The 56,416-nt window shown below is 71.9% G+C and carries 52 protein-coding genes, 1 tRNA gene and 1 pseudogene (1 of these 54 only partly in view); 40 read left to right on the top strand and 14 right to left on the bottom strand.

The window, feature by feature from the left end:
• Together ACFYS8_RS07920 and ACFYS8_RS07915 are read right to left on the bottom strand one after the other, a co-directional pair.
• Positions 1-830 carry the 5' portion of an STM4014 family protein gene (locus ACFYS8_RS07920; RefSeq protein ID WP_387637345.1) on the bottom strand. 559 nt of this gene lie to the left of the window's left edge, so 830 of the gene's 1,389 nt are visible here — the first part of the coding sequence; it begins with the start codon at positions 828-830; its stop codon lies off the left edge, out of view.
• Between the two features lie 14 nt (positions 831-844).
• Positions 845-1,798, bottom strand: coding sequence for an STM4015 family protein (locus tag ACFYS8_RS07915; protein WP_387637343.1), 954 nt, complete (start codon positions 1,796-1,798; stop codon positions 845-847).
• 165 nt (positions 1,799-1,963) lie between these two features.
• On the opposite strand from ACFYS8_RS07915, the gene ACFYS8_RS07910 reads away from it, so the two are divergent.
• Complete coding sequence (locus tag ACFYS8_RS07910; protein ID WP_387637340.1) at positions 1,964-2,290, top strand: hypothetical protein; 327 nt, start codon at positions 1,964-1,966, stop codon at positions 2,288-2,290.
• Between the two features lie 29 nt (positions 2,291-2,319).
• Positions 2,320-3,426 (top strand): DUF6745 domain-containing protein, encoded by a 1,107-nt coding sequence (locus ACFYS8_RS07905; RefSeq protein ID WP_387637337.1) that lies wholly within the window; start codon positions 2,320-2,322, stop codon positions 3,424-3,426.
• Between the two features lie 199 nt (positions 3,427-3,625).
• Here ACFYS8_RS07905 and ACFYS8_RS07900 read toward each other — a convergent pair whose 3' ends face one another.
• Positions 3,626-4,366, bottom strand: coding sequence for a TetR/AcrR family transcriptional regulator (locus ACFYS8_RS07900; RefSeq protein ID WP_387637334.1), 741 nt, complete (start codon positions 4,364-4,366; stop codon positions 3,626-3,628).
• A gap of 86 nt (positions 4,367-4,452) precedes the next feature.
• Between ACFYS8_RS07900 and ACFYS8_RS07895 the strand changes: the two genes are divergently transcribed.
• From ACFYS8_RS07895 to ACFYS8_RS07875, 5 genes are all read left to right on the top strand, one after another.
• Positions 4,453-5,103 (top strand): rhomboid-like protein, encoded by a 651-nt coding sequence (locus tag ACFYS8_RS07895; protein ID WP_387637331.1) that lies wholly within the window; start codon positions 4,453-4,455, stop codon positions 5,101-5,103.
• A gap of 56 nt (positions 5,104-5,159) precedes the next feature.
• Positions 5,160-6,872, top strand: coding sequence for a DUF885 domain-containing protein (locus tag ACFYS8_RS07890; protein ID WP_387637328.1), 1,713 nt, complete (start codon positions 5,160-5,162; stop codon positions 6,870-6,872).
• Positions 6,873-7,043: 171 nt separating this feature from the next.
• The gene (locus ACFYS8_RS07885) at positions 7,044-8,540 is read left to right on the top strand and encodes an MFS transporter (protein WP_387637325.1); all 1,497 of its coding nucleotides are present in this window, start codon (positions 7,044-7,046) and stop codon (positions 8,538-8,540) included.
• 219 nt (positions 8,541-8,759) lie between these two features.
• Positions 8,760-9,734, top strand: a complete 975-nt coding sequence (locus ACFYS8_RS07880; RefSeq protein ID WP_387637322.1) for a trypsin-like serine peptidase — start codon at positions 8,760-8,762, stop codon at positions 9,732-9,734.
• 67 nt (positions 9,735-9,801) lie between these two features.
• Positions 9,802-10,554 carry a hypothetical protein gene (locus tag ACFYS8_RS07875; protein WP_387637320.1) on the top strand — a complete coding sequence of 251 codons (753 nt, stop codon included), beginning with the start codon at positions 9,802-9,804 and terminating at the stop codon, positions 10,552-10,554.
• 7 nt (positions 10,555-10,561) lie between these two features.
• On the opposite strand, the gene ACFYS8_RS07870 is transcribed toward ACFYS8_RS07875, so the two are convergent.
• Together ACFYS8_RS07870 and ACFYS8_RS07865 are read right to left on the bottom strand one after the other, a co-directional pair.
• Positions 10,562-10,900: a hypothetical protein gene (locus ACFYS8_RS07870; RefSeq protein WP_387637318.1), complete on the bottom strand. Its 339-nt coding sequence runs from the start codon at positions 10,898-10,900 to the stop codon at positions 10,562-10,564.
• Between the two features lie 117 nt (positions 10,901-11,017).
• Positions 11,018-11,089, bottom strand: a tRNA-Arg gene (locus ACFYS8_RS07865).
• Positions 11,090-11,256: 167 nt separating this feature from the next.
• On the opposite strand from ACFYS8_RS07865, the gene ACFYS8_RS07860 reads away from it, so the two are divergent.
• From ACFYS8_RS07860 to ACFYS8_RS07735, 26 genes are all read left to right on the top strand, one after another.
• The gene (locus ACFYS8_RS07860; RefSeq protein WP_387637316.1) at positions 11,257-11,778 is read left to right on the top strand and encodes a response regulator; all 522 of its coding nucleotides are present in this window, start codon (positions 11,257-11,259) and stop codon (positions 11,776-11,778) included.
• 117 nt (positions 11,779-11,895) lie between these two features.
• Complete coding sequence (gene argS / locus ACFYS8_RS07855; RefSeq protein WP_387637313.1) at positions 11,896-13,551, top strand: arginine--tRNA ligase; 1,656 nt, start codon at positions 11,896-11,898, stop codon at positions 13,549-13,551.
• A gap of 96 nt (positions 13,552-13,647) precedes the next feature.
• Positions 13,648-15,039 carry a diaminopimelate decarboxylase gene (gene lysA, locus ACFYS8_RS07850; protein ID WP_387637311.1) on the top strand — a complete coding sequence of 464 codons (1,392 nt, stop codon included), beginning with the start codon at positions 13,648-13,650 and terminating at the stop codon, positions 15,037-15,039.
• Between the two features lie 132 nt (positions 15,040-15,171).
• Positions 15,172-16,464 carry a homoserine dehydrogenase gene (locus tag ACFYS8_RS07845; RefSeq protein ID WP_387637308.1) on the top strand — a complete coding sequence of 431 codons (1,293 nt, stop codon included), beginning with the start codon at positions 15,172-15,174 and terminating at the stop codon, positions 16,462-16,464.
• A gap of 8 nt (positions 16,465-16,472) precedes the next feature.
• On the top strand, positions 16,473-17,564 hold the full coding sequence (thrC, locus tag ACFYS8_RS07840) for a threonine synthase (RefSeq protein WP_387637306.1): 1,092 nt from the start codon (positions 16,473-16,475) through the stop codon (positions 17,562-17,564).
• Positions 17,565-17,838: 274 nt separating this feature from the next.
• On the top strand, positions 17,839-18,756 hold the full coding sequence (gene thrB, locus ACFYS8_RS07835; protein WP_387637304.1) for a homoserine kinase: 918 nt from the start codon (positions 17,839-17,841) through the stop codon (positions 18,754-18,756).
• A gap of 506 nt (positions 18,757-19,262) precedes the next feature.
• Positions 19,263-21,386, top strand: a complete 2,124-nt coding sequence (rho, locus tag ACFYS8_RS07830; RefSeq protein ID WP_387637303.1) for a transcription termination factor Rho — start codon at positions 19,263-19,265, stop codon at positions 21,384-21,386.
• A 143-nt stretch (positions 21,387-21,529) separates the two neighbouring features.
• Positions 21,530-22,642 (top strand): LCP family protein, encoded by a 1,113-nt coding sequence (locus ACFYS8_RS07825; protein ID WP_387637300.1) that lies wholly within the window; start codon positions 21,530-21,532, stop codon positions 22,640-22,642.
• A gap of 125 nt (positions 22,643-22,767) precedes the next feature.
• Complete coding sequence (rpmE, locus tag ACFYS8_RS07820; RefSeq protein ID WP_035866123.1) at positions 22,768-22,995, top strand: 50S ribosomal protein L31; 228 nt, start codon at positions 22,768-22,770, stop codon at positions 22,993-22,995.
• Between the two features lie 135 nt (positions 22,996-23,130).
• Complete coding sequence (gene prfA / locus ACFYS8_RS07815; protein ID WP_387637297.1) at positions 23,131-24,207, top strand: peptide chain release factor 1; 1,077 nt, start codon at positions 23,131-23,133, stop codon at positions 24,205-24,207.
• A gap of 18 nt (positions 24,208-24,225) precedes the next feature.
• Complete coding sequence (gene prmC, locus ACFYS8_RS07810) at positions 24,226-25,092, top strand: peptide chain release factor N(5)-glutamine methyltransferase (RefSeq protein ID WP_043916027.1); 867 nt, start codon at positions 24,226-24,228, stop codon at positions 25,090-25,092.
• A 75-nt stretch (positions 25,093-25,167) separates the two neighbouring features.
• A complete protein-coding gene (locus ACFYS8_RS07805; protein WP_387637294.1) occupies positions 25,168-25,815 on the top strand; it encodes an L-threonylcarbamoyladenylate synthase in 648 nt (215 codons plus the stop codon).
• Between the two features lie 32 nt (positions 25,816-25,847).
• Positions 25,848-26,483 carry a protein-tyrosine-phosphatase gene (locus tag ACFYS8_RS07800; protein ID WP_387638843.1) on the top strand — a complete coding sequence of 212 codons (636 nt, stop codon included), beginning with the start codon at positions 25,848-25,850 and terminating at the stop codon, positions 26,481-26,483.
• 205 nt (positions 26,484-26,688) lie between these two features.
• Positions 26,689-27,951, top strand: coding sequence for a serine hydroxymethyltransferase (gene glyA / locus ACFYS8_RS07795; protein ID WP_387637292.1), 1,263 nt, complete (start codon positions 26,689-26,691; stop codon positions 27,949-27,951).
• Positions 27,952-28,101: 150 nt separating this feature from the next.
• Positions 28,102-29,433, top strand: a complete 1,332-nt coding sequence (locus ACFYS8_RS07790; protein WP_387637289.1) for a glycosyltransferase family 4 protein — start codon at positions 28,102-28,104, stop codon at positions 29,431-29,433.
• Between the two features lie 279 nt (positions 29,434-29,712).
• Positions 29,713-30,135, top strand: a complete 423-nt coding sequence (locus tag ACFYS8_RS07785) for a hypothetical protein (RefSeq protein WP_387637286.1) — start codon at positions 29,713-29,715, stop codon at positions 30,133-30,135.
• A gap of 279 nt (positions 30,136-30,414) precedes the next feature.
• The gene (gene atpB, locus ACFYS8_RS07780; protein WP_387637284.1) at positions 30,415-31,227 is read left to right on the top strand and encodes a F0F1 ATP synthase subunit A; all 813 of its coding nucleotides are present in this window, start codon (positions 30,415-30,417) and stop codon (positions 31,225-31,227) included.
• Positions 31,228-31,308: 81 nt separating this feature from the next.
• Positions 31,309-31,539 carry an ATP synthase F0 subunit C gene (atpE, locus tag ACFYS8_RS07775; RefSeq protein ID WP_100588007.1) on the top strand — a complete coding sequence of 77 codons (231 nt, stop codon included), beginning with the start codon at positions 31,309-31,311 and terminating at the stop codon, positions 31,537-31,539.
• 41 nt (positions 31,540-31,580) lie between these two features.
• A complete protein-coding gene (locus tag ACFYS8_RS07770) occupies positions 31,581-32,138 on the top strand; it encodes a F0F1 ATP synthase subunit B (RefSeq protein WP_387637282.1) in 558 nt (185 codons plus the stop codon).
• On the top strand, positions 32,135-32,950 hold the full coding sequence (locus tag ACFYS8_RS07765; protein WP_387637279.1) for a F0F1 ATP synthase subunit delta: 816 nt from the start codon (positions 32,135-32,137) through the stop codon (positions 32,948-32,950). Before ACFYS8_RS07770 ends, ACFYS8_RS07765 begins: the two co-directional genes overlap by 4 nt.
• A 154-nt stretch (positions 32,951-33,104) precedes the next feature.
• On the top strand, positions 33,105-34,679 hold the full coding sequence (gene atpA / locus ACFYS8_RS07760; RefSeq protein ID WP_043916035.1) for a F0F1 ATP synthase subunit alpha: 1,575 nt from the start codon (positions 33,105-33,107) through the stop codon (positions 34,677-34,679).
• Positions 34,680-34,711: 32 nt separating this feature from the next.
• Positions 34,712-35,626: a F0F1 ATP synthase subunit gamma gene (locus ACFYS8_RS07755; protein WP_387637276.1), complete on the top strand. Its 915-nt coding sequence runs from the start codon at positions 34,712-34,714 to the stop codon at positions 35,624-35,626.
• Between the two features lies 1 nt (position 35,627).
• Complete coding sequence (atpD, locus tag ACFYS8_RS07750) at positions 35,628-37,070, top strand: F0F1 ATP synthase subunit beta (RefSeq protein ID WP_387637273.1); 1,443 nt, start codon at positions 35,628-35,630, stop codon at positions 37,068-37,070.
• A gap of 219 nt (positions 37,071-37,289) precedes the next feature.
• A complete protein-coding gene (locus tag ACFYS8_RS07745) occupies positions 37,290-37,673 on the top strand; it encodes a F0F1 ATP synthase subunit epsilon (protein ID WP_387637270.1) in 384 nt (127 codons plus the stop codon).
• A gap of 127 nt (positions 37,674-37,800) precedes the next feature.
• The gene (locus tag ACFYS8_RS07740; RefSeq protein WP_387637268.1) at positions 37,801-38,301 is read left to right on the top strand and encodes a DUF2550 domain-containing protein; all 501 of its coding nucleotides are present in this window, start codon (positions 37,801-37,803) and stop codon (positions 38,299-38,301) included.
• Between the two features lie 99 nt (positions 38,302-38,400).
• On the top strand, positions 38,401-38,973 hold the full coding sequence (locus tag ACFYS8_RS07735; RefSeq protein WP_387637265.1) for a cob(I)yrinic acid a,c-diamide adenosyltransferase: 573 nt from the start codon (positions 38,401-38,403) through the stop codon (positions 38,971-38,973).
• A 7-nt stretch (positions 38,974-38,980) separates the two neighbouring features.
• Here the strand turns inward: ACFYS8_RS07735 and ACFYS8_RS07730 are convergent, their stop codons facing one another.
• A complete protein-coding gene (locus ACFYS8_RS07730; RefSeq protein ID WP_387637263.1) occupies positions 38,981-39,520 on the bottom strand; it encodes a hypothetical protein in 540 nt (179 codons plus the stop codon).
• 123 nt (positions 39,521-39,643) lie between these two features.
• Here ACFYS8_RS07730 and ACFYS8_RS07725 point away from each other — a divergent pair, with 123 nt between their 5' ends.
• From ACFYS8_RS07725 to ACFYS8_RS07710, 4 genes are all read left to right on the top strand, one after another.
• Positions 39,644-40,834 carry a sensor histidine kinase gene (locus ACFYS8_RS07725; protein ID WP_387637260.1) on the top strand — a complete coding sequence of 397 codons (1,191 nt, stop codon included), beginning with the start codon at positions 39,644-39,646 and terminating at the stop codon, positions 40,832-40,834.
• On the top strand, positions 40,831-41,487 hold the full coding sequence (locus ACFYS8_RS07720) for a response regulator (protein WP_387637257.1): 657 nt from the start codon (positions 40,831-40,833) through the stop codon (positions 41,485-41,487). The genes ACFYS8_RS07725 and ACFYS8_RS07720 overlap by 4 nt, the downstream gene beginning before the upstream one ends.
• A gap of 552 nt (positions 41,488-42,039) precedes the next feature.
• The gene (locus tag ACFYS8_RS07715) at positions 42,040-42,354 is read left to right on the top strand and encodes an STAS domain-containing protein (protein ID WP_387638841.1); all 315 of its coding nucleotides are present in this window, start codon (positions 42,040-42,042) and stop codon (positions 42,352-42,354) included.
• Between the two features lie 381 nt (positions 42,355-42,735).
• Positions 42,736-44,799 (top strand): ATP-binding protein, encoded by a 2,064-nt coding sequence (locus ACFYS8_RS07710; protein ID WP_387637254.1) that lies wholly within the window; start codon positions 42,736-42,738, stop codon positions 44,797-44,799.
• Here the strand turns inward: ACFYS8_RS07710 and ACFYS8_RS07705 are convergent.
• The 3 genes from ACFYS8_RS07705 to nucS all read right to left on the bottom strand — a co-directional run bounded on the left by ACFYS8_RS07705 (position 44,796) and on the right by nucS (position 47,379).
• The gene (locus ACFYS8_RS07705) at positions 44,796-45,986 is read right to left on the bottom strand and encodes a nucleotidyl transferase AbiEii/AbiGii toxin family protein (RefSeq protein WP_387637251.1); all 1,191 of its coding nucleotides are present in this window, start codon (positions 45,984-45,986) and stop codon (positions 44,796-44,798) included. The genes ACFYS8_RS07710 and ACFYS8_RS07705 overlap by 4 nt on opposite strands.
• Positions 45,987-45,999: 13 nt before the next feature.
• The gene (locus ACFYS8_RS07700; protein WP_387637249.1) at positions 46,000-46,647 is read right to left on the bottom strand and encodes a hypothetical protein; all 648 of its coding nucleotides are present in this window, start codon (positions 46,645-46,647) and stop codon (positions 46,000-46,002) included.
• A 72-nt stretch (positions 46,648-46,719) separates the two neighbouring features.
• Positions 46,720-47,379 (bottom strand): endonuclease NucS, encoded by a 660-nt coding sequence (gene nucS / locus ACFYS8_RS07695; RefSeq protein WP_387637246.1) that lies wholly within the window; start codon positions 47,377-47,379, stop codon positions 46,720-46,722.
• A 535-nt stretch (positions 47,380-47,914) separates the two neighbouring features.
• On the opposite strand from nucS, the gene ACFYS8_RS07690 reads away from it, so the two are divergent.
• On the top strand, positions 47,915-48,307 hold the full coding sequence (locus ACFYS8_RS07690) for an SCO5389 family protein (RefSeq protein ID WP_387637243.1): 393 nt from the start codon (positions 47,915-47,917) through the stop codon (positions 48,305-48,307).
• A 66-nt stretch (positions 48,308-48,373) separates the two neighbouring features.
• Here ACFYS8_RS07690 and ACFYS8_RS07685 read toward each other — a convergent pair whose 3' ends face one another.
• Positions 48,374-49,498 (bottom strand): LLM class flavin-dependent oxidoreductase, encoded by a 1,125-nt coding sequence (locus ACFYS8_RS07685; RefSeq protein ID WP_387638838.1) that lies wholly within the window; start codon positions 49,496-49,498, stop codon positions 48,374-48,376.
• Positions 49,499-49,907: 409 nt separating this feature from the next.
• Between ACFYS8_RS07685 and ACFYS8_RS07680 the strand changes: the two genes are divergently transcribed.
• Positions 49,908-50,222, top strand: coding sequence for an ATP/GTP-binding protein (locus tag ACFYS8_RS07680; protein ID WP_387637241.1), 315 nt, complete (start codon positions 49,908-49,910; stop codon positions 50,220-50,222).
• A gap of 7 nt (positions 50,223-50,229) precedes the next feature.
• Here ACFYS8_RS07680 and ACFYS8_RS07675 read toward each other — a convergent pair whose 3' ends face one another.
• Positions 50,230-50,997, bottom strand: a complete 768-nt coding sequence (locus ACFYS8_RS07675; RefSeq protein ID WP_387637238.1) for an ABC transporter permease — start codon at positions 50,995-50,997, stop codon at positions 50,230-50,232.
• A 1-nt stretch (position 50,998) separates the two neighbouring features.
• Entirely contained in the window at positions 50,999-51,994 is a 996-nt protein-coding gene (locus tag ACFYS8_RS07670) for an ABC transporter ATP-binding protein (protein ID WP_387637235.1), read from the bottom strand.
• 95 nt (positions 51,995-52,089) lie between these two features.
• On the opposite strand from ACFYS8_RS07670, the gene ACFYS8_RS07665 reads away from it, so the two are divergent.
• Positions 52,090-52,893: an alpha/beta fold hydrolase gene (locus ACFYS8_RS07665; RefSeq protein ID WP_387637232.1), complete on the top strand. Its 804-nt coding sequence runs from the start codon at positions 52,090-52,092 to the stop codon at positions 52,891-52,893.
• A gap of 86 nt (positions 52,894-52,979) precedes the next feature.
• Here the strand turns inward: ACFYS8_RS07665 and ACFYS8_RS07660 are convergent, their stop codons facing one another.
• Both ACFYS8_RS07660 and ACFYS8_RS07655 read right to left on the bottom strand, forming a co-directional pair.
• Complete coding sequence (locus ACFYS8_RS07660; RefSeq protein WP_387637230.1) at positions 52,980-53,909, bottom strand: cellulose-binding protein; 930 nt, start codon at positions 53,907-53,909, stop codon at positions 52,980-52,982.
• A gap of 108 nt (positions 53,910-54,017) precedes the next feature.
• A pseudogene (locus tag ACFYS8_RS07655) lies at positions 54,018-56,416 on the bottom strand (hypothetical protein); the annotation flags it as partial.

The raw sequence follows: 56,416 nt of genomic DNA, 5'->3' as shown, positions 1-56,416 counted from the left end.
ACCAACTCGCCGCGGGCGCCGCCGAGGTGGAGGTTGGTCATGGGGTGGCGGCTGGTGCGGACCACCACGTGGGTGGCCCGGCCGCCGACCACCAGTACCCGCAGGTCCGCGGCGAGGCCGCCCTGGCCGGACTTGGGGACCCACTGTTCGACGTGCAGGCCCTCCGGGGCGAGCCGGTCGACGAGTGCGGCGACCTCGGCCGCGTCGCGGTAGCGGCGGACGGTGAGCGAGTTGTGCAGCCCGTCCGGGGCGACCTCCACCGAGGTGGTGGCCTGGACCTGCCCGCGCGGGCCGAACTCCAGCGCCACCACCCCCGAGGCGGAGGAGCCGTGCACCGGTTTGAGGAACACCCGGCGCATCCCGGCGGACGCCATCCGTTCCCGCAACTCCTCGAAGGAGGACGGGAGTTCGCCGGGCAGCGCGGGCGGAACCGGCACCCCCGCGGCGGCCAGCGCCGCGTGCGCGCGGCGCTTGTCGAACATCACGGCGATCTCCTCCGGATCGCCGAGCATCCGCACCCCGGGCCGGGCGGCCAGTTCGCGGAGTGCGGCGGTGACGCCCGCGTACCAGGCCGGTCCGCCCTCGACCCGGGTGGCCGCGTAGCTGTCACCCAGTGCGGCGCCGCGCAGCAGCCGGTCGGCCTCCGGGTCCTCGCCGGGCGAGTCGACCCGCACCACCGCGCCGGGCGGCAGCTCGTACCGTCCGCGCAGCACCGAGGACCAGGGCAGCACGGCGGGCTCCGGCAGGCCGGCGGCGCGGGCCGCGGCGGCGAACAGGGTGACCCTCCGGTGCCCGGGGCAGCCCAGGACGACCAGCTTCGGCGGCGTCAACGCAGGACCTCCGCCTACTCGGAGACGGCGACGTAGCGCCAGTTGTCGTTCGGGTCCTCGGCCTGGGAGAGGTCGATCTCGACGCCGGGCAGGGCGTCCCGCAGGCGCTTCCGCATGCCCTCGGTGAGGTAGTGGTGGTGCAGGTCGAGCTTCTTCAGGTGGGTGAGCGGCTGGCCCTCCAGCAGCGCCGCCGCGCCCTCGTCGGTGAGCGCGCCCATGGACAGCGCCAGCCCGGTCAGCCGGGGCACCACCGGGGCCTGGGCGACCAGCGCGGCGATCCGGTCCTGCTGTTCGGCGTTCTGCAGGCCGAGGTACGTCAGCGACGGCAGGTTGGCGCCGGACAGGAACGGGCCGAGGTCCTCCATCGTCCAGTCGCCGCCGTAGTTGTCGACGCCGAGCCACAGCTCCAGCTTCTCCAGCGCCGGGAAGTCGCAGGCCGCGACCGAGCGGACCACCGAGCCCGGCAGGCCGCCGGCCTCGAAGCGCAGCGCCTTCAGCTTCTCGTGCTTCACCGGCTTCAGGGAGAGCGAGTCCTTGCCGTCGTAGTCGCCGTCGGTGCCGCGCACCACCAGCTCCTCCAACTGGGGGAAGGCGGCGAAGACCGGCGTGATCTCGGACATCTGGATCCAGGAGATCTCGCACTCCTCCGCGATGATGTCGCCGATGAACAGCGCCCGCAGCGCCGGGAATCGGTCGGCGGCGGCGAGCACCGTCGGCAGCACCCCGGACAGCGACTCCGGCTCCTCGGAGAACCAGGGGCCGAGCACCAGCGCGGTGACCTCCTCCAGCGCGACGGTCTTCAGGAACGCCGCCCAGACCTCACCGAACTCGCGCTCCTCCTCGTAGTCCAGCCCGATCCGCCAGGCGGTGGCCGCGGCTGCCGGCAGCTTCTTCCCCTCCGCCTCGGCGGTCCGGAAGTCGGTGACGGGGAGGCCGTGGAACTCCTCGATGTGCTGATTGATGGTCATGCGCGCCGCTCCTGGCTGCTCGTCGTGGGGCCTGACCCTGTCTACCAGCCGCCCCCGACGTTCACCCGCACGGGGAGTTCTCTGGCGTGGTGTTGTCGGTGGCGCCGCCTAGTTTTCCGGTCGGGACGTCCGGCGCCCGGCCGGACCCGACCGCGGGAGGACTCCGTGTACCGCCAGGGTGACGTACTGATCGTGCCGGTCGAACAGAGCGCGGTACCGGCCGCGGTGGCCCACCTGCCCCGCCAGCCGCGGGACGGCCGCGGCCGGCTGGTGCTGGCCCTCGGCGAAGTCACCGGCCACGCCCACGCGGTGGTCGGCCCGGGCGAACTGCTGCGCGAGTCCGGCCCGTTCGGCCGGGCCTGGCTGCACCTGCCGGAGGGCGGCAAGGTCGTGCACGAGGAGCACGCGGCGATCCCGCTGCCCACCGGCTGGTTCCGGGTGGTCCGGCAGCGCGAGTACGCGCCCGGCGCGGTCCGGATCGTCGCGGACTGAGCACCCCTTAAGGATTGAGGACAGAACTGATGAGCACGCAGCTGACCGGCCGTCCCGCCGACGCCTCGGTGGCGCACTGGCGGGCCGTCGCCGCCGCCACCGGGCCGGCCGACCGGGCCACCGCCGAACACGCCGTCCGCGCCGCCTACCGGGCCGCCGGGCTGGCCGAGCCCACCGCGTTCCGCTGGTACCCCTCGCCGCTCGCCGCCGTCACCGAACTGCTCGACCACCGCGAGGAGTTCGGCGCCAACGTTCGCGAACAGGTGCGCACCGCCGCCTGGGAACGCGCCCGCACCGCCGCGTTCACCGCACACGGCCCCGGCGGCTGGGCCGAGATCTGGGGCGCGACCGGCGCCGAACTCGCCGCCACCACCACGCTCCCCGCCGAACGCGTCCGCGCCGCTCTGCTCGACCACTTCGCCCCCGAGCCCGAACCGCTCGACTGGGAGGAATCCCGCAAGCCCGAGAACAAGGAACGCCGCCGGGTGGCCGGCGAAGCCCGCGCCAGGGTCCGGCTCGCCCTGGTCGACGCCGTCGCCGGGCAGCACGACGCTGCCTGGTTCGCGGCGTTCGACACCGCGGGCACCGGCGACGAGGCGCTCGCCGCGCTGGCCGGCGTCGCCCGGCAGACCGGCTGGTGGTGGCCCTTCGAGAGCACCGTGCTGCTCAGCGAACGCCCCGTCGCCCTGCACCGCGACGAAGCCGGCCGCCTCGACCGCGCCGACGGCCCCGCCCTCGCCTACGCCGACGGCTTCGCGCTGTACGCGTGGCGTGGCATGCCCGTCCCCGCGGACTTCCTGGAGCAGCTGACCGGCCTCACCGCGGAGCGGATCCGCGCCGAGGAGAACGCCGAACTGCGCCGCGTCATGCTGGAGCACTTCGGCTACGAGAGGTACCTGGCGGAGAGCGGCGCGAAGCCGCTGCACCGGGACGAGACGGGCGTGCTCTGGCGGATCCAACTCCCCGACGACGAACCGGTGGTGATGGTCGAGGTGGTCAACTCCACCCCCGAACCGGACGGCACCTACCGCACGTACTACCTCCGCGTCCCCCCGTCCGTCCGCACCGCGAGGGCGGGCGTGGCCTGGACGTTCGGCGTCGAGGAGGCGGAGTACCGCCCCCAGCGGGAAACCTGACCGCGGGCGGGTGCGAAACCAGGGGCGCTGGGGGTACCCCCAGGCGAAGCCGAGGGGGCGGAACTGCGCGACAAGCGCTCACCGGTCCGTAGGGTCGCGATCAAGTGCAAGTCCTTGTCCTGCGCCGCGATCTTGCGGTTGGGTGCTTCCGCTTCGCGCAGTTCCCCGCGCCCCTGGTTGTGCCCTCCCTGCCTTCGCCTCACCCTGGCAGTCCCACATCGCGGAGGCGTCCCATGAGCACCCCCGCCGGGCTGTCCTCCGTCTCCAACTGGAGCCAGTTGCGTAGGACTTCGGCCGTCTGTTCGTCGCGGACGGCCGTTGCGGCGGCCATCACGACGAACTGGTCGACCAGCCAGTCGCAGAGGGAGTCGAGGGGGATCTGGTGGCCCTCGTCGAGCCAGCTGATCGCGGAGGCTTCCACCACCGAGATCCAGGAGCGGACCAGCAGGGTGAGTCGCGGGCCGGCCTCGCGGACGCCCAGGTGGCGCAGGGTGCGGCGGATCGCCGCCCTGCGGACGTCGTCGACGATGGCGGAGGTGCGGGCGGTCTCGACCACGGAGCCGCCGCGGAGGAGTGCGGCGTAGCCGGCGGCGTGTTCGTCGACGAACGCGAAGTAGCGGTGGAGGACGGCGCCGAGTTGCTGGGTGGGGGTGCCGGGGGTCGCGGAGACCGTGAAGCGCTGGGTGAGTTCGGTGGCGGCGCTGCGCAGGGCGGCTTCGTAGAGCTGCTGCTTGCCGCCGGCGAAGTAGCGGTAGACGAGGGGGCGGGACGCGCCGGCGGCCTCGGCGACGTCGTCGAGTGAGACGTCCTCGGGCGGGCGGGCGGCGAAGAGTTCGAGGGCGACGGCGATGAGTTGTTCGCGCCGTTGCTGGACGGGCAGTCGGCGGTAGGTGGCGCGCCGGGGGCGCTGGGCCTCGGTGCGGGAGGGGGTCGCTGCCATGGGTGCCAGCGTAATCGTCGGGCGGGTGGTTGCCGCCGACCGCAGACTGTGAGCAGGTGTCGGTGGAGTGCGACGAGGAGCGGCCGGTGCGGTGGGTTCGGGCGGTCGGTCGGTGGATCGGCAGGTCTCCGGGGACGTACGTGTGGCTGCTGCTGCTCGCGGTCACGAGTTTTGTGGTGGGTCAGAAGGATCCGGCCGCGCTGCACTATTTCCTGCAGAAACGGTCCACCAATATCGATCAGCTGACTTCGCACCCGGTGCATGTCCTGGTGGCCAGCCTGATCTGGACGGAGCAGGCGAACTTCTGGTTCTACTTCGTGATGTTCCACATCTTCCACGTCCCGGCCGAGCGCTGGCTGGGCACCCGGCGCTGGCTGACGGTGGCGCTGACCGCGCACGTCCTGGCGACGTTCATCAGCCAGGGGGTGGTGGCGTGGGGCGTCCACCACCAGGTGCTGCCGATGAACATGGCGAACACCGTGGACGTCGGGGTGTCGTACGCGCTGGCGGGGGTGCAGGGCGTCCTGACGTGGGGGCTGGCGGGCTGGTGGCGGTGGGTGTACGGCTGTGGGCTGGTGGTGTTCTACCTGGTGCCGCTGCTGATCTCGCACACCTTCACCGACCTGGGGCACTTCTGCGCGGTGCTGATCGGGCTGGCGTTCCGTCCGATCACCCGGGGCCGGCCGGTGTGGGATCCGGGGCAGGCGGTGCGGCGCCGGTGGCCGGTACGCAGTTGACGCGATCACTTCCAGTTGGGGCTTGAATTCGTCCGCCGCTGCGACAGGATGGCCGGATGGCTCATGAACTGAACGATCGTCACGTCGGCGGCCCCACTCCGCGCCGCATCGCCGACTCCTACGTCCACGCCCTCGCCGAGCTGGACCCGCTGACCGCGGTCTACCTCGGCCTCAACCCGGAGGACGACCGGCTCACCGACCTGTCCCCGGCGGGCACCGCCGCCCTCGACGAGCTGGCCCGCCGCACCCTTGCCGAGCTGGACGCGCTGGAGGCGTCCGGCCCGATCGAGGACGAGGCGGAGCGCCGCTGCGCCCGGCTGCTGCGCGAGCGGCTGATCGCGGAACTCGCGGTGCACGACGCGGGCGAGGAGTTCCGGTCGGTCCGCAACCTGGGTTCGCCGGTGCACAACACCCGGGAGATCTTCACCCTGCTGCCCACCGACACCGACGAGGACTGGCTGCGGCTGGGCCGCCGGCTGGCCCGTTTCCCGGAGGCGCTCGCCCAGTACCGGCAGACCCTGGAGGAGGGCGTGCGCCGCGGCCTGCTGTCGGCGCCGCGCCAGGTGACCACCGTGGTCGGCCAGTTCGAGGAGTGGATCGACTCGGAGCGGCCCGGCGGCTGGTTCGGCGACCTGGTCGCCCCCGCGCCGGAGCACCTGCGCGAGCAGCTGACCGCCACCGCGGTCGAGGCCACGGCGGCCCTCGCCGAGCTGCGCGACTGGATGCGCGACGTGTACGGCCCCGCCGCCCAGGGCACCCCCGACGCGATGGGCCGCGAGCGCTACACCCGCTGGGTGCGGTTCTGGACGGGCGCCGACCTGGACCTGGACGAGGCGTACCGCTGGGCGTGGGAGCAGTTCCACGACCTGGACGCGCAGATGCGGGTCGAGGCGGAGAAGGTGCTGCCGGGGTCGACCCCGATGCAGGCGATGAAGTGGCTGGAGACCGACGGCCCGGCGATCCGCGGCGAGCAGGAGGTGCAGGAGTACCTGCAGGGCCTGATGGACCGGGCGATCAACGACCTGCAGGGCGTGCACTTCGACCTGGCCGAGCCGCTGCTGAAGGTGGAGTCGCGGATCGCGCCGCCCGGCAGCGCCGCCGCCCCGTACTACACCCAGCCGTCGCTGGACTTCTCCCGCCCCGGCCGGACCTGGCTGCCGACCCTGGGCCGCGAGGCGTTCCCGGAGTGGGACCTGGTCTCCACCTGGTACCACGAGGGCGTCCCGGGCCACCACCTGCAGCTCGCGCAGTGGACGTACATGGCGGACCGGCTGTCCACCTACCAGGTCACCCTGGGCGGCGTCAGCGCCAACATGGAGGGCTGGGCGCTGTACGCCGAGCGCCTGATGGACGAGCTGGGCTACCTCACCGACCCGGGCCACCGCCTGGGCTACCTGAACGCGCAGATGATGCGCGCGCTGCGGGTGATCGTGGACATCGGCATGCACGCCGAGCTGGAGTTCCCGGCCGACTCGCCGTTCGCCGCGGGCGAGCCGATGCTGCCGGAGCGCGCCCGCGAGTTCTTCGGCGCGTACTGCGGCCTGTCCGCCGACTTCCTGGACAGCGAGCTGGTCCGCTACCTGGGCCTGCCCGGTCAGGCGATCGGCTACAAGCTCGGCGAGCGGGCCTGGCTGAGCGGCCGGGCGGCGGCCCGGGCGGCGGCCGAGGCGCGCGGCGAGGAGTTCGACCTGAAGGCGTGGCACATGGCGGCGCTGTCGCAGGGCTCCCTGGGCCTGGACGACCTGGTGACGGAGCTGGGCGCGCTGTAACCGGGGGAGTGTCCCGGGTGGCCGATGCGGCCGGGCACCCGGGTCCCACGTCCCAAATCGTGACAAAAGAACACAGACCGCCTTGCCGATGACCGGATCGGGCGTTTGGCTGGAGAGAGCGCCGTGCGCGCGACCAGGCCCATTCCCGATTCGGCGGAAGGCGGTCCTCCGGTGACCTCCCAGCACGCCCCCGACACCCAGACGGTTGACCCGCGCCGCTGGTGGGCCCTGGCGGTCATCGCCATCGCCCAGCTGATGATCGTCCTGGACGCGACGATCGTGAACATCGCCCTCCCGTCCGCCCAGCACGACCTGGGCATCTCCAACGCCAACCGGCAGTGGGTGATCACCGCCTACACGCTGGCCTTCGGCGGTCTGCTGCTGCTCGGCGGCCGGATCGGCGACCTCTACGGACGCAAGCGCACCTTCATCATCGGCCTGCTCGGCTTCGCCGCCGCGTCCTGCCTCGGCGGCTTCGCCACCAGCGGCGGCATGCTGTTCGCCGCCCGCGCGCTACAGGGCAGCTTCGGCGCGCTGCTCGCCCCGTCCGCACTGTCGCTGCTTTCGATCACCTTCCGCGACGCACGTGAACGGGCCACCGCGTTCGGCGTCTTCGGCGCGCTGGCCGGCGGCGGCGCCGCGATCGGCCTGATCACCGGTGGCCTGCTCACCGAGTACCTCAGCTGGCGCTGGTGCCTGTACGTCAACGGCCCGATCGCCGCGGCCACCGCGCTCGGCGCCTACTACCTGCTGCGCCGCGACCACATCGACCGCTCCCACCGGGTCCGGCTCGACCTGCCGGGCGCGGTGCTCGGCTGCGGCGGACTGCTGCTGATCGTCTACGGCACCTCCGAGGCCGTCGACCGCGGCTGGGGCGACTGGCTGGTGCTCACCGCGCTGTGCACCGGTGTCGCGCTGCTCGCCGTGTTCGCCCTGGTCGAGCGGCGCACCCCGCACGCACTGCTGCCGATGCACCTGGTCCGCGACCGCAACCGGGCCGGCAGCGCGCTCTCGGTCGGCCTCGCCGTGATCGCCATGTACGGGCTGTTCCTGTTCCTGACGTACTACATGCAGGTGGTCAAGGGGTACTCGCCGATCCGGGCCGGCGTCTCGTTCCTGCCGATGACCGGCGCGATCATCCTCAGCTCGGCCGGCATCGGCTCCCGGCTGATGACCCGCATCCCCACCCGAGCCCTGATCGTCCCCGGACTGCTGATCGGCGCGGGCGGCATGGCCTGGCTCACCCAGCTCCGGGTGGACAGTTCGTACGCCGGACTGGTGCTGCCCGCCGAACTGCTGCTCGGCATCGGCCTCGGCCTGGTCTTCATGCCGGCCATCAACCTGTCCACCCTCGGCGTCGCCCCGCAGGAGACCGGCGCCGCCTCCGCCATCATCAACAGCGCCCAGCAGGTGGGCGGTTCGATCGGCACCGCGCTGCTCAACACCATCGCCGCCAGCGCCACCGCCACCTACCTCGCCACCCGCAACCCGACCGACCCACTGGTCCAGGCCCAGGGCGCGGTGCACGGCTACACGGTCGCCACCGTTGTTGCGATGGGCATCCTGCTGGCCGCCGCGGTGGTCGCGTTCCTGATGATCACCCACCGGCCCGCGCCCGGCGAGGCCAGAGGCCGGGCCACCCAGCCCGAGGCCAGAGCGGTGGCGTAGGCGGGGCCTGACCCGCCCGCCGGGTGTCGCCGTCCCCGCACCCGGCCCCGGCCGTGAGACCCTGCTGTCCGCCACCGGAAATCTCACGAGTCTCCCAGCCAGGAATCACGGCATTTCCAGCTCGGCGACGCATATTCGAGACAGCTCGGGTCACCGGTGTCCGCGTCGACAACGACGCGGACACCGCTACGATCCTCCGGTCGGCAGGAACGGGGCACCATGGGACGGCACGCCAAGCAGCGCAAGCGCCGTTCGCTGCGCCCGGTCGTCCTCAGCTCGGTCCTCGCCGTCGGCGTGGCCGGCGTGATAGCCGTCGCCGGGCTGTTCTCCGTCCACGTGCGCGACCCGCGGCAGCGGACCAGCGCCGACAGCGTCGCGATGGCCGCCTCGGCCCCGGCGCCCGCCCCCGTCACGGGCGCCACGGTCGACGCGAGCCCGAGCCCGAGTGCCGGTGAGGAGACCGGTGCGAGCGAGCAGCCCGGCGCCGCCGCAGGGTCCGCGGACCCCAGCGCCGGTCTCAGCCGGCAGATCCCGCCGTTCGCGCCGCCGGACGTGAAGCTCGGCGTCACCGCCGACGCCGCCGTCAACGCCGAGTCGGTCCGGGTCGGCGCGCTGTTCACCGGCGACATCGGGCCCGGCAACCACTTCTGCACGGCCAGCGTCATCGACAGCCCCGGGCGCGACCTGATCCTCACCGCCGCGCACTGCCTGTCCGGCATCAGCAGCATCACCTTCGTCCCCGGCTACCACGACGGCCAGGCCCCGTTCGGGAGTTGGCAGGTCAGCAAGGTGTTCACCGCGGACGGCTGGCAGAACGGCAACGACCCCGACGAGGACTTCGCCGTCCTCGCCGTCGCCCCCAGCAACGGGCAGCGGGTCGAGGACGTGGTCGGCGGCAACCCGCTCGGCATCAACGCCGCCTGGACGGTGCAGACCCGCCTGTACGGCTACCCGGACGGCGCCGAGAAGCCGATACTGTGCACCAACGTCACCAGCCGCGAGGACACCTTCCAGCGGCGCATCGACGGCCCGTCCTTCCCCGGCGGCACCAGTGGCGGCCCGTTCATCGACGCGGCCACCGGGCAGGTGATCGGCGTCATCGGCGGCTACCAGCAGGGCGGCGACACCGACGGCACCTCCTACAGCGCCTACTTCGACCACACCGTCGCCGACCTGGTCACCCGCGCGAGCTGACCAACCCTGGAATCCCTCCGGGCCGTCACCCACAATGGGGCGACGACGCAGACGAGGGGGAGGCGCGGTGTTCCGCCGCTGGTGGTTCCTGAAAGCCGCGGGGCCCGCCCCGACATCCGAACACCACCCGAGCCGCCGGGAGATCCGCGAGCACAACGCCCTGGTGCTGGGGGAGTGGGAAGCCCTCCGGGACCGGCTGCGCGACCTCGCCGCCGAGCGGGTCACCACCGCCGGCGCGGTCTTCCGGGCCGCCGAACTCCAGCTCCCCACCGAGGAGTCCGCCGCCCGCCGGGCCTACCAGTGGGCGCTGGAGGCGTACGAGGCGGCCGGCCGGCTGCTCGACGCCGCCGAGCACCGCGACACCGACCTGCCCGACCTGGCCGCCGCCGTGGTGCTGGCCGAGCAGGCCGTCGAACGCCTGGCCGCCGCCCACCTGTTGCACGCCGGACAGCGCCCGGGCCCGCTCGTCGTCCGCTGCTACTACAACCCGCTGCACGGCCCCGCCGAGAGCGCGGCGGAAGCGCCGAAGAACCGCAAGACCCGGCAACGGGCCCACACCACCGTCCGGGAGGCCGCCGCGGACCGGCGCCCCGCCTGCCGCTCCTGCCGCACCGCGATCCTGGCCGGCCAGACCCCCGACGTGCTGCCCGCGCTGCTCCCCGCCAAGGCCGCCCCCGGTCGCAAGGGCCCCGTGCTGGTCCCGTACTTCGCCGTCCCCCGCCAGTGGTCCCCCTGGTCCACCACCGCCTGCGGCGCCTACGACCCGGCCACCCCGGCCCTGGTGCTGCGCGGCGATCACCGCAAGCGCAAGCCGAGTTGACGCCGCCTCAGCGCTTCTTGCGCTCGGCCACCCGGCGTTCGACCTCGGCCAGGAAGTGCGGCGGGACTTCGCCGGTGGCCCGCAGGTGCGCGCGTTCGGCGGCGGTGAGTGACTCGGCCGCGATGTCCACGGCGAAGGCGTATTCGTGCAGCTTCGCCGAGGCCGCGTCGCGCCGCATGTCCCCGGCCATCCCGGCCGCCTGCCGTCCGGCCGATCCGCCCCGGAAGGCGAAGATCGCGGTGAACCAGCCGAACGCCCCGGGCCGGCGGGCCTTCTTGTTCAGCTGGTCGCGGACCGCCAGCCAGGCCAGTCGGTCGTCGGACAGGTTCGGAACGGTGTTGGTCATGGTGGTTCCCCCCTCGTTCAGGTGTCGGGGGAGCGTACCGGTCGGGGGAGTGCGAAGGACAACGAAAAAGGCCCAAGTCCCTTGGACTTGAGCCTCGTTCACGCACTTGCTGCGAAGTGCCCCCGGTAGGATTCGAACCTACGCACCCGCCTCCGGAGGGCGGTGCTCTATCCCCTGAGCTACGGGGGCCCTGAGTGATCCTGCGACCACCCGGCCTGACAGGAGAAAGACTACCAGGGAAAATGCATCGACTGTGCACGGGTTTCCGGCGGCGGGGTTGAGGGGTCGTCAGGGGGCGATCGGCAAGTCGGGCAAAGGCCGGACGGGCGGGGTGGGGCGCGGCTACCCTCGGTGAGGTGGCGGCGGCGTCGGGGCGGGTCCTCGTGGTGGACGACAGCGAGGCGATCCGTCGGCTGATCACGGTCAACCTGGAGCTGGAGGGCTTCGAGGTGGTGACCGCCGCCGACGGTGCCGAATGTCTGGAGGTGGTCCGCCGGGTCGCGCCGGACGTGGTGACGCTGGACGTGGTGATGCCCCGGCTGGACGGCCTGCGCACGGCGGCCCGGCTGCGCGCCGCCTGGGAGACCGCGCACCTGCCGATCGCGATCGTGAGCGCCTGCACCCCGGCGGATCTGGAACGGGGCGCGTCGGTGGGGGTGGACGGCTATCTGGCGAAGCCGTTCGACCCGGCGGACCTGATCGAACTGGTGCGCCGCCTGCGGGCGATGGACCGCCGGCCCGCGGCGGGGCGCCGTTTCGCGTACGACTTCGGCAGCACCGGGCCGTCGATACCCGGCCGGCCCGTTCAAACCGCACGGGATTTCGCCCTGAGCGAACAGTCGCAGGAACTTGTTCCGCCGGACGAGTCACGCCCGTGAGATGTGCCGGTCTGCGGCGCTGTTCGACGAGACGAAGCACACCGGGCGGCGTGACGCGCGTCCCGCTCGGCAAACCGAGTGGCGGGCGACCACCCCCTCTCGCCTAGGCTTGGGCCCGTGACACCCGCAGAACTCTCCCAGGCAGTCCAGGCCGCCGTCAGCGCCGCCATCCAGGCCGGCGAGCTGACCGTCGACGTGCCCGCGCACGTGACGGTCGAGCGGCCCAAGAACAGGGACCACGGCGATTACGCCACCAACGTGGCCCTCCAGCTCGCGAAGCCGGCCGGCAAGCCGCCGCGAGCCGTCGCGGAGATCCTGTCCGCCCGCCTGCGAGAGATCGCCGGCGTCGCGAAGGTCGACATCGCCGGTCCGGGCTTCCTGAACATCACGCTGGACGCGGCCACTCAGGGCGAGCTGGCGCGCACCATCGTCGAGGCGGGCGAGGCGTACGGCCGCAACGACGCGCTCAAGGGCCTGAACATCAACCTGGAGTTCGTCTCGGCGAACCCGACCGGCCCGATCCACATCGGCGGCGTCCGCTGGGCCGCCGTCGGTGACTCGCTGGCCCGCGTCCTCAAGGCGTCCGGCGCCGAGGTGGCCACCGAGTACTACCTCAACGACGCCGGCGTGCAGATCACCAAGTTCGCCAAGTCGCTGAAGGCCGCCGCGAACGGACAGCCCGTTCCGGAGGACGGCTACGTCGGCGAGTACATCGTCGACATCGCCAAGGCCGTCACCGACGGCGTGCCCGGCATCCTGGAGCTGCCCGAGGACGAGCAGCTGCTGGCCTTCCGCACCGAGGGCCTGAAGCTGATGGTCGCCGAGATCCAGCGGTCGATGGCCGAGTTCGGCGTGCACTTCGACACCTGGTTCTCCGAGCAGACGCTGCACGACTCCGGCGCCGTTGAGCAGGCCATGGAGCGGCTGCGCGAGCAGGGCCACGTCTTCGACCGGGACGGCGCGATCTGGCTGCGCACCACCGACTTCGGTGACGACAAGGACCGCGTCCTGATCAAGGCCGACGGCGAGACCACCTACTTCGCCGCCGACGCCGCCTACTACCTGAGCAAGCGGGACCGCGGCGCGGAGGTCTCGGTCTACATGCTCGGCGCCGACCACCACGGCTACGTCAACCGCCTGAAGGCCATCGCGGCCTGCGCCGGCGACGACATGGACCGCAACATCGAGGTGATGATCGGCCAGTTCGTGAAGATGCTGCGCGACGGCAAGGAGGTCCGACTCTCCAAGCGCGCGGGCAACATCATCACGATCGACGACGTGGTCGACTGGATCGGCGTGGACGCCGCCCGCTTCATGCTGGTGCGGCAGTCCACCGACTCCACCATCACCATCGACATCGACCTGGTCACCCGCCAGAGCAACGACAACCCGGTCTTCTACGTGCAGTACGCGCACGCCCGGATGTGCTCCGTGCAGCGCAACGCGGTGGACAAGGGCGTCATCCGCAGCGCGGACTTCAAACCGGAGCTGCTGGACACCGAGTGGGAGAACGACCTGCTCGGCCGGCTCGGCGAGTTCCCGCGGGTGGTGGCCCGGTCCGGTGAGGAGCGCGCCCCGCACCACGTGGCCACCTACCTGACCGAACTGGCCCGCTCCTACCACCGGTTCTACGACAACTGCCAGATCCTGCCGAAGGGCGACGAGCAGGTCACCGACCTCACGCACGCCCGCCTCTGGCTCGCCGACGCCACGCGAACGACGCTCGCCAACGGCCTCGGTCTGCTCGGCGTATCCGCGCCCGAGCGGATGTAAAGCACCACAACCCCCAAGCGCAGCACAGCGGGGGCGGCGGACCGGTCGACGGAGACCGGTCGCCGCCCCTCGCCATAGGTCGAGGAAGTTCCGCACATGTCTCGCTCCGCACACCCCGCAGGTCCCCGGCACGGCGACGTGCTGCCCGAGGGTCACTACCAGGCCCCGCCCGCCGACCTGAACGCCCTCGACCCGAAGATCTGGTCGCGCACCGTCACCCGTGACGCGGACGGCGTCGCCACCGTCGGCGGCGTCGATGTCCGCACCCTGGCCGCCGAGTTCGGCACCCCCGCGTACGTGCTGGACGAGGCCGACTTCCGGGCCCGCGCCCGGGCCTGGCGGGACGCGTTCGGCGACGACGCGGACGTGTACTACGCGGGCAAGGCGTTCCTGTCCAAGGCCGTGGTGCGCTGGCTGCACGAGGAGGGCCTCAACGTCGACGTGTGCTCCTCGGGCGAGCTGCAGGTCGCGCTGGCGGCCGGCATGCCGGGGGAGCGGATCGCGCTGCACGGCAACAACAAGTCGGTGCGGGAGCTGGAGCAGGCCGTGCGGGCCGGCGTCGGGCACATCGTGGTCGACTCGTTCCAGGAGATCGACCGCCTGGCGGAGATCGCCGAGGCGCGGGGCGTCCGCCAGCCGGTGCTGATCCGGATCACCGTCGGCGTCGAGGCGCACACCCACGAGTTCATCGCCACCGCGCACGAGGACCAGAAGTTCGGCCTCTCGCTGTCCGGCGGCCTGGCCGCCGAGGCGGTCCGCCGGGTGCTGGCCAAGCCCTCGTTGGAGCTGCGCGGCATCCACTCGCACATCGGCTCGCAGATCTTCGACTTCGCCGGTTTCGAGGTCGCCGCCCGTCGGGTGGTCGGCCTGCTCGCCGAGGTCCGCGACGAGCACGGCGTCGAACTGCCGGAGATCGACCTCGGCGGCGGCCTCGGCATCGCGTACACCCCCGACGACGATCCGCGCGAGCCCGCTGAGATCGCCGTCTCGCTCGGTGAGATCGTCCGACGCGAGTGCGCGGCAGCACAGTTGACGGCCCCTCGGATCTCGGTGGAGCCCGGCCGGGCGATCGTCGGCCCGACCGCTTTCACGCTGTACGAGGTCGGCACCGTCAAGCACCTGGAGGGCCTGCGCACCTACGTCAGCGTGGACGGCGGCATGTCCGACAACATCCGCACCGCGCTGTACGACGCCGAGTACTCGGTGGCGCTGGTCTCCCGCACCAGCGAGGCCGAACCGATGCTGGTCAGGGTGGTCGGCAAGCACTGCGAGTCCGGCGACATCGTGGTCCGGGACGCCTTCCTGCCCGCCGACCTGGCGCCCGGCGACCTGATCGCGGTGCCCGCCACCGGCGCCTACTGCCGGTCGATGGCGAGCAACTACAACCACGCCCTCAAGCCCCCCGTGCTGGCCGTCGCGGACGGTGCGGCCCGGGTGATCGTCCGCCGCGAAACGGAGGAGGATCTCCTGCGGCTCGATATCGGCTGACGAAATTTTCGTCTCAGAACGTGGACCAGCCGTAGATCCGTGCGGAAAGTCCCGGAGACTGGTGGGGACAGGAAAGCCCCCGGGGGAACCGAATCACCCCGGCGGGGACCGAAGAATGCAGAGCGGAGTCGGATGATGCGTACGCGCCCGCTGAAGGTGGCGTTGCTGGGCTGTGGTGTGGTGGGCTCCGAGGTGGCGCGCATCATGACGACGACAGCCGACGACCTCGCCGCGCGCATCGGCGCCCCGGTGGAGCTCGCCGGCATCGCGGTACGGCGGGCCGGGCGCCCCCGTCCCGGGGTGCCCGAGCACCTGCTCACCACCGACGCGGAGGCCCTGGTCGGCCGCGACGACATCGACGTGGTGATCGAGGTCGTGGGCGGCATCGAGCCGTCCAAATCGCTGATCCTGAAAGCCTTCCAGGGCGGCGCCTCGGTGGTCTCCGCCAACAAGGCACTGCTCGCCAAGGACGGCGCCGAACTGCACGCCGCGGCCGCCGAGGCCGGCGTCGACCTCTACTACGAGGCCGCCGTGGCCGGCGCCATCCCGCTGCTGCGCCCGCTGCGCGAGTCGCTGGCCGGCGACAAGGTGAACCGGGTGCTGGGCATCGTCAACGGCACCACCAACTTCATCCTCGACAAGATGGACTCCACCGGCGCCGGGTACTCCGAAGCGCTGGAGGAGGCCACCGCACTGGGCTACGCCGAGGCCGACCCGACCGCCGACGTGGAGGGCTTCGACGCCGCCGCGAAGGCCGCCATCCTGGCCGGGATCGCCTTCCACACCAAGGTGACCGCCGCGGACGTCTACCGCGAGGGCATCACCGAGGTCTCCGCCGCCGACATCGCCTCCGCCAAGGAGATGGGCTGCGTGGTCAAGCTGCTGGCGATCTGCGAGCGCTCCGCCGACGGCAGCTCGGTCACCGCCCGGGTGCACCCGGCGATGATCCCGCTCAGCCACCCGCTGGCCTCCGTCCGCGAGGCCTACAACGCGGTGTTCGTCGAGGCCGAGGCGGCCGGCCGGCTGATGTTCTACGGACCCGGCGCGGGCGGCTCGCCGACCGCCTCCGCGGTCCTCGGCGACCTGGTCGCGGTCTGCCGCAACAAGGTCAACGGCACCACCGGCCCCGGCGACTCGGTCTACACCCAGCTGCCCGCCAAGCCGATGGACCAGGTGGTCACCCGCTACCACGTCAGCCTCGACGTGGACGACCGGGCCGGCGTGCTCGCTCAGGTCGCCTCGGTCTTCGCCGAGCACGGCGTCTCCATCGACACCGTGCGCCAGCAGGGCCGCGACGGCGACGCCGCACTCGTCGTGGTCACCCACCGCGCCACCGACGCCGCCCTGTCGGCGACGGTCGACAAGCTCCGCGCACTGGACAGCGTGCGCGACGTGGCCAGCATCATGCGGGTCGAAGGGGAGTAGGAAGAACCATGAACGCCGAAAACGCTGCCCGAGGCACCCACACCCACCAGTGGCGCGGCCTCATCGAGGAGTACCGCGACCGCCTCCCGGTCACCGACTCCACCCCCGTGGTCACCCTGCTCGAGGGCGGCACGCCCCTCGTCCCCGCCCAGGTGCTCTCCGAGCGCACCGGCTGCGAGGTCTACCTCAAGGTCGAAGGCGCCAACCCGACCGGCTCCTTCAAGGACCGCGGGATGACCATGGCCATCTCCAAGGCCAAGGAGGACGGCGCCCAGGCCGTCATCTGCGCCTCCACCGGCAACACCTCCGCCTCCGCCGCCGCCTACGCGGTCCGGGCCGGCATGGTGTCCGCCGTGCTCGTCCCGCAGGGCAAGATCGCCCTCGGCAAGATGGGCCAGGCGCTGGTGCACGGCGCGAAGATCCTCCAGGTGGACGGCAACTTCGACGACTGCCTGACCCTCGCCCGCGAACTCTCCGAGAAGTACCCGGTCGCCCTGGTCAACTCGGTCAACCCGGTGCGCATCGAGGGCCAGAAGACCGCCGCCTTCGAGATCGTCGACATGCTCGGCGACGCCCCCGACATCCACGTCCTCCCGGTCGGCAACGCCGGCAACATCACCGCCTACTGGCGGGGCTACCGCGAATACGCGGCCGACGGCCTTTCCACCAAGACCCCGCGGATGTGGGGCTTCCAGGCGGCCGGCTCCGCCCCCATCGTGGACGGCGCCCCGGTGCTCAAGCCGCAGACCATCGCCACCGCGATCCGGATCGGCAATCCCGCCTCCTGGGACTTCGCGCTGGCCGCCCGGGACGAGTCCGGCGGCCTGATCGACAAGGTGACGGACCGCCAGATCCTGTCCGCCTACCGGCTGTTGGCCGCGCAGGAGGGCGTCTTCGTGGAGCCCGCCTCGGCCGCCTCGGTGGCCGGCCTGCTCGCCAAGGCCGAGGCCGGACTGGTCGACCCCGGCCAGCGGATCGTCTGCACCGTCACCGGCAACGGCCTCAAGGACCCGGACTGGGCGGTGGCCGGCGCGCCGCAGCCGCAGATCGTCCCGATCGACCCCGAGACGGCCGCCCGCAGCCTCGGCCTGCTTGCTTGATACTGCGTCAACGCCCTTGAGCGGCGGGCCTGATCGGGCCCGCCGCTCAACCGCATTTGCACTGCTTTCAGGTCATCCGGCCGGCGCTTTTCCGCTTCTTGTGGCAACACGGAAGATCCGGGCCGGGCAGGGTGTACCGCTCTGGAACCTCTCTTCGATACGCTGGACCCCGGCGGGCCGCGCCATGCTGCGCGCTCCCTTCGACCAACCCGCCGTCGTACCACCGCAGGCCCCGTCGTCCGGGCCGCCCCCACTTTTCAGGAGTGTCCACCGCATGGCCGGTCCCGCGTTCCGCGCCGCCGCCGTCCGGGTCCGCGTTCCCGCGACCAGCGCCAACCTCGGCCCCGGCTTCGACGCTTTCGGCCTCGCCCTCGGGCTCTACGACGACGTGGTGGTCCGGGTCGCCGACTCCGGCCTGAGCGTGGACATCGCCGGCGAGGGCGCCGACACCCTGCCCCGCGACGAGCGCCACCTGCTGGTCCGCTCGCTGCGCGCCGCCTTCGACCGGCTCGGCGGACAGCCCCGCGGCCTCGAAGTGGTCTGCGCCAACCGCATACCGCACGGCCGCGGCCTGGGCTCCTCGTCCGCGGCGATCTGCGCCGGCATCGTCGCCGCCCGCGCGGTCACCATCGGCGGCGCCTCCGCCCTCGACGACGACGCGCTGCTCGCCCTCGCCTCCGAGCTGGAGGGCCACCCCGACAACGTCGCGGCCTGCCTGCGCGGCAACTTCACCGTCGCCTGGACCGAGGACGGCACCGCCCGCACCATCACGCTCGACCCCTCCGACCGAGTGGTTCCGGTCGTCTTCGTGCCCTCGACCGAGGTGCTCACCGAAACGGCGCGCGGTCTCCTCCCCAAGACCGTTCCGCTCTCCGACGCCGCCGTCAACGCCGGCCGTGCCGCACTGCTGGTCGAGGCGCTCACCCGCCGCCCCGAACTGCTGCTCACCGCCACCGAGGACCGCCTGCACCAGGACTACCGGGCCTCCGCCATGCCCGACAGCGCCGCCCTGGTCGCCACGCTGCGCGCCGAGGGCGTGCCGGCCGTCATCTCGGGTGCCGGACCGACGGTGCTCGCCCTCGCCGACGAGGCCGGCGCGGAGAAGCTGCTCAACTTCGCGGGGCCGCAGTTCGCGGCGCACCGGCTGGAGCTCGACCGCACCGGCGCGACGGTTCTGCCGCTCGACATGTGAGACGGACACGATTGACAAACAAAGGGCTGGGGAATGTGTCAGGGGGTCGGTAGTGTTAACCTCATTGCTGCACCAGATGCCCTCCGGGGCCCGGTGCGACGCATCCCGATCCCGTTCCCCCGTCCGCACGGGGGCCGGAAGCTCGGGATCACGATTCTCCGGGAGCCCGCCACACTGCGTACGCAGCCTGCCTGCGCAACTGCGGCCCATCCCGAAGCCGTGACGGCACCAGACTCCCACCCGCAGCCTCTGCACTGAGGCCTGGCCGGGCGGGGCCCGAACTGCCGCCGCGCGACGGGGGCCCGGGCATCAACAGGCGCAGCGAGGTCGGTACCGGCCGTCCGCGCCACCTTCGCACCACAGTGCACCGCACTTCGCAGCTCCCCGGAAGGACCAGCCTTCCGCGGGAATCCAGCCCCTGACCAGCGCACAGAGATGTTGGACAGGACAGCACAACCGGTCGCCGTGCCAGACAGGCCGACGTCCGCTCCAGGGAAGGACCCTTAGTGAGCGACACCACCGATCTGATGGGCGCGCGCCCGGACGCCGAGGCGTCGGACGCAGCCGCCGCCCCCGCGGCTCCGGCGCGACGCCGTCGTACCGCTGCCGCCGGCCTGGACGGCCTGGTCCTGGCCGAGCTCCAGAAGCTCGCCTCGACCCTCGGGATCAGCGGTACCGGACGGATGCGCAAGAGCCAGCTGATCGAGGCCATCAAGGAGAAGAGCGGCGGAGACCCGCTGCTCGCGGGCGGCTCCGCCCCCGCCGCTCCGGCCGCCAAGAAGGCCGCCAAGTCGGCTGCTCCCGCCGCCGAGGCCGCTCCGGCCGCCGCGGAGGAGAAGGAGAAGCCGGCCCGCCGCGCCCGCACCGCCGCCGCCACCGAGCCGCAGCCGCAGGCGCAGATCGAGATCCCGGTGCAGGCCGCCGCCGACACCGCGGCCGCCACCACCCGGACCGAGCGTCCGCGCCGCCGCGCCACCGCCGCCGCCGGTGCGCCGACCGCCGAGGCCGCGGCCACCACCACCACCGAGCAGGCCCAGCCGGCCGCCGAGGCCAAGGCCGAGGGCCAGCGCCAGGCCGCCGAGGGCGAGGGCCGTTCCGAGCGCCGCGAGCGCCGGGATCGCCGCGACCGCCGCGAGGGCGGCGAGCGCACCGAGCGTGCCGAGCGCACCGAGACCGCCGCGGCCGACAGCGAAGGCGAACTGCGCGAGTCCCGCCGGGACCGCCGCAACCGCCGTGAGCGCGACCGCGCCGACCGGCAGCAGGGCGGCGGCCAGCAGCAGGACGGCGGCCAGTCCCGCCAGCAGGGCCAGCAGCAGGGCCAGGGCCAGAGCCAGGGCCAGCAGCAGGGCGGCGGCGCCCAGCAGCAGGGCGGCTACGACGACGACGAGTTCGGCGACGGCCGCCGCGGCCGCCGCGGCCGCTACCGCGACCGCCGGGGCCGTCGCCGCGACGGCTTCGAGGGCACGACCGGCCCCGAGGTCCCGCTGAGCGACGACGACGTCCTGATCCCGGTCGCGGGCATCCTGGACATCCTCGACAACTACGCGTTCGTCCGGACCTCCGGCTACCTGCCCGGCCAGAACGACGTCTACGTCTCGCTGGCCCAGGTCCGCAAGCACGGCCTGCGCAAGGGTGACGCCATCACCGGCGCCGTCCGGCAGCCGAAGGACGGCGAGCGCCGCGAGAAGTTCAACGCCATGGTGCGCCTGGACTCCGTCAACGGCATGGACCCGGACAGCGGCCGCGGCCGCCCCGAGTTCGGCAAGCTGACCCCGCTGTACCCGCAGGAGCGGCTGCGCCTGGAGACCGACCCGGGCGTGCTGACCACCCGGATCATCGACCTGGTGTCGCCGATCGGCAAGGGCCAGCGTGGTCTGATCGTGGCCCCGCCGAAGACCGGTAAGACCATGATCATGCAGGCGATCGCCAACGCGATCACCCACAACAACCCCGAGTGCCACCTGATGGTCGTCCTGGTCGACGAGCGTCCGGAAGAGGTCACCGACATGCAGCGGTCGGTGAAGGGCGAGGTCATCTCCTCGACCTTCGACCGCCCGGCCGAGGACCACACCACCGTCGCCGAGCTCGCCATCGAGCGTGCCAAGCGCCTGGTGGAGCTGGGCCACGACGTGGTGATCCTGCTGGACTCCATCACCCGTCTGGGCCGCGCCTACAACCTGGCCGCGCCCGCCTCCGGCCGCATCCTGTCCGGTGGTGTCGACTCGACCGCGCTGTACCCGCCGAAGAAGTTCTTCGGTGCCGCGCGCAACATCGAGAACGGCGGCTCGCTGACCATCCTGGCCACCGCGCTGGTCGAGACCGGCTCGCGGATGGACGAGGTGATCTTCGAGGAGTTCAAGGGCACCGGCAACATGGAGCTCAAGCTCGACCGGAAGCTCTCGGACAAGCGCATCTTCCCGTCCGTCGACGTGGACGCCTCCGGCACCCGCAAGGAGGAGATCCTGCTCGGCCACGAGGAGCTCTCCATCGTCTGGAAGCTCCGCCGGGTGCTGCACGCCCTGGACTCGCAGCAGGCGATCGAGCTGCTGCTGGACAAGATGAAGCAGACCAAGACGAACGCCGAGTTCCTGATGCAGATCGCCAAGAACACCCCGGGTTCCGGCGACTGATCCGGTAACGCCCTGCTGAGACCCCGTACCGCCGCGCGCGGTGCGGGGTCTCACGCTTTTCTCAGGCGGGGTTCGCAACCCGCTCGCCCTACCGGTGCGTCACTTATGCTCGAAAGGTCGCACTCCAGGTGAAATGAGGCGATATGGCCGAACACCGGAAGACCCGCTTCACGGGTCGACGCGGACTGCGGATCGCGCTGTTCGCGCTGGTCGCCGTGCTGTTGCTGGTCGTAGGACTCGGTGGGCTCGCCTACTGGAAGCTGAACCGGAACCTGCACGGCGTCGACATCTCAGGCCAACTGGGCAGTGCCCGGCCGCCCGCGTCCACCGACGGCTCGTTCAACCTGCTGGTGCTCGGCTCCGACTCGCGGGCCGGCGCCAACGGCGACCTGGCCGGTGGTGGCACCGGGGACACCGCCCGCTCCGACACCGCCATGGTGGTGCACGTCAACCAGACGCACACGGCCGCCTCGGTGGTCTCCATACCGCGCGACACCCTGGTCGCCCGGCCCGCCTGCACCGGTCCGGACGGCAAGCCCGTCCCGGCGGTCCACAGCGCGATGTACAACTCGGCGTTCGAGGTCGGCGGACCGGTCTGCGCGGTGAAGACCACCGAGCAGCTCACCGGGATGCGGATGGACCACTTCGTCGAGCTGGATTTCGCCGGCTTCGCCTCGGTGATCGACGCGATCGGCGGGGTGGACGTCACCACCACCGTTCCGATAAGCGACCAGGACAGCGGGCTCCAACTGCCGGCCGGCACCCATCACCTGGGCGGGCAGCAGGCGCTGGCGTTCGTCCGCACCCGGCACGGCGTCGGCGACGGCAGCGACCTGGGGCGGATCGAGCTCCAGAAGGAGATGGTGAAGGCCATGCTCGGCCGGATCGACGCGCAGGGCCTGGCCACCGATCCGGTGGCGGTGTGGAGCCTCGGCGACAAGCTCACCAAGTCGCTCACCACCGACTCCGACCTGGCCTCGGTGAGCTCGCTGGTGGGCCTGGCGCAGACCCTGAAGCGGATCGGCCCGGATCAGCTGACCATGGTCACACTGCCTGTGACGTACGCCCCCAGCGACCCGAACCGGGTGGCCCCGAAGAACCCGGACGCCCAGCAGCTCTGGGCGGCGCTGCGGGTCGACCAGCCGGTGCCGACCTCGGTGGTCTCCGAGCAGCCCAGCAACCCGGCGGAGGCCTCCCCGTCCGCCCGGGCGTCGATCAGCCCCGGCGCGGCGGCCCTGTACCGGGGCGCGGAATAGCGCAACCCCCCTCCCGGTTTGGGAAGAAGCGGGCAGTGCTGGCACACTGGTCCGTCGGTCCCGGTTCACGTGCGGATGTCCATGTTCGCCGACCCGGTGCCCTCCCGATCAGCTAGGAGAATCCGTTGAAGTCCAACGTTCACCCGGAGTACGTGGTCACCAAGGTGACCTGCACCTGCGGCAACGAGTTCACCACTCGCTCGACCGAGACCAGCGGTGAGATCCGTGCCGAGGTCTGCTCGAACTGCCACCCGTTCTACACCGGCAAGCAGAAGATTCTGGACACCGGTGGCCGCGTGGCCCGCTTCGAGGCGCGCTTCGGCAAGAAGCTTTCCGGCAACAAGTCGGCCTAGCGCTTCCACGGCGCCGGTCTCGGGCGCCCTCGTGTACTGCACGGGGGCGTTCGGGCCGGCGCCGTTCGCGTCTCTCCTGCCCAGCACCCAGGTTGGGCACCCCCTGTTCGGCACTCACGGAAGTAGGACCACCCGATGTTCGAGGCAGTCGAAGAGCTCCTCGTCGAGCACGCCGACCTCGAGAAGAGGCTGGCCGATCCGTCCGTGCACGCCGACCAGGCGAACGCGCGCAAGCTGGCCAAGCGGTACGCCGAGCTGACCCCGATCACCCGGACCTACCTGGCCTGGAAGCAGGCCGGCGAGGACATCGTCGCCGCGCGTGAACTCGCCGCCGAGGACCCGGACTTCATCGCCGAGGCGAAGGCGTCCGAGGCGCAGCAGGCGGAGCTCACCGAGGAGCTGCGGCTGCTGCTGGTGCCGCGCGACCCCAACGACGACAAGGACGTCATCCTGGAGGTCAAGGCGGGTGAGGGCGGCGAGGAGTCCGCGCTGTTCGCCGGTGACCTGCTGCGGATGTACCTGCGGTACGCGGAGCGGGTCGGCTGGAAGACCGAGATCATCGACGCCAACGAGTCCGACCTCGGCGGCTACAAGGACGTCTCGGTGGCCGTGAAGACCAAGGGCAACGCTGAGCCCGGCCACGGTGTCTGGGCGCAGCTGAAGTACGAGGGCGGCGTGCACCGGGTGCAGCGGGTGCCCGCGACCGAGTCGCAGGGCCGCATCCACACCTCCGCCGCGGGCGTGCTGGTCACCCCGGAGGCCGAGGAGGTCGAGGTGGAGATCCACGCCAACGACCTGCGGATCGACGTCTACCGCTCCTCCGGCCCGGGCGGGCAGTCGGTCAACACCACCGACTCCGCGGTCCGGATCACCCACCTGCCGACCGGTATCGTCGCGTCCTGCCAGAACGAGAAGAGCCAGCTGCAGAACAAGGAGCAGGCGATGCGCATCCTGCGTTCGCGGCTGCTGGCCGCCGCGCAGGAGGAGGCCGAGCGGGAGGCGTCCGACGCCCGCCGCAGCCAGGTCCGCACGGTCGACCGCTCCGAACGGATCCGGACGTACAACTTCCCGGAGAACCGCATCTCCGACCACCGCACCGGGTTCAAGTCGTACAACCTGGACCAGGTGCTGGACGGCGACCTGAACGCGGTGATCCAGTCCTGTGTGGACGCCGACGCCGCGGCCAAGCTGGCCGCCGCGCAGGAGAACTGAGCCTAAGGGGCCCGAGGGATGAACCTGCTGCTCGCCGAGGTGGCCCAGGCCACCCAGCGCCTGGCCGCGGCCGGCGTACCCTCGCCGCGCTTCGACGCCGAGGAGCTGGCCGCGCACATCCACGGCGTGAAGCGCAGCCAGCTGCACACCGTGCCGGACGGGGACTTCGACGCCCGCTACTGGGAGGCGATCTCCCGCCGCGAGCAGCGCGAGCCGCTGCAGCACATCACCGGGCGGGCGTTCTTCCGCTACCTCGAACTGGAGGTCGGCCCCGGGGTGTTCGTGCCCCGGCCGGAGACCGAGACAGTGGTCGAGTGGGCGATAGAGGCGGTCCGCGCGATGGACGTCGCCGAGCCGCTGGTGGTCGACCTGTGCACCGGCTCCGGGGCGATCGCGCTGGCGCTCGCCCAGGAACTGCCGCGTTCCACGGTGCACGCGTTCGAGCTCGACGAGGGCGCGATCGCCTACACCCGCCGCAACATCGAGGCCAGCCCCGACCGGGCCCGGGTCCACCTGCACCAGGGCGACGCCACCAAGGCGTTCGCCGACGACCGGGCCTGGGACGGCCGGTTCGACCTGGTGATCAGCAACCCGCCGTACATCCCGCTCACCGAGTGGGAGTACGTCGCCCCCGAGGCCCGCGACCACGACCCGCAGATGTCGCTGTTCTCCGGCGAGGACGGCCTGGACACCATCCGCGGCATCGAGCGGGTCGCCGCCCGGCTGCTGCGGCCCGGCGGCGCGGTGGTGATCGAACACGCGGACACCCAGGGCGGCCAGGTCCCGTGGATCTTCCGCGAGGAGGGCGGCTGGACGGACGCCGCCGACCACCGGGACCTGAACAACCGGCCGCGCTTCACAACGGCCCGGAGGGCTTCGTTGTGAACATCACGCACAGCACGACAGCGCGCCGCGCCTCGCTGTAACCACCACTGAATTCACCGGAAGGGGATTGCTCCGATGAGCCGCCGATACGACTGCTCCGACGCCCAGGATCGCGCCAGCGGGCTGCGTGAGGCCGCCACGGCGATCCGCCGCGGGGAGCTGGTGGTGGTGCCGACCGACACGCTGTACGGGATCGCGGCGGACGCGTTCTCGCCGGAGGCGGTCGGCGCGCTGCTGGCGGCCAAGGGGCGCGGGCGGAACATGCCCTCGCCGGTGCTGGTCGGCTCGCCGACCACGCTGCACGGGCTGGTCACCGACTTCTCCGAGCAGGCCTGGGAGCTGGTGGACGCGTTCTGGCCGGGCGGCCTGACCCTGGTGGCCCGGCACCAGCCGTCGCTGCGCTGGGACCTGGGCGAGACCCGGGGCACCGTCGCCGTCCGGATGCCGCTGCACCCGGTCGCGCTGGAGCTGCTGAACGCCACCGGCCCGCTCGCGGTGTCCTCCGCCAACAAGACCGGCGGCCCGTCCCCGTCCACCTGCGACGCGGCCGAGGCGCAACTCGGTGACGCGGTGTCGATCTACCTCGACGGCGGGACGGCCGACTACGCCACGGCCTCCACCATCGTCGACGTCACCGGCAAGGTGCCGGTGGTGCTGCGGGCGGGCGCGATCAGCGTCGAGCAGCTGAGGGAGGTCGCTCCGGACGTCGAGGCCGGCAGTTGACCGCCGCCCCGTTGTACGGAGCGGGGAGTGCCCTGGCGCCGTTCCCGGCGTCCGGGCCGCTCCCGCTGGACACCTTCAAGATCCTGTTCGTCTGCACCGGCAACATCTGCCGCTCCCCGATCGCCGAGCGCCTGGCGCGGTTGGAGCTGGACTCCCGGCTGGGCGCCCGGGTGGGCGGCCGGATCGTCGTGGAGAGCGCCGGGACCTGGGGCCACGAGGGCGCCCCGATGGAGGCGCACGCGGCCACCGTGCTGGGTGAGTACGGCGCGGACAGCGCCGGCTTCGCCGGGCGGGAGCTGCTCGACGAACACGTGATCGACGCCGACCTGGTGCTGACCGCGACCCTGGACCACCGCGCGCAGGTGATCTCGATGGGACACGCGGCGGGTCTGCGCACCTTCACGCTGAAGGAGTTCACCCGGTTGGTGCAAAGGGTCGATCCGCGGACCCTGCCCGACCCCAGGGACGGCGCGCGGCTGACCGAACGCGCCCGCGCGCTGGTCCGCTCGGCCGCCGCCCTGCGCGGCTGGCTGCTGGCCGCCGCACCGGAATGGGATGAGCTGAGGGACCCGTACGGGGCGCCGATCGGCATGTTCCGCAACTGCGGCGAAGAGATATTCGACGCGCTGGACCCGGTGGTGACCGCACTGACCGGCGTGGACCGGTGAGTTGAGCGCCCTCCACTAAAGTTTCGGTGGAGAAGTTGTGAAGCCTGCGTGTGCAGGCAATGCAGGTGACCGGGGCGCGGCCGAAAGGCCCAGTCCCGCGCGTGGGGGCGGGCCCGGTGACAGGGGCCGACCTAGGCTGGAGAGATCTCCGCCCGCACCGGCCCCCTCGCCCTTCGGCTGGGGGACCCCCCACCCGGGAGCCAGCATGACGGTCGCCGATGCCCGACAGACCCACTGGCAGGCCGCCGAGGCCCTGCGCGCGGCGGACCCGCTGACCGCCGACCTGCTCGCCGCCGAGGACGAACGCCGGGCCGATTCCGTGCAGCTGCTGGCCGGCGAGAACCTGGCCACCCCCGCCGTGCTGGCGGCGCTGACCGGCCCGCTGATCGACAAGTACGCCGAGGGCTACCCCGGCCGCCGCCACCACACCGGCTGCGCGCCCGCCGACACCGTCGAGCTGCTGGCGGTCGACCGGGCCCGCGAACTGTTCGCCGCCCCGCACGCCAACGTCCAACCCCGGTCGGCGACTTCGGCCGTGCTGGCGGCCTACGCGGCGCTGCTGCGGCCGGGCGACGCGGTGCTGGCGATGTCGCTGGAGCACGGCGGCCACCTGAGCGCCGGTTCGCGGGCCAACTTCTCCGGCCGCTGGTTCCAGTTCCACGGCTACGGGGTGCGCGAGGAGGACGGCCTGATCGACCTCGACCAGGTCCGCCGGCTGGCCCACGAGCACCGTCCCAAGGCGATCGTCGCGGGCGGCATCTCCTACCCCCGGCACCTGGACTGGGCGGCCTTCCGGGAGATCGCCGACGAGGTGGACGCCTACCTGATCGCCACCGCCGGGCAGAGCGCCGGCCTGGTCGCGGCCGGCCTCGCGCCGTCCCCGGTGCCGTACGCGGACGTCACCGCCGTGGCCACCCACAAGCTGCTGCGCGGCCCGCGCGGCGGCCTGCTGCTGTGCACCGACGAACTGGCGGACCGGATCGACCGCGCGGTGTTCCCGTTCTGCCAGGGCGGGGCGGCGATGAACGAGGTGGCCGCCAAGGCGGTGGCGCTGGCCCAGGCGGCCACCCCCGCCTTCGCCGAGTACGCCCGCCGGGCCGTGGCCGGAGCGCGGGCGCTGGCCGCCGCGCTGGCCGCCGCCGGGGCCGCGCCGCTAACCGGCGGCACCGACACCCACCTGGTGACCGCCGAGGTCGGCGGCCTCGGCCTGACCGGCGTGGAGGCCGAACGCCGTTGCGCCGCAGCGGGGTTGATGCTCGGGAGGTGCGCCGTCCCGTACGACCCGGCGCCGCCCACCGAGACCTCCGGGATCCGGCTCGGCACCGGCACCTGCGCGGCCCAGGGGATGGGGGAGAGCGAGCTCGGCGAGGTCGGTGAGCTGCTCGGACAGGTGCTGCGCGGGGCCGAGCCGGCGTCGGTGCGGGGCCGGGTCCGGGAGTTGGCGCGGGCCTTCGCCGGGCGCCGCTGAGCATCCGGTGGTCGCGGAGGCGAACCGCGATGCGGGGGCTGGGCGTCGGAGTCAATAAGGTGTGCACCGTGGCGACGCACCTCGAACCCCGAACCTGCGCGGGAGTACCCTGCGTACTCGTCCGTCGGACCGTGACCCTGGAGGCCAGTGGTGCGTGAGTATCTGCTGGTCCTGTTCGTCTCGGCGGCAGTGACCTACCTGCTGGTGGCCCCGGTGCGGAAGTTCGCGATCGCCGCCGGCGCCATGCCCGCGGTCCGGGCGCGTGACGTGCACCGCGAACCGACCCCGCGGCTCGGCGGCATCGCGATGTTCGGCGGCCTGCTGGCCGGCCTGCTGGCGGCGTCCCAACTCACCAACCTGGGGCGGCTGTTCGTACAGAGCGCGGACGTCAAGGCGCTGCTGTCCGGGGCCGGGATCATGTTCGTGCTGGGCGTCCTGGACGACAAGTGGGGCGTGGACGCGCTGGTGAAGCTCGGCGGTCAGATGATCGCGGCCGGCGTGATGGTGTGGCAGGGCGTCACGGTGATCTCCATCCCGGTGCCCGGCTACGGGACGGTCACCTTCACCCCCACCCAGGGCATGCTGATCTCCGTCACGCTGGTGGTCGTGATGGTGAACGCGGTGAACTTCATCGACGGCCTGGACGGCCTGGCGGCGGGCATGGTGTGCATCGCCGCGATCGCGTTCTTCCTGTACTCGTACCGGCTCTGGCTGGGCTACGGGATCAACGACGCCGCTCCCGCCGCGCTGTTCACCGCCGTGCTGATCGGCATGTGCCTGGGCTTCCTGCCGCACAACCTGCACCCGGCGCGGATCTTCATGGGCGACTCCGGCTCGATGATGCTGGGCCTGATGCTGGCCGTCGCCGCGATCTCCATCACCGGCCGCGTCGACCCCGACCTGATCTCGGCCCGGACCGGTTCGCAGACCAGCGCCGTGCACGCCCTGGTGCCGATCTACATCCCGCTGATCCTGCCGCTGACGGTGATCGCGCTGCCGCTGGCGGACCTGCTGCTGGCCGTGGTGCGCCGCACCTGGGCGGGCAAGTCGCCGTTCGCGGCGGACAAGCAGCACCTGCACCACCGGCTGCTGGAGGTCGGGCACTCGCACAGCCGGGCCGTGCTGATCATGTACTTCTGGGCCGCGCTGATCGCCTTCGGCACCGTCGCGGTCTCGATCACCAACACCGGCCGCACGGTCGTCCTGACCATGGCGGGCCTGTGCCTGGTGGGCCTCGCGGTGCTGCTGATGCCGCGCTTCAAGCCGCGCGCCCCGAAGGCCGTTCAGCCGTTCGTGCCGCCCCGCTACCGCAGCAGCGAGCGGGCCGCCGGGCCGGATTCCGTGAAGGCTGCTAAGGACGCCTCCGAGGACGCCTCCGAGGTGCCCGCGATGGCCGAGCTGTCGGCCGAGGACAAGGCCCTGCTGGGGCGGATCGGAACGGGGGCGACGGCGTCCGGCCGGCGGGACGAGCGGCAGCCCTGACGCGGTGTCAACTCCCGTTGGGCCGTTCGGATACACCCGTTCGGCGGCACCCGTGGGCCGGTGGTGTGACAGGTGCCACACGTTCATGGTAAAGCTCTCATCAAATAGTTTGTGATACCGTTCACGAGTACCGAGAACACGCCGAAAGACCTGACATGGAGGACTTCCGTCCCTGGTCGGTCTCCCTCGACGGGCTCCGCCCTCAGTGGTGGTCCGCGGCGTGGTTCTCGTCCTTGTACCTCTGCCCCTTGCCACCGACATGCCGCCGGAGCTGCCGACATGCCGTCCCACGACGCCCGGATCCTCCGTGGCGCCGCAATCCCCACTGCGGCCGCCGGAGTGATCGCCATGGCGATCTCCTTCGCCGTTGCCCAGGGGAAGGGCCTGCTCGGCGCCCTGCTGGCAACGGTGGTGGTGATCGGTTTCTTCGGATTCGGCCAGGTCGCACTCGACCGGCTGACCCGGAACAATCCGCAGATGATGATGGCGGCAGCGCTGCTGGTCTACACCACGCAGATCCTGTTGATCGGCATTCTGCTGGCAGTCGCCAAGCACCTCTCGTTCTTCGACCACAAGGTCTTCGGTTTCACCCTGCTCGGGCTCGCGATCATCTGGACGGCGTTCCAGGTGCGCGGCTGGCTCAGGGCGAAGACCTTCTACGTGGAACCCGACGGCAAGTCGAAATCCGGGCGTCAACCGTGAGTGGGGCACACCGTCCCCCTCGCGAGGGGGGCGGTGTTTATGCCCTCCTGACGGGCTGCTATCGTCCGTCCCAACGGCGGAGTGCGGGATGCGGCCAGGTCCCTCCGGGAATCGGACGGATCGCCCCCCAGCTCCACGAAGCTTTCGAAGATCCCGTGGCGTGGATATGCGCCGCGCAGGGTCCGCGAGAAATCCAACTAGTTCCAGTGCCGCACCGTGGCCGCAGGCCACGCCGACACACCGAGGTTGCCGTAACCATGCGTCAGAACGAAGGAGTCTGTGGTGGGTGCTGACGTCCAGCTCGCCTCCGAGGCCGGTTGCCACCTGAACTCCGGCTGCGGCTTCCCGGCCCCCGGCCTGAACGAGTTCGACTTCAAGCCGATCTTCTCGATCGGTAGCGTCGACTTCACCAAGCCGATGCTGCTGTCGATCATCTGCGCACTCCTGGTGGTCGGCTTCTTCTGGGCCGCGTTCGCCAAGCCGAAGCTGCTCCCGGGCAAGCTCCAGCTGGTCGGCGAGATCGGGTACGACTTCGTCAAGCGGAGCATCGTGCTCGAGACGATCGGCAAAAAGGGCGAGAAGTACGTCCCGATGCTGGTCTCGATGTTCTTCTTCGTGTGGATCATGAACATCATGTCCATCATCCCGTTCGCCCAGTTCCCGGTGATGTCGCGCATCGCGTTCCCGGTCGGGCTCGCGGCGATCGTGTGGATCACCTACATGACGCTGACCTTCAAGAAGCACGGCTTCGTCGGCGGTATGAAGAACCTCTGCTGGCCGTCGGGCATCCCCGGCTGGGTCATGTTCATCCTGGTGCCGATCGAGTTCTTCTCGAACATCTTCGTGCGCCCCTTCACCCTCGCGGTCCGAGCCTTCGCGAACATGTTCGCCGGTCACCTGCTGATCGTCGTCTTCTCGGTGGCCTCGTGGTACCTGCTGAGCCCCAGCATCGGCGCCCTGTACGGCTCGGTGTCCTTCGTGGTGGCCGTCGGTCTGACCGGTTTCGAGCTGCTGGTGCAGTTCCTGCAGGCGTACATCTTCGTGATGCTCGCCAGCAGCTACATCGCCGGTGCCCTGGAAGAGGCGCACTGAGCCCCGCGGCCCCGGCCGCGCCCCTGAACTCCCGGTGGCCAACACCCACCGGTATCCCATCCCCGCAAAGGATTAGCTGAGATGTCCGCTCTCGCCGCTGGTGTGTCCGGTTCCGTTGCTTCCATCGGCTACGGCCTCGCTGCGATCGGCCCCGGCATCGGTGTCGGTCTGATCTTCGGTAACGGCGTGCAGGCGATGGCCCGTCAGCCCGAGGCTGCCGGCCTGATCCGCTCCAACATGTTCATCGGCTTCGCCCTGACCGAGGCCCTCGCCCTGATCGGCATCGTCATGCCGTTCGTCTACGGCCAGTGAGCCAGGCGCACCGGTAGTCAATTCCGACGAAAGGTTCTGATATGACCCCCGAGGTTCTCCTCGCGGCTGAAGAGAAGATGAACCCTCTTCTCCCCGCGTGGCCCGAGGTCATCATCGGCCTGCTCTGCTTCTTCATCGTCTTCGGTCTTCTCGGCAAGAAGCTCCTCCCCAGCATCGAGAAGGTGCTGGAGGAGCGCCGCGACTCCATCGAAGGCGGCATGAAGCGCGCGGAGACCGCTCAGGCCGAGGCCCAGGCCCTGCTGGAGCAGTACCGTGCCGAGCTGGCCGAGGCGCGTCACGAGGCCGCTCGGATCACCGAGCACGCCCGTGAGCAGGGCGCTGTCCTGATCGCCGAGATGCGCGAGGAGGGCCAGCGTCAGCGCGAGGCCATCGTCGCCGCCGGCCACGCGCAGATCGACGCCGACAAGAAGCAGGCGACCGCCGCCCTGCGCCAGGACGTGGGCTCGCTGGCCTCCCAGCTGGCCTCCCGCATCGTCGGTGAGTCCCTGGAGGACCACGCCCGCCAGAGCGGTGTCATCGACCGCTTCCTGGACGAGCTGGAGTCCAAGGCCGCCGCTGCCCAGGGTGCGTCCAAGTGATCGGCGCGAGCCGTGAGGCCCTCGCCGCCGGTCGCGAGAACCTCGAGAGCCTGACCGACAACACTTCGGTGGACGCGGCCAAGCTCGCCGAGGAACTCGCCGCCGTCACCGTGCTGCTGGACCGTGAGGTCTCGCTGCGCCGCGTGCTGACCGACCCGTCGCGGTCCGGTGAGGACAAGGCCCAGCTGGTCGCCTCGCTGCTGGCCGGTCAGGTCTCCGGCGAGACCGTCGACCTGGTCTCCGGCCTGGTCCGCTCGCGCTGGTCCGGTTCGCGTGACCTGGCCGACGCGGCCGAGCAGTTGACCGCGTACGCCGAGGTCATCGCCGCCGACAAGGCGGGCGCGCTGGACGATGTCGAGGACGAGCTGTTCCGGTTCGGCCGGGTGGTGGCGGGCTCGCACGAGCTGCGCGCCGCGCTGACCGAGCCGAAGGCCGACAAGGCCGCCAAGACGGCGCTGATCCGCAAGCTGCTCGGCGGCAAGGCCAACGCGGGCACCGTCCGCCTGGTCACCAGCCTGGTCACCGCCCCCCGGGGCCGTAGCCTGGAAGGCGGCCTGGAGTCCTACTCCAAGCTCGCCGCCTCCCGGCGTGGCCGCGTGGTGGCCCTGGTCACCAGCGCTGTGCCGCTGTCGGACCGCCAGAAGGAGCGGCTCGCCGCTGCGCTGGCCGGCCTGCACGGCCGTCCGGTGCACCTGAACATCGACGTGGACCCCGAGGTCCAGGGCGGTGTCCGGGTGCAGATCGGCGACGAGATCATCGACGGCACCGTCGCGAGCCGCCTCGAAGGCGCTCGCCAGGGCCTCGAAGGCTGAGCACCAGCACTATCCGACCCTCGGTCGGGCGTCGGTCCACACCAGGTGGGCCGGCAAAACGTACGGCCGGTTCACCCGACCCGGCCGAGAGTCGAGCACTTGCGGCCCTCAATGGCGGGCCGAGGATCGCAAACTAGGAGAGCAGGGAAGCCTGATGGCGGAGCTTACGATCCGTCCGGAGGAGATCCGGGACGCGCTGGCCGACTTTGTCCAGTCGTACCAGCCGGACGCCGCTTCTGTGGAAGAGGTCGGCAAGGTCACTGACGCGGCGGACGGCATCGCGCATGTCGAGGGCCTGCCCTCGGTCATGGCGAACGAGCTGCTGAAGTTCGAGGACGGCACGCTCGGCCTCGCGCTGAACCTCGACACCCGCGAGATCGGTGTCGTCATCCTCGGTGAGTTCGGCGGCATCGAAGAGGGCCAGACCGTGCGCCGCACCGGCGAGGTCCTCTCGGTTCCGGTCGGCGACGGCTACCTCGGCCGCGTCGTGGACCCGCTGGGCAACCCGATCGACGGCCTGGGCGACATCGCCTCCACCGGCCGTCGTGCCCTGGAGCTGCAGGCCCCCGGCGTCATGGCCCGCAAGTCGGTCAAGCAGCCGCTGCAGACCGGCATCAAGGCCATCGACGCGATGACCCCGATCGGCCGCGGCCAGCGCCAGCTGATCATTGGTGACCGTCAGACCGGCAAGACCGCGGTCGCCGTCGACACCATCATCAACCAGCGCGACAACTGGCGCTCGGGCGACCCGGAGAAGCAGGTCCGCTGCATCTACGTCGCCGTTGGCCAGAAGGGCTCCACCATCGCGTCCGTCCGCGGCGCCCTGGAGGAGGCCGGCGCGCTGGAGTACACCACGATCGTGGCTGCTCCCGCCTCCGACCCGGCCGGCTTCAAGTACCTCGCCCCGTACACCGGTTCGGCCATCGGCCAGGAGTGGATGTACGACGGCAAGCACGTCCTCATCGTCTTCGACGACCTGTCGAAGCAGGCCGAGGCCTACCGCTCCGTCTCCCTGCTGCTGCGCCGCCCGCCGGGCCGCGAGGCCTACCCGGGTGACGTCTTCTACCTGCACTCCCGCCTGCTGGAGCGCTGCGCCAAGCTGAACGACGCCCTCGGCGGCGGCTCGATGACCGGTCTGCCGATCATCGAGACCAAGGCCAACGACGTCTCGGCGTACATCCCGACCAACGTCATCTCCATCACCGACGGCCAGTGCTTCCTGGAGTCCGACCTGTTCAACGCCGGCATCCGCCCGGCCGTGAACGTCGGTATCTCGGTCTCCCGCGTCGGTGGCTCCGCCCAGATCAAGGCCATGAAGTCGGTCGCCGGCCGCCTGCGCCTGGACCTGGCCCAGTACCGCGAGCTGGAGGCGTTCGCCGCCTTCGGTTCCGACCTGGACGCGGCCTCCAAGGCCCAGCTGGAGCGCGGTGCGCGCATGGTCGAGCTGCTGAAGCAGGGCCAGTACCAGCCGTTCGCGGTCGAGGACCAGGTCGTCTCGATCTGGGCCGGCACCACCGGCAAGCTGGACGACGTCCCGGTCGCCGAGATCCGTCGCTTCGAGCGCGAGTTCCTCGACCACCTGCGCCTGGAGCACAAGGGCATCCTGACCGGCATCGCCGAGACCCAGAAGCTCGAGGACGGCACCATCGACGCGCTGACCGCGGCGATCACCTCGTTCAAGCAGGGTTACACCACGGCGGACGGCAAGCTGCTCTCCGAGCAGGCCTGAGTCCGGTAGCGAGGGAAAGGACGTAACGACCCATGGGAGCACAGCTTCGGGTCTACAAGCGCCGCATCCGCTCCGTCACCGCGACGAAGAAGATCACCAAGGCGATGGAGATGATCTCCGCGTCGCGCATCGTCAAGGCGCAGCGCGCGGTGGCCGCCTCCACCCCGTACGCCGATGAGCTCACCCGTGCGGTGACCGCGGTGGCCACCCGGTCCAACGCGAAGCACCCGCTGACCACCGAGAACCCGAACGCCACCCGCGCCGCCGTGCTTGTGATCACGGCGGACCGCGGTCTGGCGGGCGGCTACTCGACCAACGCCATCAAGCAGTCGCTGGCGCTCGCCGCCCGCCTCCGCGAAGAAGGCAAGGAAGTGGTCACGTACATCGTCGGCCGCAAGGGCGTCGGGTACTACGGGTTCCGCAACCTCGCGGTCGCGAACTCGTGGACGGGCTTCTCGGACAAGCCGACCTACGGGGACGCGAAGACCGTCGCGGCGGACCTCATCGAGGCCTTCACCGCGGAGACCGGTGGCGTGGACGAGCTGCACCTGGTGTCGACCGAGTTCGTGTCGATGCTGACGCAGACGGCCGTGGACCGGCGCCTGCTGCCGCTGAAGCTCGACGAGGTCGAGCTCAGCGACAAGTCGCCGGCGAAGAACCAGATCTTCCCGCTGTACGACTTCGAACCGTCGGCCGAAGGCGTCCTCGACGCCCTGCTGCCGCGGTACGTCGAGAGCCGGATCTACAACGCTCTCCTGCAGTCGGCCGCCTCCGAGCACGCCGCCCGCCGGCGTGCGATGAAGAGCGCGACGGACAACGCCGGCGAGCTCATCAAGTCGCTCACGCGGCTTGCCAACTCGGCCCGTCAGGCCGAGATCACCCAGGAAATCAGCGAGATCGTGGGCGGCGCGAACGCGCTGGCCGACGCTAGCGCGGGGAGCGAATGATATGACCACCACTGTTGAGACCACGGCGACGGGCCGCGTCGCGCGGGTCATCGGCCCGGTCGTCGACGTGGAGTTCCCCGTCGACGCTATTCCGGACATGTACAACGCCCTGCACGTCGAGGTGGACAACCCCGACGGCACCGGCAAGAAGACCCTGACCCTCGAGGTTGCCCAGCACCTCGGCGACGGCCTGGTCCGCGGCATCTCGATGCAGCCGACCGACGGCCTGGTCCGCGGCTCGCAGGTCACCGACACCGGTTCGGCGATCTCCGTCCCGGTCGGCCAGATCACCAAGGGCAAGGTCTTCAACGCCCTCGGTGAGGTGCTGAACGTCGACAAGGCCGAGTTCGAGGCCTCCGTCGAGGTCAAGTGGCCGATCCACCGCAAGGCCCCGAACTTCTCCGAGCTCGAGTCGAAGACCGAGATGTTCGAGACCGGCATCAAGGTCATCGACCTGCTCACCCCGTACGTCCAGGGTGGCAAGATCGGTCTGTTCGGTGGTGCCGGTGTCGGCAAGACCGTTCTGATCCAGGAGATGATCTACCGCGTCGCCGAGAACTTCGGTGGTGTGTCGGTGTTCGCCGGTGTCGGTGAGCGCACCCGTGAGGGCAACGACCTCATCGACGAGATGGTCGACTCGGGCGTTCTGGACAAGACCGCGCTGGTCTTCGGCCAGATGGACGAGCCGCCGGGCACCCGTCTGCGCGTCGCGCTCTCCGCGCTGACCATGGCGGAGTACTTCCGCGACGTCGAGAAGCAGGACGTGCTCCTCTTCATCGACAACATCTTCCGGTTCACCCAGGCCGGTTCCGAGGTGTCGACCCTGCTCGGCCGTATGCCCTCCGCGGTGGGTTACCAGCCGAACCTGGCCGACGAGATGGGCCTCCTGCAGGAGCGCATCACCTCGACCCGCGGTCACTCGATCACCTCGATGCAGGCGATCTACGTCCCCGCGGACGACCTGACCGACCCGGCGCCGGCCACCACCTTCGCCCACCTGGACGCGACCACCGTTCTGTCGCGCCCGATCTCGGAGAAGGGCATCTACCCGGCCGTCGACCCGCTGGACTCCACGTCCCGCATCCTCGACCCGCGGTACATCGCGCAGACCCACTACGACACGGCCATCCGTATCAAGGGGATCCTGCAGAAGTACAAGGACCTGCAGGACATCATCGCGATCCTCGGTATCGACGAGCTGTCCGAGGAAGACAAGATCACGGTGCAGCGTGCCCGCCGCATCGAGCGCTTCCTCTCGCAGAACACCTACGTGGCGAAGCAGTTCACCGGTGTCGAGGGCTCGACCGTCCCGCTGTCGGAGACCATCGAGGCCTTCAACGCCATCGCGGACGGCAAGTACGACCACGTCCCGGAGCAGGCCTTCTTCATGTGCGGTGGCATCGATGACCTCGAGCGCAACGCCGCCGAGCTGCTGAAGAAGTAACCGCAGACCGGTCGCACGGCAGACCCAACCGTTGAGGGGTGGTTCCCGGCTCTCGTCGGGGGCCACCCCTCAACGCTGGAAGTGCTGTGATCCCGGTCATTTACGAGCCCTTGGTTTCGTTCCGGGGGCGCGTGACCGTTATTCTTACCGAAACTGCCGAGAGCTCAGCCGCCCGTTCGCCCGGGTGGCCGAGCCCCGGCGAGAGCCAAGGAGCCCACGTTGGCTGAGCTGCACGTCGAGCTGGTCGCAGCCGACCGCAAGGTGTGGTCCGGTGCGGCCACCATCGTTGTTGCCCGTACGGCCTCCGGCGACACCGGCATCATGCCGGGTCACACCCCGGTGCTGAGCGTGCTGGAGACCGGCCCGGTCACCATCCGCACCGTCTCCGAGGGCACGATCGTCGCCGCGGTGCACGGTGGCTTCATCTCGTTCGCCGACAACAAGCTGTCGATCCTCGCCGAGATCGCCGAGCTGGCCGACGAGATCGACGTCGCCCGCGCCGAGCGCGCGCTGGAGAACGCCCGGAACGAGGCCGACGCGCACGCCGAGCGTCGCGCCGAGGTCCGGCTGGTCGCCGCCGGCGGCCTGAAGGCGCACCACTGAGCCTGGTCTCAGCGACGGTCCCGGGGACGCTTTGAGCGTGTCCTCGGGACTGTCGTATCAGTTGGTAGGAATGGGTGGCCGCGTAAGGCCGCCAACGGGGATGAAGGCAGCGAGGAGGTAGGTGAGCGTGGTCCTCGCCCTTGTGGTGTGCGCGTCGGTAGTGGTCCTCGCCCTCGCGGGCCTGGTCGGCTTCGCGGTACGCCGCCGCCTCATCCAGCGGGTGGGCGGCACCTTCGACTGCTCCTACCGCTTGAAAATGCCGGCGGACGCCTCCACGCAGCCGGATCTCGACGAGAACGGCCAACCCACCTCGGCCCCGGTCCCACAGACCGACGGCAAGGGGTGGGTTTTTGGTATCGGCCGGTACAGCGGCGACTCCATCGAGTGGTTCCGGGTGTTCTCCTACGCGCCCCGGCCGCGACGGGTCCTGCCGCGCACCGAGATCGAGGTGCTGGGCCGCCGCTACCCGCAGGGGCAGGAAGAACTCGCCCTGCTCTCCGACTCCGTGGTGCTGCGCTGCCTGCACCGGGGCGCGCCGCTGGAGCTCGCGATGAGCGACGACGCGCTGACCGGCTTCCTGGCCTGGCTGGAGGCCGCCCCGCCCGGGCAGAGGGTCAACGTCGCCTGATCTCCCGGGTGCTTGGCCTCCCGGATGCCTGATTCGGCGTCAGGAGAGCGTGACGCGGCTCGCGTCCACCCGCTCCGACGTGCGCGCTAGGCTGCGGGCATGGTGAACCTGACGCGCATCTACACCCGCACCGGGGACGACGGCACGACCGCGCTCGGCGACATGAGCCGGACCACCAAGACCGACCCGCGACTGATCGCGTACGCCGACACCAACGAGGCCAATGCCGCGATCGGCGTGGCGCTGGCCGCCGGGGCGCTGGACGGCGAGCTGGTGACGGTGCTGACCCGGATCCAGAACGACCTGTTCGACGTGGGCGCGGACCTGGCGACGCCGATCGTCGAGGACCCCAAGTACCCGCCGCTGCGGGTCGAGCAGTCGTACATCGACCGGCTGGAGGGCGACTGCGACCGGTTCCTGGAGGAGCTGGAGAAGCTGCGCAGCTTCATCCTGCCCGGCGGCACCCCCGGCGCCGCGTACCTGCACCTGGCGTGCACCGTGGTGCGGCGGGCCGAACGGGCCACCTGGGCGGCGATCGAGGCGCACGGGGACAACATCAACCCGCTGACCGCGAAGTACCTGAACCGGCTGTCCGACCTGCTGTTCATCCTGGCCCGCACCGCCAACAAGGAGCGCGGCGACGTGCTCTGGGTGCCCGGCGAGAACCGCTGACGCCCGGTCATCCGGTCTGCTTGGGCCGCTTGGGGAAGACCGTGTAGCTGGCGGCGATGACGAGGTTGATGCCGACCGCCAGCGCCATCCGCGGGTACCAGGAATCCAGCTGCGCGGTGCGCGCGGCGTCGCCGACCAGCCACTGGACGCCGGCGATCAGCGCCACCGTGACGGCCGAGGCCAGCAGCGTCAGCAGGAACACGCCCCACTCGTAACGGGCCCTCGGCGCGCCGTACTTGGGCGCGCCGGGCGGCTTGGGGCCGCCGGCCAGCCGGTGCGCGGCGTGGCAGTCGGCCCAGCGGACCAGGCGGTGGCCGTAGGCGATGGAGAAGCCGACGTAGGCGGCGGCCAGGCCGTGCGTCCAGTCGGCGGTGGCGCCGCCGCGCAGGTCGGCGACGGTGGCGCCGAGAATCACCAGATCGACCACCGGCAGCAGCGCCAGCAGCGCCAGGCCGGTGCGGCGCAGGCGCAGCGCGTAGCGGGCCAGCAGCCCCGCCACCAGTACGACCCAGAAGCCGGCCTCGCCGGCCACGATCAGGGAAACCATGCTTCGATCCTTCCCCCGCCCGGGCGCGCCGTCGTCGTCCGGCCAGCGGAGTGGCGTGTCAGCCGTTCGTCGGACGGCGGGTCCTCCGAGCGGTCGTTCCGGCCGGTTGGGAGGAGTGCTGGGATGGGTCGGGTGAGACTCTCCGAACGCGGACAGGACATGGCCATCGCCGTGGCCGGGCTGCTGGGCGGCCTGCTGCTGATCTCGGTCGGCGCGTACGACCGGCGGCCCGAGTGGTCGGCGTGGGTGTCGGTGCTGCCGCTGGTGGCGATGGCCGGGCTGTCGCTGGTGCGGCGCCGGTGGACGGTGTGGACGGTCAGCGTCGGCGGCGTGGTGTTCGGCGTCGCCGTGTACCTCGGCTCGCTGGTGCCGACGATGCTGCTGTACACCGACCTGCTGTACGCGGCGGTGCTGTACGGCCCGCCCCGGATGAGCCGGGTCCTGCAACTGTCCGGCGCCGCCACCACCGTGGTGCTGACGGGCCTGACGTGGCAGTACGCCTCGCTGCCCGAGGCGCTGCTGGTCGCCGTGTTCTGCGGGCTGATCTTCCTCTCCCCGGTGTGGACGGCCGACCTGCTGCGGCGGCACCGGGAGGTCGCCGAGACGGAGCGGCTGCGGGCCGAGCAGACCGCGCTGCTGGCCGAGCTGGACCGGCGCGGCGCGGTGGTCTCCGAACGGGCCCGGATGGCACGCGAGTTGCACGACGTGATCGCCAACCACCTGTCGGCGATCGCCATCCACGCCACCGGCGCGCAGGCGGTGGCGCGCCGTCAGGCACGGGAGGCGGACGAGCCGTTGGTGGAGGCGCTCGCGGTGATCCGGGAGAACAGCGTGCAGGGCCTCGCCGAGATGCGTCGGATGATCGGACTGCTGCGCGAGGCCACGCCCGAAGAGCCTTACGCCGCACCGCGGTTGGCCGCCGTCGACGTGCTGCTGGAGCAGGCCGGGGCGGCCGGGCGGTCGGCCGGGCTGCGGTTCGAGGCCGAGCAGCAGGGCGAGGCGGGCGAGCTGCCCGCGCCGGTCGAACTGGCCGCTTACCGGATCGTCCAGGAGTCGCTGACCAACGCCGTCAAGCACGCCGCACCCGGCCCCGTCCGGCTCCGCATCCGGTACGGGGAGCGGGAGTTGGAGATCACCGTGGAGTCCGCGTACCGGGAGGGCGAGGGCCGGGCGGTGCCCGGGGCGAAGGCCGGGCTGGTCGGCATGGGCGAGCGGGCGCAACTGCTCGGTGGCGAGTTCGACGCCGGGCCGGACGGGCGGACGTGGCGGGTCCGGGCGGTGCTGCCGCGGACGGCGAGCGGGGAGCGGGGATGATCCGGGTACTGGTGGCGGAGGACCAGGCGGCCGTCCGGACCGCGCTGGTGATGATCCTGCGGGCCGAGGACGACCTCCAGGTGGTCGGCGAGGCCGCGGACGGCGAACAGGCCGTCCGGATGGCACTGGAACTGCGGCCGGACGTCGTCCTGATGGACGTCCAGATGCCCCGGCTGGACGGCGTCGCCGCGACCCGGCAGGTGGTGGAGGCCGGGGCGGCGCAGGTGCTGGTCCTCACCACCTTCGACCTGGACGAGTACGTGTGGGGCGCGCTGCGGGCCGGCGCCGCCGGGTTCCTGCTCAAGGACCTGGAGGCGGACACCCTGGTCGAGGGCATCCGCACGGTCGCCCGCGGCGACGGCATGCTCGCGCCGTCCGTCACCCGGCGGCTGATCACGTCCTTCGCCAAGTCGCCGGCTCCGGCGCCGGACTCCGGTGCGCTGCTGGACGGGCTGACGCCGAAGGAGCGGGAGGTGCTCGGCTGCCTCGGGGCCGGCCTGTCCAACGCGGAGATCGCGCACCGGCTCGGGACGGTGGAGGCCACCACCAAGACGCATGTCAGCCGGATCCTCGCGAAGCTCGGGCTGCGCAGCCGGGTGCAGGCGGCGATCCTCGCGCAGGAGTGGGGAGTGCCCGTTCCCGGGGAGCGGTGACGGGGCTGGTGTGACGGAGTTCGTCCGGCGGGGCCTGTGTGGCGGGGCCTGTGTGGCGGAGCGGTTCCGCGAGAGGGGCGCAGATCACACCTGTTCCGGTGCAGATCACACTGCCGGAACGCACCACGGAACGCGTGCTCCTACTAGAGTCCGGCGCAGAGCGATGTGGCTCCCCCCGGGCGGTCGGTGCTGCCCCGGCACGGGCGGCCCTCGGCGTGCCACCGGGAGGACCAGATGACCGTACGACCAGCTCTCTAGCGGCGCCCGCACCCTCCGGGTGAGTTTGCTCACGGAGCACCCCGCAGACGGGTGATTTGGGCGGTTATCGAGCGTAAGTACCAGGTGTACCTGCGTATATTCCCTCGGACGGGTGAAGTTGAGGGACAGTCCGCCGGGTGACAGCAACCTGCGGAACTGGTTGGCCGTCAGATTCAGCAAGGGCCGGTGCACAACCGGCCCGAAACATGTCGCGGTCGGTCCTTGGGGAACGGGACGGGCGGCAGGCGCAACGCGGCGGACGAGCAGCGGCACACGGCCGAGGAGGAGGACAGCGTGCGCATCACCGGCGACCACACCGGACTGGCCATCGAAGGGCGGCTCGACGTGCGCAGCGCCGCCGACGCCAAGGCGCGGTTGCACGCGGCGGTCGACGGCGGAGAGGGCGACTTCGTCCTCGACCTCTGCCGGCTCGAGTCCTGGGACGCGACCGGACTCGGCGTCATCATGGGCACCCACCGCCGGGCCGGGCGGGCCGGGCGACGGCTCGTCCTGCGGGAGGTGCCGGTGCAGCTCCAGCGGCTGCTGGTGGCTACGCGGCTGCACCGGATTCTGGCGGTGGAGGGGGCGGCGCTTCCCGCGATGGGGTAGTGGCGGGCCCGACCGCTGGGGCGCGAGCACGGGCAAGTCATTGTGCGGTGGCGCGATCTTGTGGTGGGGTGCGTTCCCCCTCGCGCGGTTCCGCCCCCTCGGCTTCGCCCGGGGGTACCCCCAGCGCCCCTGGTTTCCCATCGCTACCCGGTGTGTTGACCCGGTTCGGTCATGTGGGACAGTCTCCGGTCAGGTGTCCGAGTGGCGGGGAGCAACGACGTGGGTCAGCCGAGCGGGGAATTCCGGGGGGACGGGGTACGCCCGCGGGGTGGGGAACTGGTCAGCGGTGAGCGGCTGGTGGTGGTCGGGGGGCCGGAGGGGTCGGAGGCGCGGCGCTGTCCGGACGAGTGGTTGCCACAGCCGCGGCGCATACGTGGGTTGGTGCAGGCGCGGCCGGAGTTGGGGCCGAGTCCGGCGGTGGGGCCGCTCGCGTTGGGGGCCGGGCCGGGGGATCTGCCGCTGCTGGACCGTGACGGTGACATCGAGGCCGTGATCGGGCAGCTCCGGGAGGGGCGTTCGGTGCGGCTGGTCGGGCAGTCCGGCTCGGGCCGTTCCGCGTTGCTGGCGGCGGTCGCCGAGGCGGCGGGGGAGTTGGCGCCGGACGGCGTGGTGCGGCTGAGCGGCTACCGCAGGACGTCCGCCGATCTGTTGCAGGACCTGTTCGCGACGACGCATCAGGCGCCGGATTTCCGTCCGGACCGGGAGCAGTTGGTCGAACTGCTGGCCGGGGTCGCCGCGGTGGTGGTGATCGACGATGTGGAGCCGTCCGGCGAGGAGTTGGAGGAGCTGCTGGCGCTGGCCCCCGAGTGCGCGTTCCTGGTCAGTACGGCGCCGGACGCGCCGCCGTCGCCGCCCGGTTCGCGGTTGCGGGACCACCTGGTGGCGGGCCTGTCCCGGCCGGCGTGTCTGACGCTCGCGGCGCGGCTGGCGGGCCGTCAGCTGGACGAGGCCGAGCGGGCCTGGGCGGTGGACCTGTGGTTCGAGTCGGAGGGCCTGCCGCTGCGGTTCGTCCGGGCGGCGGCGCTGGTGCGGCAGCGGGACGTCGCGGTGGACGCGCTGGTCGCCGCGCAGGAGGACCGGCGGAGCGTCTTCGGCTTCGTGAAGGAGTACGAACTCCCCAGTGATCCGGCCGAGTTGGAGGCCGAGCTGCGGGCCGGGGTGCCGTTGCCGTCGGTCGGTGAGAGTGCCGCGCCGGCCCGGCTGCTGGTGCAGGGCCTGAGCGAACCTGCCCGGCGGGTGCTGCGGCTGGCGCTGGCGCTGAACGGGGAGTGCCCGACCGCGCCGCACCTGCCCGCGCTGATCGACGTCGGTCTCGGCGAGAGCGCGCTGCAGGAACTGGTGGACAACGGCCTGGCGGTGTCGGTGGGCGGACACCACCGGCTCACCGAAGGCGTGCTCGCCGCGCTGCTGCCCGAACTCGAGGCCGACGCGCACGGGCAGCCCGCCCCGTTCGCCCCCGGCGGCGTCGCGCACGGCGCGGCCGAACACCTGTCCTGGTGGGTCGGGCACGCCTCGGTGACGACCCGCCAGGTCGCCGCCGAGGCCGAGGTGATCCTCGCGGTACTGGCGGCCGAACGGGACGCCGACCGCCCCGAGCAGGTGCTGCGGCTGGCCCGGGCCGCCGCGCCCGCGCTCGCCCTGTCGCTGCGCTGGGGCGCCTGGGAGCGGGCCCTGCAACTCGGCCTGGAGGCCGCCCGGATGCTCGGGGCGAACGCCGAACAGGGCTGGTTCCACCACGAGTTGGGCGTGTACGCGCTGTGCGTCGGCAACTCGCAGCGGGCCGTCGCCGAACTGGAGGCCGCGCTCGCGCTGCGCGTCGCCGGCGGCGACCAGCGCGGTGGGGCGGTCGGGCGGCGGATGCTCGACCTGATCCGGCTGGAGGAGACCGCGGCGATCACCGCCGGCACCGGCGACACCCCGTCGGACCGCGGCCGGCGCACCATCCGCGCGATCGCCCAGGTGCCGGCCCGGCTGCGCAAGCGGGCTCCCGCCGGGGCCCGGAAGACCGTCCTGGCCGCGAGTGCCGCCGTGATGGCGCTCGGCGTGCTCGGCACCGCGATCGGCGTCGCCGTCAGCAGTGAGGACAGCCCGGCCGGCAAGCAGCCCGGCAACTCCGCGGACGACATCGTCCCGGACCCGGGCGCCACCACCAGCCCCCGGCCCAGCACCAGCCCGCGGCCGTCGGCGAGCGACAGTGCGACGCCGTCCGACAGCCCGTCGGAGACGGCGAGCGGCAGCCCCTCCAGCAGCCACCGGCCGAGCGGCAGCGCGAGCAGTACGAAGCCGAGTACTTCGGCGAGCGCCACCAAGTCGTCTTCCCCGTCGACGAGTTCGTCCCCGCAGCCCACCAAGTCGTCCACCCAGTCGTCCTCCCCGTCGCCCAGTGCCTCGTCCAGCGCCTCGCCGTCGGACAGCCCGTCCCCGTCGAACAGCGCGGTGGGCTAGCCCCGGAGCCAAGCCTCGACAGTCTCCGGGTCCAGGCTGCCGCGAGCCGCCGATCCGGCGTGCCCGGCCCAGGTCGGGCAGCCGAGCATGGCCGCGCCGAGGTGTTCGGGGGCGGCCGCGCCGAGGGCCTCGGCGGTGAGGCGGTAGGCCAGCGGGAGCGTCGCCTGGCGGTCGGCCAGCCAGGACTGGGTGGCGGCGAGGCCCTGTTCGGCGTGCAGGCGGCGTACGGGTGCGAGCCAGCCCTCGCGCCACCAGGCGGCGAGCTCGGCGGCGGGGACTTCGGCGAAGGTCGGGGCGAGGGCGTCGGCCAGGCGTCGGGTGTGGTCGGACTCCTCGCCGGCCAGCCGCGGGTACTCGGTGGCGAAGTTCGGCCAGTCCGTCTCGGTGAGCACGTCGTCCAGGCCGATCGGGTGCTCGGCGTAGTACGCCAGGCCGGTCGCGAAGACGTCCCGCAGTACCTGGTAGCGCAGGCGGGTGGAACCGGCGAGCAGGGCCGCGTCGTACAGGTCCTTGCCCTGCGGGTCGCTGTCGGTGGCGAGCCAGAGGAGTTTCCAGGCGAGCGAGAGCTCCCGCCCGGCGACGTTCAGTACCGTGCCGGGGGCGACCTCCAGGGGCTCGGCGGGGACGGGCAGCTCCTCGTTGAAGACGAAGTCGAGCTGGACGGTGCCGCCGGGCAGGCCGTCGGTCTCCCAGCTGAACAGCAGGCGGCGGCCGGGGGCCCGTTCGTACGTCCAGATGTCCTCGCTGACGGTCCGCTCGGGCAGGAAGCGGACCGGGCCGGTCGAGGCGGCGACGGTGCGGGTGAGGTCGTCGAACAGGTCCTCGGTGCGCGGGTCGTCGAGCATCCAGTCGGCGGGGGTGATGACGAAGTCGAGGTCGCCGGGTTCGCGGGCGGCGTCGCCGAACCAGGCCTTCAGCGCCACGGAGCCACGCAGCACCAGGTGGTCGGACCGGCCGGAGGCGGCGACGGCGGCCAGGACGGTGTCCATGGCGGTGCGGCGGGCCGCGTACCAGGCGGCGGAGAGGGCCGGGTCGGTGAACTGCGGGTCGCCGGCGCGGTAGGCGTTGGCGAACTGGATCAGGGCCGGGTCGTAGATCTCGGCCTGGGTGGCCCGCGGGTCGTCGATCGTCAGGAATGTGCGGGGCCAGTTGTCACGGGCCTGCGGCAGCATGCGGGGGTCGGACATGGGTCCTCCTCGGTCAGGCGGTGGTCGGGGCGTCGTCGAGCCAGCCGGAGTCCAGCGCGAGCGCCGAGTCGTGGACCACGTACTCGCGGGTGACCTTCAGCGGCGGGAAGCCGGCGGCGGTCAGGGCGGCGGTGAGGCGGTCGAGGTGCCGGCCGGCCGTGGTCAGGCCGAGGCGGTGGCAGCGCTGGGTGACGAAGTACTGGCGGTGGCCGCCGGGTTCGGTGCGACGGGCGTTCCAGGAGACGTGGGCGTGGTGGCCGTCGGCGGCCCGGGCCAGGGCGTCGCGGGGGACGTCCGGGGCCAGCCGGACCTTCACGTGGTGCTCGAAGTAGTGGGCGGGGTCGGCCTGTTCGGCCTCCGCGTCGGTGCCGGGGACGCCCGGGGTCCACGGGGCGGCCTCGATCTTCACCCGGACCGGGGTGAACCCGGCGGCCCGCAGCCGGGTCGCTTCGGCGGCGGCGCGGCGGTGCTGGGCGGCCAGGGTGCCGTCGCTCTGCCAGGACAGCATCGGCTGCGAGGGGTGCCGGCCGCGGGCCAGCAGGATGTGGGTGAACTCCAGGCCGTGCGCGGCCGCCCAGTCGGCGAGCGCCTCGGCCTCGGCCGGGGCCAGCGTGAGATGGGTCTCGTACCGGCCGACCGGTTCAGCGCTTCGCACGGGCATGCGGCGATCTTGGCAGGCGGGCGCGAAGGGCGGCCCGCCGGGGTCCGCCGGGGCCCGTTGGGCCCGCCGGGGTCAGAACAGCTTGAGCTTGTCGTCGTCGATGCCGCGCAGCTCGTCGTAGTCGAGGACGACGCAGCCGATGCCGCGGTCGGTGGCGAGGACGCGGGCCTGCGGCTTGATCTCCTGGGCGGCGAAGATGCCCTTGACCGGGGCCAGCAGCGGGTCGCGGTTGAGCAGGTCGAGGTAGCGGGTGAGCTGCTCGACGCCGTCGATCTCGCCGCGGCGCTTGATCTCGACGGCGACGGTGGCGCCGTCGGAGTCGCGGCAGAGGATGTCGACGGGACCGATCGCGGTGGGGTACTCGCGGCGGATCAGCTGCCAGCCGGTGCCGAGGACCTCCATCCGGTCGGCGAGCAGCTCTTGCAGGTGGGCCTCGACGCCGTCCTTCACCAGGCCGGGGTCGACGCCGAGCTCGTGGCTGGAGTCGTGGTGGACGTCCTCCAGCGTGATGATCAGCTTCTCGCCGGCCTTGTTGGTGACCGTCCACACCCCCTCGGTCTCCTTCAGGGAGCACGGCGGGGACATCCAGTTCAGCGGCTTGTAGGCCCGGTCGTCGGCGTGGATGCTGACGCTCCCGTCGGCCTTCACGATCACCAGGCGCACGGCGGAGGGCAGATGTGCAGCGAGGCGGCCCGCGTAGTCCACGGTGCACTTGGCGATTACAAGACGCATGGGGACAAGCCTACGGCCCGCCGGGAGTGCCCCCGTCCCTGTTCGATTTTGGAGGGGCGCGGGGAGGGGGCGTGCGGTTGGGGAGGTGCGCCGGCGTGCAGTGGGTCGAGGGGGCGTGATTCCTGAGACAGGCGGCTGTCCGGAGGGGCCCTCGGGGGCCGTTTGAAGCGAGTGTCCGCACAGTGGGTGTGGGCCGGGCGGGAGGGGCGAAACATGGTGACCGCACGGCCACCCGCGGTGAGCCGTGCCAGCTCGGCACAGAGGGTCGGTGCACAACTGATTCCGGCCAATCTCGGCCTCGGCGCGGCGAATCGGGCGGCAATCCCCGGATTCTCCAGCCGGGTCCGGGAAGGACTGACACGCTGGTTGAACCCCTGGCCAGGACCTCGACGTACGCGGCGTCACCCCCAGCCCGTCGCGCCGTCGGTATTCGAACATCGCGCGCGGTTCACCGCACGTCCGTCCAATGCACCCTCAGCACACCGGTACGACCGCCCCGTCGAATCCGCCGGGGCGGACCGTGAGAGGAGAACCCATGTCGCTCGACGTCTCACCGGCCCTGTTGGAGAAGGCCGAACGAGGCGAGGTCGACGAGCGGGAGTTCGTCGACTGTGTCCGCACCTCGCTGCCCTACGCCTGGGACATGATCAGCTCGCTGGTCGCCCAACTCAAGGTCGACGGAACCGACTTCGCCGACAACCAGGTCCCCCCGCCGAGCGAGCAGGAGCGCGGACAGCTGCTCCGGGCGCTGGCCAGCGATGCCATCCGCGGAGCCCTGCAGCGCCACTTCGGCGTCCAGCTGGCCTTCCAGAACTGCCACCGGGTCGCGGTCTTCGCCCCCGGCCCCGACACCGACGAGCGGCTCGCCCGCTTCACCTCGGTCCGCGCCCAACTGCTCAACCAGTCGCCGGAGTTGCGCGACTGCTGAGCCCCGACACGCCCGAGCGCGGGTCGCCCCGGTCCCCATCGGACGGGGCGGCCCGCGGGTGTGGTCTCAGCGCAGCTGCGGCAGCACCTCGTCGCCGATCCGGTCCAGGTTGTGCAGCGTCGCCGCGGTGTCCCCGGACCCCTCGGCGAGCAGCGCGAAACGCCGGATCCCGGTGCTCTCCGCCGTCGCCCGCAGCCGGTCCGCGCACTGCCGGGGCGTGCCCACCGCGTGCAGGTCGCACAGCAGCTCGGTGTACGCCCGCGGGTCGCGCATCGAGCGCTCCCGGCCGTCCACCGTGCGGTGCGCGCCCAGCCCGTACGCGAAGAAGTCCGGCATCGCCCGCAGCAGGCTGGCCCGGGCCGCGCCCGCCCGGTCGTCGACCTGCACCACGCCCGCCGCGACGTGCTCCCGCTCCACCCGGGACAGGCCCTCCTCGCCGCGTCCCGCGGCCCGCCAGGCCGCCCGGTAGGCGGCCAGCATGTCCCGCTTGTCCTCGTCGCCCGAGTGCATGCCCAGCAGCATCGGCAGACCCCGCTCGGCGGCCGTCCGCACCCCCGCCGGCGAGGTGCACGCCATCACCACCGGCGGGCCCGACTGCGCCTGCTGCGCGGGCTCCTGGCGCTGCCGCGGAATCACCGCGGTGGTGGTGGCGGCCCCGTCCAGGCCCAGCCAGCCCGTCAGGTCCGACCGCCGGGCCGGCTCGGCGGCCCGCGGCACCACCGCCACCTCCGGGAAGTCGAACTGCGGCCCCGAACCGCCCACCCGGGCCCCGCGCAGCCAGCGCAGCAACAGGTCCAGCCGCTCCGGGTAGCCCTGCTCGTACGCCTCCAGGCCGCCGCCGAACACCGCCAGGTCGATCCACGGCCCGCCCCGGCCCACGCCCAGCGTGAACCGGCCGCCGGACGTCAGGTGCAGCAGCGCCGCCTGCTCGCCCAGCGCCACCGGGTGCTTGGTGCTCAGCACGCTGACGGCGGTGCCCACCCCGATCCGCCGGGTGCGGCCCAGCAGCATCGCCGCGAGCGTCGCAGCGTCCGGGCAGACCCCGTACGGCACGAAGTGGTGCTCGGCCAGCCACACCGCGTCCAGGCCCACCCGTTCCGCGGCCAGCGCCGCCGAGACGGTCCGGTCCAGCGCCTCGCCGTGGCTCTGCCCCGGGAACTGTGCGGACAGCAGGAACGCGCCGACCCGGATCGCGTCCGTATCGGCGCCCCGCGAGGGCTCCGGGGCCGGCTGCGCGGCCGGTGCCACCCCTCGGCCGGCCCGCCGCTGCTGCTCGGCGGATCGGGAGTGGCGGCGGGCGGTGGTCTTCGTCATGCGGTGTGCCTCCTCGGTGCGCGCAGGGTTCGCGTGCCCCGCCGTGTCACCTCGTGAGTAACCCATGTCATGTGCCAATGGCACGCCGAACCCTCAATTTGCCCAAGGGAAGGGTGGATTACCGTCGAATCGCTGAAGCCGGACGGGGATCCATGCTAGTGGCGCGAGTGGGGCCGGTGTGGCTGCCGAGACCCCCGGGAGACAGCGGATGGGAGCCTGTCCGCCTCTCGCCGGCGCGGTGGCCCGTACCCTTGGAGGACAACGCGCCGGAACGAGGGGTAGTCACGTGTCACCGCGCCGCAACCGGATCCAGAAGTCCGAGGACCGCGAGAGCGCCGCGCCGATGGGCGGTGGGCTGCGGCGGGTGGAGTCGTACCGGGGCGAGGACTGGATCGTGCAGACCGTGGCCGGGACGGCGGGGCGGTTCTACCGGTGCCCCGGGTGCGATCAGGAGATCCCGCCGGGCGTCGGGCACGTGGTGGCGTGGCCGGATCACGGCAGTGGGGTGGACGACCGGCGGCACTGGCACCGGGCGTGCTGGGGAGCGCGGGAGCGCCGCGGCTCCAACCTGTTGCGGGGCCGCGGCGCTCCGAGGTACTGACGGCGGGTCAGGCGTCGCGCCGCTTCAGCACCAGGTAGCCGCCGAGCAGGGCCGCCGCCGCCCAGGCCGCGCAGATCGCCAGGCCCGTCCACGGGCCGTACGGGTGGTCGGAGGTCTGGTGGACCTGGAAGGCCGCCGAGCCCGCGCGGTCCGGGAAGTAGCGGGCCACGTTCTCCACCTTGGGGACGATCGACAGGATCGGCGAGACCAGCAGCAGGAACGGGACCAGGATGCCCAGCGACAGCACCTGGTTGCGCAGCATCATGGTGACGCCGATCGAGAACAGGCACAGCAGCGTCAGGTAGCAGGCCGCGCCGAACACCGCCCGCAGCACGTCGGGTTGGCCGAGATCGGTGTTGTACTGGCCGAGCGCCGCCTGGCCGAGGAAGAAGGCGGCGAACACCGTCGCCAGCGAGACCAGCAGCGCGAGGACGCCCAGCACCGCCGTCTTCGCCCCCATCAGGGGGCCGCGCTGCGGGACGGCCGCCAGCGACACCCGGATCATGCCGCTGGCGTACTCGTTGCCGACCGCCAGCACGCCGAACACCACGATCGCCAGCGCGCCGAGCGTGATCCCGGCGAGCGAGGTGGTCGTCGGGTCGAACGGGTTCCGGTTGTGCTCGGTGAACTGGACGAAGTTCAGTCGGGTGAGCAGCGAGATCACGAAGCCCATCACGACCACCACCAGGAACGTGGCGACCAGCGTCCACACGGTGGAGCGGATGGTGCGGACCTTGGTCCACTCGGACTGCAGGACGGCGGGGAGCGCGGCCATCTCAACTCTCCTTTCCGGCCCGGCGGGCATCCCAGTCGGCGCCCCACGCGGGCTGCTGTTGCTGCGGCGGGGGCGGGGTGGTGCCGGCCTCGGGGACGTCGGTGCGGTACTCCACGGAGTCCGCGGTCATCTGCATGAACGCCTCTTCCAGCGAGGCCTGTTGGGGGCTCAGCTCGTGCAGCGTGACGCCGTGCGCGGCGGCCAGGTCGCCGAGGAACACCGGGTCGCCGTCGACCACCTCCCAGGCCCCGTCCGGGCCCGGCTCGGCGGTCAGGCCGGCGCCGCGCAGCGCGTCCAGCAGCTGCTCCGGCTGCGGGGTGCGCAGGCGCACCGAGGAGCGCGAGTTCCGCTTGATGAACTCGGCCATCGGCAGGTCCGCGAGCAGCCGGCCGCGGCCGATCACCACCAGGTGGTCGGCGGTCAGCGCCATCTCGCTCATCAGGTGCGAGGAGACGAACACCGTGCGGCCCTCGGCGGCCAGCGACTTCATCAGCCGGCGGATCCACACGATGCCCTCGGGGTCGAGCCCGTTCACCGGTTCGTCGAACATCAGGATCTTCGGGTCGCCGAGCAGCGCCGAGGCGATGCCCAGGCGCTGGCCCATGCCCAGCGAGAACCCCCGGGCGCGCTTCTTCGCGACGGCGGTCAGGCCGACCAGTTCGAGCACCTGGTCCACGCGTTCGCGCGGGATCCGGTTCGACTGCGCCATCCACAGCAGGTGGTTGTAGGCGGTCCGCCCGGGGTGCGCGCCCTTCGCCTCCAGCAGCGCGCCGATCTCGCGCAGCGGGTCCTGGACGGAGGCGTAACTGCGGCCGTCGATGGTGACTTCGCCGGCGGTGGGCCGGTCCAGGTCGAGGATCATCCGCATCGTGGTGGACTTGCCGGCGCCGTTCGGGCCGAGGAATCCGGTGACCACGCCCTCCGGGATCCGGAAGCTCAGATCGTCCACGGCCAACTTGTCGCCATAACGCTTCGTCAGGTGGTGCAACTCGATCATGTGCCACTCCTTGGTCTGGGGCCAGGGTAGGACAGAAGTGGATTAATCGGGCGATCGTCGTCCGGGGCGCGGCGCCCGGGGCCTACGGTGGAGCCATGACCTCCCCCAGCGCGCCGGTCGTTCGCGCGAACGGCACCGGCACCCCGCTCGTCCTACTGCACGCCTTCCCGCTCTCCGCGCGCATGTGGGAAGGACAACTGGAACGCGTACCCGGCCCCGCCGGGGACGATGCGTGGGTGGTCGCGCCGGACCAGCGCGGCTTCGGCACCGCCCCGCTCGGCGAGGAACCGCCGTCGCTGGACACCGCCGCCGACGACCTGGCGCACCTGCTGGACGAACTCGGCATCGAACAGGCCGTGCTCGGCGGCCTGTCCATGGGCGGCTACGTGGCGATGGCCTTCGCCCGCCGCCACCCCGAACGGCTGGCCGGCCTGATCCTCGCCGACACCAAGGCCACCCCCGACACCGACGCCGCCCGCGCCAACCGCGAACGCATCGCCACCACCGTCCTCGAACGCGGCAGCGCCGACCTGCTGAACGAGGAGAACACCGCGGAGAACCTGCTCGCCCCCGGCACCGACCCCGAACTCACCGACGCCGTCCGGCAGATGATCGCCGAGGCCGACCCGGCCGCGATCGCCTGGGCGCAGCGCGCGATGGCCGCCCGCCCCGACTCGCTGGAGGTGCTGGCCGCGCTGGAGGTGCCCGCCGCCGTCATCGTCGGCGAACTCGACACCGTCACCCCGCTCGCCGAGGCCCGGATGATGGCGGACGCCCTGCACGACGCCGAACTGACGGTCATTCCGGCGGTCGGCCACCTGTCCTCGCTGGAGGCCCCCGAGACCTTCAACGCCGCCGTCCGCTCATTCCTCAAGCGCCTGAAGCAGCACGGCTCCTGACACGCCGAAAGGGCCCGGAGGAGGAGGCAACCTCCTCCGGGCCCTTTGCGACTGTTCTCAGCGGGCTGCCCCTCGCGGGGCCGCCGTCAGCGCGACTGCTGCGCCGGGACGCCCAGCGAGTCGTCGTTCGGCATCGTGGCCGCGGCGACCGCCGCACCGGTCAGGGTGGCCAGCATCTCGCGGACGTTGGTCAGCTGCGCGTTGATCGAGTCGCGGCGGTTGGTGAGCGCCGCCAGCTCGCGCTCCGACTCGCTGCGGACCCGGTCGGCCTTCGCGTTGGCGTCGGCCACGATGTCCTCGGCCTGGCGCTGCGCCGTCTCGATGGTCTGACGGGAACGGCGCTCGGCGTCGGTGCGCAGCTTCTCCGCCTCCAGGCGGAGCTGCTCGGCGCGGTGCTCGATCTCGGCGAGGCGCTTCTCCGCCTTGGCCTGACGGGCCGCCAGGTCGCGCTCGGACTGCTCCCGGCGCTTGGCCAGGTTGGTCTCGAACTCCAGGGCGGCCTGCGCGGCCTTGGTGCGGGTCTCCTCGAAGAGGGCGTCCGCCTCCTCGCGCTTGTTCTGCGCGTCCTTGTTGGCCTCGGCGCGCAGCTGCGCCGCGTCCGACTTCGCCTTGTCGACGATGCGCAGGCCCTCGTCCTCCGCCTTGGCCTTGCGGTCCTTGGCGTAGTTCTCGGCCTCGGTGCGGACCTGCTGCGCCGCGGCCTCGGCCAGCTCGCGGTGCTGCTCGGCGGCGCGGTGCGCCTCGTCGCGCAGGTCCTTCGCCTCCTCCTCGGCGAGACGGAGGATCTTCTCGACGCGGGCGCCGAGACCGGCGTAGGAGGGCTCCGCCTCGGTGACCGCGGCCTGCGCGGTCTGGGTCTCCAGGTGGAGTTCCTCGATGCGCTTCTCCAGCGCGCTGATCCGGGAAAGCGCGCTGTCTCGGTCGGCCACCAGCTTGGCGATCCGCTCGTCGACCTGGGCGCGCTCGTACCCACGGCGTACCAGGTCGAAGCCGTGCGGGGAGTGACTGTCGCTCATGGGATTTCTGGGCTTCCTGTCGTCAAACCGCTGAGATGGTTGAGGGAATCCTGACACGGTACCGGAGTGTCAACGACGAAACGCCGTTGGTTCGCGGACAATGTCCGCTCAATCGGGTGGCGCGCCCCCGGAGCGATTGCCTCCCGATCGCGGAGAGCCCACCCCGGCACCGGCCTTGGGTCCTCCGTCCTTCTTGTTGCCCCCGTTGCTGTGGACCACCGGCGCGGGCGCCTCGAACGCCTCCAACGCCGACAGCACGTCCTGGACCCGAGAGATCTCGGTGTTGATGTCCTTCCGGCGGCGCACCAACTCGTCCAACTCCCGCTGGCCCTCGTCGGTCACGCGCTTCGCCTCGGCCTTTGCCTCGGCGAGCAGCCGCTCCGCCTCCTCGGCGGCAAGCCGCAGCTGCTCCTCGGCATCCGAGCCGGCCCGCCGGAGCCGCTTCTCCGACTCGTCGTCGGCGCGCTTGAGCCGGGACGCGGCCGCGTCGGCAGCCGCCTCCAGCTTCTCCTCGGACTCCATCTCGGCGGCCTTCAGCTTGGCCTCGGCCTTGATGATCAGCGCCTCGGCCCGGGTGGTGGAGTCGGCGAGCTTGTTCTCCGCCTCCTTCAGCAGACCCTCGGCCTTGCGCACCGCCGAGATCCGCACCCGGCCGGCCTCCGCCGACGCCTCCGACGTCAGGTCGGACGCCCGCGTCTCGGCCGCGGCGATCAGCTCCGCCGCCCGCTCCTCGGCCTCCGCGACCTGGGCCTGCGCCTGCTCCTCGGCCTCGGTCAGCTGCTCCTGGGCCGCCGTCACCAGCGCGTCCACCCGCTCGCCGGCGGACTTCATAGCCTGCGCGTTCTCCTTGCGGGCCCGCTCGTGCAGTGCCTCGATCTCGGAATCGGTGCGCTCGCGCAGCTCCTCCGCCCGGTTCCGGATCGCGGTGGAGTCCCGGCGGGCCTCCTTCAGCATCGCGTCCGCGTCCGAACGGGCCTTCTCGACCTCGGCCCGGCCCTGCGCCTCGGCGGTCGCGACCAGCCGCTCGGCCTCCTTGCGGGCCGCCGTGACCAGCGCGTCGGCCTGCTCCTCGGCCGCCGCGGCCGCCGCCAGCGCCTCCGCCTGGGCCTGCTCGGCGAGCTGCTCGGCGTCCGTGAACGCCTTCTTCAGTACCGACCTGGCCTGATCGCGGGTCGACTTGTCGTACGACTCCGCAGACTTGCGCAGCTCCGCGTCGAAGGCCTCCGCGCGGGCCCGGATGTCCGCGTCGAACTCCTCCGCCAGGGTGCGGGTCGCCAGCGCGTACTCCTCGGCCTCCGTGCGCGTCGCCGTCGCCCGCTCCTCGGCGTCCATCAGGGCCGCGGCCGCCAGCTCGTCCGCCTCGGCGAGGGTGCGCTGGGCCGCGGCCTCCGCGGCGGCCCGCTGCTGCTCGGTGAACTCGGCCGCCGAGGTGCTCAGTTCGGCGATCTCGCGGTCGGTGGTGGCGCGCAGCTCGGCGATCTTCTGCGCGGTGGCCTCGCGGAGCTCGGTGGTCTCGAGGTCGGTGAGGGCGCGCAGCTCGGTGGTCTCGCGCTCGGCGACGGCACGGAGTTCGGCGACCTCCTGCTCGGCGGCGGCGCGGAGTTCGGCGACGTCCCGCTCGGCGGTGGCGCGCAGTTCGCGGTCGAAGGCGGCGGCGCTCTCGCGCAGCTCCTGGTCGAACGCGGTTGCGGCTTCGCGGAGTTCGGTGGTCTCGCGGTCGGCGACGGCGCGGAGTTCGGCCACCTCGCGCTCGGCGGTCGCGCGCAGCTCGGACGTTTCCTGCTCCGCGACGGCACGGAGCTCGGCCGCGTCGCGCGCGGCGGTCTCGCGGAGCTCGGTGGTCTCGAGGTCGGTGAGGGCACGCAGCTCGGTGGTCTCGCGCTCGGCGACGGCGCGGAGTTCGGCCACCTCCTGCTCGGCGGCGGCCCGCTTCTCGGTGATCTGCTTGGTCGCGGCCTCGTGCATGCCCGCCACCGACTGCCGGACCTCGGCGGCCTCCTGCTCGGCCTGCGCGACCAGCTCGGCGGCCTGCGCCTCGGCCTGCGCCCGCAGCTCCTCGGCGGTGCGTTCGGCACTCGCCCGGAGTTCGGCGGTCTCGCGTTCGGCGACGGCGCGGAGCTGGGCGGCGTCCTGTTCGGCGTCGGCGCGGAGTTCGGTGGTCTCGCGGTCGGTGGTGGCGCGCAGTTCGCGGTCGTAGGTGGCGGCGCTCTCGCGCAGTTCCTGGTCGAACGCGGTTGCGGCTTCGCGGAGTTCGGTGGTCTCGCGGTCGGCGACGGCGCGGAGTTCGGCCACCTCGCGCTCGGCGACGGCGCGCAGCTCGGCGGCGTCCTGTTCGGCGTCGGCCCGGAGTTCGGCGGTCTCGCGTTCGGCGACGGCGCGGAGCTGGGCGGCGTCCTGTTCGGCGTCGACGCGGAGTTCGGTGGTCTCGCGGTCGGTGGTGGCGCGCAGTTCGCGGTCGTAGGTGGCGGCGCTCTCGCGCAGTTCCTGGTCGAACGCGGTTGCGGGGT

It is taken from the genome of Kitasatospora sp. NPDC004615 (assembly GCF_042873545.1).
Classification (GTDB): Bacteria; Actinomycetota; Actinomycetes; order Streptomycetales; family Streptomycetaceae; genus Kitasatospora.
The sequence above is the reverse complement of the archived record's forward strand: the minus strand, read 5'-3'. Positions and strand labels throughout refer to the sequence as shown.

Excerpts from the sequence above, each read along its gene's own strand:
- ACFYS8_RS07915 (WP_387637343.1), bottom strand. The coding sequence starts at position 1,798 with ATGACCATCAATCAGCACATCGAGGAGTTCCACGGCCTCCCCGTCACC.
- ACFYS8_RS07905 (WP_387637337.1), top strand. The coding sequence starts at position 2,320 with ATGAGCACGCAGCTGACCGGCCGTCCCGCCGACGCCTCGGTGGCGCAC.
- ACFYS8_RS07900 (WP_387637334.1), bottom strand. The coding sequence starts at position 4,366 with ATGGCAGCGACCCCCTCCCGCACCGAGGCCCAGCGCCCCCGGCGCGCC.
- ACFYS8_RS07890 (WP_387637328.1), top strand. The coding sequence starts at position 5,160 with ATGGCTCATGAACTGAACGATCGTCACGTCGGCGGCCCCACTCCGCGC.
- ACFYS8_RS07880 (WP_387637322.1), top strand. The coding sequence starts at position 8,760 with ATGGGACGGCACGCCAAGCAGCGCAAGCGCCGTTCGCTGCGCCCGGTC.
- ACFYS8_RS07870 (WP_387637318.1), bottom strand. The coding sequence starts at position 10,900 with ATGACCAACACCGTTCCGAACCTGTCCGACGACCGACTGGCCTGGCTG.
- lysA (WP_387637311.1), top strand. The coding sequence starts at position 13,648 with ATGTCTCGCTCCGCACACCCCGCAGGTCCCCGGCACGGCGACGTGCTG.
- ACFYS8_RS07845 (WP_387637308.1), top strand. The coding sequence starts at position 15,172 with ATGATGCGTACGCGCCCGCTGAAGGTGGCGTTGCTGGGCTGTGGTGTG.
- thrC (WP_387637306.1), top strand. The coding sequence starts at position 16,473 with ATGAACGCCGAAAACGCTGCCCGAGGCACCCACACCCACCAGTGGCGC.
- thrB (WP_387637304.1), top strand. The coding sequence starts at position 17,839 with ATGGCCGGTCCCGCGTTCCGCGCCGCCGCCGTCCGGGTCCGCGTTCCC.
- ACFYS8_RS07825 (WP_387637300.1), top strand. The coding sequence starts at position 21,530 with ATGGCCGAACACCGGAAGACCCGCTTCACGGGTCGACGCGGACTGCGG.
- prfA (WP_387637297.1), top strand. The coding sequence starts at position 23,131 with ATGTTCGAGGCAGTCGAAGAGCTCCTCGTCGAGCACGCCGACCTCGAG.
- prmC (WP_043916027.1), top strand. The coding sequence starts at position 24,226 with ATGAACCTGCTGCTCGCCGAGGTGGCCCAGGCCACCCAGCGCCTGGCC.
- ACFYS8_RS07805 (WP_387637294.1), top strand. The coding sequence starts at position 25,168 with ATGAGCCGCCGATACGACTGCTCCGACGCCCAGGATCGCGCCAGCGGG.
- glyA (WP_387637292.1), top strand. The coding sequence starts at position 26,689 with ATGACGGTCGCCGATGCCCGACAGACCCACTGGCAGGCCGCCGAGGCC.
- ACFYS8_RS07785 (WP_387637286.1), top strand. The coding sequence starts at position 29,713 with ATGCCGTCCCACGACGCCCGGATCCTCCGTGGCGCCGCAATCCCCACT.
- atpE (WP_100588007.1), top strand. The coding sequence starts at position 31,309 with ATGTCCGCTCTCGCCGCTGGTGTGTCCGGTTCCGTTGCTTCCATCGGC.
- ACFYS8_RS07770 (WP_387637282.1), top strand. The coding sequence starts at position 31,581 with ATGACCCCCGAGGTTCTCCTCGCGGCTGAAGAGAAGATGAACCCTCTT.
- atpA (WP_043916035.1), top strand. The coding sequence starts at position 33,105 with ATGGCGGAGCTTACGATCCGTCCGGAGGAGATCCGGGACGCGCTGGCC.
- ACFYS8_RS07755 (WP_387637276.1), top strand. The coding sequence starts at position 34,712 with ATGGGAGCACAGCTTCGGGTCTACAAGCGCCGCATCCGCTCCGTCACC.
- atpD (WP_387637273.1), top strand. The coding sequence starts at position 35,628 with ATGACCACCACTGTTGAGACCACGGCGACGGGCCGCGTCGCGCGGGTC.
- ACFYS8_RS07735 (WP_387637265.1), top strand. The coding sequence starts at position 38,401 with ATGGTGAACCTGACGCGCATCTACACCCGCACCGGGGACGACGGCACG.
- ACFYS8_RS07730 (WP_387637263.1), bottom strand. The coding sequence starts at position 39,520 with ATGGTTTCCCTGATCGTGGCCGGCGAGGCCGGCTTCTGGGTCGTACTG.
- ACFYS8_RS07725 (WP_387637260.1), top strand. The coding sequence starts at position 39,644 with ATGGGTCGGGTGAGACTCTCCGAACGCGGACAGGACATGGCCATCGCC.
- ACFYS8_RS07720 (WP_387637257.1), top strand. The coding sequence starts at position 40,831 with ATGATCCGGGTACTGGTGGCGGAGGACCAGGCGGCCGTCCGGACCGCG.
- ACFYS8_RS07705 (WP_387637251.1), bottom strand. The coding sequence starts at position 45,986 with ATGTCCGACCCCCGCATGCTGCCGCAGGCCCGTGACAACTGGCCCCGC.
- ACFYS8_RS07700 (WP_387637249.1), bottom strand. The coding sequence starts at position 46,647 with ATGCCCGTGCGAAGCGCTGAACCGGTCGGCCGGTACGAGACCCATCTC.
- nucS (WP_387637246.1), bottom strand. The coding sequence starts at position 47,379 with ATGCGTCTTGTAATCGCCAAGTGCACCGTGGACTACGCGGGCCGCCTC.
- ACFYS8_RS07690 (WP_387637243.1), top strand. The coding sequence starts at position 47,915 with ATGTCGCTCGACGTCTCACCGGCCCTGTTGGAGAAGGCCGAACGAGGC.
- ACFYS8_RS07675 (WP_387637238.1), bottom strand. The coding sequence starts at position 50,997 with ATGGCCGCGCTCCCCGCCGTCCTGCAGTCCGAGTGGACCAAGGTCCGC.
- ACFYS8_RS07670 (WP_387637235.1), bottom strand. The coding sequence starts at position 51,994 with ATGATCGAGTTGCACCACCTGACGAAGCGTTATGGCGACAAGTTGGCC.
- ACFYS8_RS07665 (WP_387637232.1), top strand. The coding sequence starts at position 52,090 with ATGACCTCCCCCAGCGCGCCGGTCGTTCGCGCGAACGGCACCGGCACC.
- ACFYS8_RS07660 (WP_387637230.1), bottom strand. The coding sequence starts at position 53,909 with ATGAGCGACAGTCACTCCCCGCACGGCTTCGACCTGGTACGCCGTGGG.